This is a genomic window from Chryseobacterium phosphatilyticum, assembly GCF_002899825.2.
GTDB lineage: Bacteria > Bacteroidota > Bacteroidia > Flavobacteriales > Weeksellaceae > Chryseobacterium > Chryseobacterium phosphatilyticum.
Genome location: NZ_PPED02000005.1, coordinates 173,015 through 230,685, shown reverse-complemented (window position 1 = coordinate 230,685; position 57,671 = coordinate 173,015). Strand labels below are relative to the sequence as shown.

The following is a 57,671-nucleotide window of genomic DNA, read 5'->3' as shown; positions in this document are numbered from 1 at the left end:
AAGATCTAAAGGTAAAATCAATAAAAAATATGAAGACACTTTATTCTTAAACAGCCGTGGTACTTCCATGTCAAGAGTAATTGTATTTCTTATTATTAAAGAACTTACTGACAAAGCAGGGGTCAACAAGAAAATATCTCCACACACATTCAGACATTCCTTTGCGACGCATTTGTTGCAAAACGGTGCAGATCTTCGTTATATTCAGGAAATGCTGGGACACTCCAGTATTACCACTACGGAAATCTATACTCACCTGAAAACTGAAGAATTAAGAGATGTTATTTTGAGTTATCACCCGAGAAATATTAATGTTACTCAATAACAAATGAAATTATTGAAATATTGCCCAAGCTGTGGCAAAGAATCTCTGCATTGGGATGGGGAAAAGAAATGGAGCTGTCCCGAATGTGGTTTTACACTTTATAATAATGTAGCAGGAGCGGTGGCCGTAGTCATCAGGTGTGGTGAAGAAATCTATCTTACCCGAAGAAACAGGGATCCTAAAAAGGGAAAACTGGATCTGGCAGGAGGATTTGTAGACCCAAAAGAAAGTGCCGAAGAAACGTGTAAAAGAGAGCTTTTTGAAGAACTTCAGCTGGATATTGATATTTCAAACCTGACCTACCTTACAAGTCTTCCCAACATTTATCAATACAAAGAGATTGATTACAATACCATTGATCTTTTTTATGAATACAATGTTTCGGAAAAGTTTGAGGTAAACCTTGAACTTTCAGAGATCTCAGAAGCAGTATGGATTCCTTTACAGGAACTCAATCTTGAAGATATTGCTTTTGATTCTCAGAAAAAGTTTTTTGAAGGGTACCTAAAGAAATAATTTTTCTATATATTCTCTTGCAGATTTTGCAGATCCGGCAGAAGATTATGATTTTATAATCTGCTTAATGTGCAAAATCTGCAAGAGATTTTTTTTTGACTAAAAATAACTTTAGAAATTTCTGGAGTTAATAAGTTTTAGATTTCAGCATTTCATCAAAATACTGAATAAGTAACGTTCTTTCTGCCTGTGAAAGGTTAGCTTCCTGATGATAAACTATATAACCAGGCAGTGGCATTGTCTTATGTTTGAGTGCTTCAATAGATCTATCAAGCATATTCTCTTTTAATTCCTTATTGTATGTACCCCAAATAGAAAAATTAAGCCGTTGACGTCCATCATTCACATGACTTTTTACAGACCACGAAATAGGTGCGATATAAGCATATTTAGGATAAACTGTTTCATTCGAATGACAATCATAACATGCATTTTTAAGCAATGTTCTTACTTTTTCTGGAGCAGCCTTTGCTTCAACAAAATTTACTTTGGAGTCCACAGGTTGATTCACTCTGTCGATTGGAACAAACTGAATCAGAGCAAAAGTCACTAAAGTCCAGAAGAATATTTTTTTAGCCGTCTTCATATTTATTTTACAGGAGTTAAAATCGCATTACCGGATTTCAATTCTTTTTTTGCTTCTTGTTTCACTGTTTCTTTTTCTTCCGTGGCCGAAGTAGGAGGCGCAGGCGTCTCCGGTGCCGGAGGAGGAGCAGCTCCCTTAGGATTATCCAATGTTCTGGTATCTTTCAGATCCCAGTCTTCACGCGTTTCCCATAATCCTCTAACCACAGCCTTTTTGTAGAAAACATAAGCATCTTCAGCAAATGTTTCATTGGCAAAATCTGCTTCGTCCCAATATTTGTTTTCATTATTATCAACCAATATCCTTATAAAATATTCGCCAGGTTTCAGGATATCAAACTTCACTTTATCTCCTTTTGTATACTTTTGATAAGCAACTTTCTCCGAAGAATCCAATAACTGAATCCAATAGCTTGAAGCCGGCGCGTTAGTTAATGAAAATTCAAGACTTCCAAACTGGTCTATCTTTTCAACATCAAAGTCAAAACGTTTAGATTGCCCATTTCTGGCATAGAAGGATGATACCGTTTCTTTAGGAACAGTAAGCTGGTATTTTTTCCCATTGACAAAGTCTGACTGTACCACAATCAGATAAGGGTTTGTATCGGAAATTTTAGCCGTAAATTCCTGAGTGGTTAAACTATCACTTTTCAGTACCCATTTTGAAGGATCAATCTTATCAACAATGTAATTGGATAGAATTCTAAAGTCTGACTTGGGCGCCAAAGAACCACCGCCGTTGTCACTGTTGATATCCATTCCATTTTTCTTATTGTATTTATAAAATAATGAAACCGTGTATATGCTGTCTTTTTTGGGACCTAAATTATGGGTAAACATAAGCTTTTCAGCAGCCTCCTGCCCTATATTGTCTTTCACAGCGTCAAACCAAATTCTGACGGAATCTGACTTAGGACGATGAGTTACTTTTATATCTTTAAGCTTATCGGTCGCTGATTCTACTTTTACGTCATCCGGATGTCCTTCAAATGTCATCAGAACACCCCCTGAAATTTCTTTCATTTCCGAATATTTCACAGGCTTTTTGGATGGATAAACTTTTAAGTTAAGTCCGGAAATTGATTTTTCAATATCAATCGCCTCTTTTTGAAATCCGATCTTTTCTTTTCCCGGATCATAGATAGAATTACCGTTCTCATCATCAAAAGCAATGATCTTATATTTTCCCGGCGACAGATAATTCAGTTCATAATATCCGTCCTCGTCCACTTTGGTAATATAATAAGGCTTCTGCTTGTAGTTCATAGTATCTTTTACCTGATACAATCCTACAACCAGTTTATTTTCATTAGTTCCGGTTTTTTTCTTTATTTCCATTGCATCTTTGATCTCTCCGCTTACATAGAGGTCATCCAGTTTGTCCCCGGTAGAGAATGCAAAGTTGAAATAGCGTAAAATGTTAGATTCATTATTATCTACAATGGAATTTCCAAAATTGAAATTATAGGTGGTGTTCGCCTGAAGGGTATCTGCCCATTGAATAAGGACAAATTTATTAGCGATATTTGATGGAAGTATTCTTTTAATATTTTTAATGGGAGGAGAGATAATCAGGTTTTTATTGATATCTTTCAAAGTAACATATTCATCAAAATCCAGTCGAAGTTCGTGAATATCTCTTTTGACATTGATTCTTGTTGTATCAATATTTGAACTTAAAAATCTGGGAGCCAGAGTATCTTTAGGCCCTCCTACAGGAGACCCTACCCTTGCACACGAATGCACAAGAAAACAGATGACGAATAATAAAAGAAACCTTTTCATGAAAATGTTTGAGCAAAAGTAAACATTATTCTCCAAAAACCTCGTGTCCGGAATTCAAAGTATCTTTTCCGTCACTCATGACACTATGAAGTTTATCTTTCTGCACAGGGAAATCCTCAAATAATCCGGACAATGCCAATGCTGTATATACTTTATTTGAATATTTATTTCCAATGGCTACAATGGTAACTTTTGATTTCAGCAAGTGAGCAAATACAGAGTTTGTACCATGCCACCATCCGTTGTGGTAAGTAAGTTTTTCACCGTTATCAAATATTTTCATTCTGAAACCAAGCCCATAATTATTCATTCCTGCTTTTTCGTTGCTGTAAGGAGTGAATACCATTTGCATCAAATCAGGTTTCAGGAAATCTTTTGAAAACATTGCTTTTGAGAAGTTGTATAAATCTCTCGGCGTTGTATACACATTTTTATCACCATAAATCAAATCCAATCTATCCAGCGGATACAATTTGTTGCCACCGTAATAAAAAGATTGTGAAGCAGTAGGAATATCTTTTTCCTGGAAGATATAGGTATTATCCATTTTTAATGGTGTAAATACCATTTCTTTCATAGCTTGTGGAAAAGGGGTTTTTGTAACTTTTTCGATCAGCAATGCCAGCAAAGCAAAGTTGGTGTTACAGTACATAAATCCTGTGTCAGTATCTCTTGCCAGATCAGGTTTATATTTGATGATCATATTCAAAATATCCTGATTGGTAACAAATTGTTTTGACAGTTCTGCCGGGGCAGGTTGTATTTTAGTAATAAAGTACTCGTATTTCGGGAGGCCACTTCTTTGATCCAATAAGGTCTGAACAGTTACATTAGGATAAGGAAATCCGGGAAAGTATTGAGTAAGGGGATCTGAAAGCTTTATTTTTCCTGCTTCCACCAGTTTCATCATTGCCATTGCGGTCAATGTTTTAGATACGGAAGCAACATGTAACGGGGTATTTTTATCAATTGGCATTTGATTCCCCTCTCTTCCAAAGCCTCTGTAATTTTCGTATAAAATTTCATCACCTTTTGCAACCAGTATTCCACCGCTAAGATCACTTCCTTCCCATACTTTTTTATAATACTGATCAATATAGCTTACCAAAAACTGTTTGTTTGAAAGCAAACCATCACCTTTGGTGAAAACGTGGCCCAGGTCAACATTTCCGTAGTTAGGGAGGTTGGTTGCATTTTCAACTGCAGCTTCTTTAGCTTCAGATTTGTTTTTGCAGGAAAAAAAGGATAATAAAACTGTTACAAGGAATACTAAATTACGCGTCTTCATGAGATTCAAAAATGAGCGGCAATTTAATAAAACTCAAAAATAAATTGTAAATATGGAAGGGATATTATGAATTATTTAACATAGATGGTCGGAAAGGTTAAATTGCAAAGGAGAAATGGACAAGACAAAAAAATCAGAAATAGTAGATTTAAACTTTTCTGATTTTATTTTGTTTCAATTTTGAATTTTATCCGCTTATTATTCTAGCAAAATGACGTTACAATTTTATCAACAATGAATTGTGCCAGCTTCTCCTTACTCTGGTGAGTCCAACCGGCAATATGCGGGGTAACAATAGCTTTTTCTGAATTCAGGAGATAATGCAGATCTTCATTCTCTGTGTCAATATTCTCAAAGGATGATTTTTCATATTCCAAAACATCCAGACAAGCTCCTTTTACTTTTCCTGATTTCAAAGCTTCAACCAGACTTTTCGTTTTTACATTCTTTCCTCTTGCTGTATTGATAAAATAAAAGTTATTTTTCATTTCTGAAATAAATATCTCATCAATCATATAGTTGGTTTCCGGAGTAAGTGGAATATGCAAACTTAATACTTCTGCAGATCGCTTTAATTCATCCAAACTCACTTGAGTGGCATATTCATCGGCAAGCCCCGGAAGAATATCATGGAAGATAACCTTACATCCGAAACCTGAAAGTCTTTTCGCTGTAGCCTTCCCCATATTTCCGTATCCGATCAGCCCAACTGTTTTACCAAGCAATTCATCTCCTCTGTTCTCTTCACGCTTCCAGATCCCGTTTTTCACTTCCTGAGAAGCAATAAAAAGCCTGTTCATGATGACCAGCAACATTCCCACAACGTGTTCCGCTACAGAATCTCTGTTTCCTTCCGGAGAGTTGATAAGCTGGATTCCCAGTTTTTCTGCAACAGGAATATCAATATTCTCCATTCCGGCTCCTACTCTGGCAATAAACTTCAGATTTTTACCTTTCTCCAGAAATTTTTCATTTAAAGGAATCCGGCTTCTTATAATGATCCCGTCATAATTCCCGATTTTATCACAAACCTCATCATAGGATGAAGTAAAATCTTCTTCCAATATAAAGTTTTGTGCTAAAAGCTGTTCGGTAATAAGGGGATGGTTTTTATCTAAAAGAAGTATTTTCATAATTTTAAACACAAATGACACAAATTATTTCACAAATAACACGAATTATAATGTTCCGTTGATAACTCTTTTTACTCCGTTTTTGAATTGAATTGTATTAAAATTAACCAGCATTCCAAGTTTACAATTGCTCAAACGAAGATAGGTAAGTATTTGAGCCAAATGGATATCATTTAATGACTCAGTAGATTTTATTTCAAGTACAAATTTTTTCTCAATCAGAAAATCCAGTCTATAGCCTGCATTTAATTTTACTTCATTATAAATCAATGGCATAGGCTTTTGTTTTTCTATAAAAAGACCTTGTTTACTCAATTCGTAAAACATACATTCTTCATAGGCACTTTCCAAAAGTCCCGGACCTAAAGTTTTATGAACAAGATAACCTGCCTCGTAAACAATTTTTGATATGTCATTCTCTGAAATATCCATTTTGTCATTTTTCCCAGCACAAATCATTTGTGAAAATTTGTGCCGGACATTTGTGTAATTCGCGTTTTAAAAAAATTATTTTTTATCTTTCTTCGGTTCCTGTGGCTCCTGGAATAATTTTTTAAGCTCTACAGATTCCAATGGTTTCATTCTTCCGGAAAGGATCAATGACAGCTCTTTTCTGCGGAATGCTGCAGCATATCTTTCTTTTTCTTCTTCGGTTTCCGGAATCATATCAGGAATAGGAATAGGACGATTGAACTCATCTACAGCAACGAAGGTATAGATCCCAGAATTGGTATGAATCTTTTTCTGATTAATGGGATCGTCAGACCAAACATCTACATACACCTCCATAGAAGTAGAGAATGCTCTGGAAACTTTAGATTCTAAAACCACCACTCCTCCTTCAGGAATCGGATGATTAAAAGAAACATGATTCACAGAAGCCGTTACCACTCTTCTTTCACAGTGTCTTGCTGCCGAAATAGATGCACATCGATCCATTTTTGCTAAAAGCTCACCACCAAAAAGGTTTCGCAGAGAGTTGGTTTCGTTCGGAAGAACAATATTAGTCATAATGGTCAGAGATTCTGACGCTTTTTTTATTTTTGCCATTTATTCTTAGTGTTGTTTCGGGTAGCCGGAACAGTTTTTGTTCCTTGTACAGCAGGTTTTACCAATGAATCTTTTTTTAGTGAATCTGAAACAGGAGTTTTCGGTGTATGAACCATCACTTTGATGGTATCTTTTACAATTCTATGGGTAGAAGTCTGAACAGAAACCTTATTAAAGGATTTTTTTCCAAAAAGAAGCTCCTGTTGAGTAAAAGCAAAGTATATAATACCAAGAACCGGAATGATTAACAAGAAAATCCAAAGAATCGATTTATTGAATTTATAATCTTTCTCCCTTTTTTCTAAAGTCTTTACTTTTTCCCCATTATTGATATCCGAAAAGCGAATCTCCTCCAATCCATAAAAATCAGGATGACCTGCTTCAACTCTATTTCCTTTGAAATGAGTATGTCCTTCCTCTATAAAGATTGTGCCAAGGCTTTGAATTTCAAGAATCTGTTCCGCCTGAAGCTTTTTCTTCCAAAAATCAGTCTGGATTTTAAGATCACTTTTAGAAGCTTCCAAAGACATCTGTTTTTGCGTTGCAATAAAAGCAGCCAGTTCATCGGTCTGTACTTCATAATCAATTGCAAATTTGATCTCACTCGCCGGAGGGAGTATACTTCCGTTTTCAGAATTGATAATTGCCTTAGAATTCTTCAGAGAAAACACCCCAAAGCCTGGAACCGTGGCGATTCCATATTGTTTCAAATATTCTAAAATATATGCTGAAATATTCATTTGGCGACAAATTTATAACTTTTTCACGACTTTTGAAGACATTTAATCTGATATAAAAAAAGACCACCGAAGCAGTCTTTTGATTATTCTTTATTAAAATGGGCTTCTCATTCATTATACTCAATCTCTTTGAGGGCAAATTTGACAATTCCCTTATTTACTTTTTTAACCAACTACTGAATCTTCCAGCTGATCCCGAACATAAAGTTGGTTCCCGCCTGTGAAAAGTAGTACGGTTCACCGCTATATACGGCTCCGTTATTTACATATTTTTTATTAAAGAGATTATTCACCAATAACTTCAATGCCACTTCATTTTTTGCAATTTTAAATTGATATTGCGCATTAAAGTCTGTCAGGATATAATCTTTAAGTTGTACATTTTTATCTTCCGTATTATCCAGGTACTGCTTGCCGACATACTGATTCATTAAAGCAAACTGGAAATTATGAGAAGGTTTAAAGGTTATTCCTAAATTGGCAACAACATCCGGAGAAAATGAAATCTGTGTATTTCCCAGATTTTTAACCTCTTTCTTGTTCTTCATATTGAAGTCGATATTTCTGTTCTGGCTCAAACTCACATTTCCGGAAACCTCCCATTGTTTAGATAATTTTGCCAACAGACCAATCTCAATTCCTCGTCTATAACTTTTCCCTGAGTTTGTTCTGATAAAAGCCCCCACATTATTCAATTGTCCATTAAGTACCAGCTGATTCACATAGTACATGTAGTATAAGTTTGCCGTTACAGATAAGAATCCGAATTGTTTCTCCAATCCCGCCTCAAAATCATGAAGCTTTTCTGCTTTTACACTGTTATCTGCTGTTAAATCATCCCTGTTGGGTTCACGATGTGCATGGGCATAGGATAAAAATATCTTTCCGTTTCCTATTTTATAGTTCACTCCTGCTTTAGGATTAAAAAACAACCAGTCCTTCTTGATATTTCCTCCTTCACCATCACCATCCAACAGGATCTTCGTATCATAATTAATTGCTCTGAGCTGTAAATCTCCGAAAAATTCAAAATCACTCACTCTTACCAAAGCTTTTGCGAAACCTGCTGCTTCACTTTTTACAGAACGTCCTCTATAATATTCGTACTCATCAATTTGAGGAAAATATACACCGGTAACATTTCCAAAATGCTTACCATAGTATTGATTGGCCACTATCCCGAAATTAAGATCCATATTTTCAAACCTTCCATAAAGGGTAGAAACCAGTCCATAGAAATGATTATCCAGCCATTTTTTTCTGATGAAGTCTGTTTTCTCAACAGGAGTACCATTGACAATCGGTGCAGTCAGATTATAGTTAGAGTAATGGATGGCATCCACATCTGTTTCATCTACTCTGGTATAATTTTCATAATATCCTTTTCCCCTGGTATAATGTAAAGTGGTTTCTAAATTCCATGTATCATTGAATTTTTGTTCCCAAAGAAACTGATAGTGGTTCTGGCGATAATTGTCGGTTTCGCCATCATAATATTTCGTTTCCCCGGTAAAGAGATCTACATATTCTCCTGCAGAATTATATTTCGGATCAGTCTCCCAGGTTTTTCTGCTGATTCCGTTCCAGGCCTGGTACGTCCTTTCTTTTCCTCCAAATGCCATCAGACGTAATCTGGTTTTACCTTCTTCAAATAAAGCGGTAAAATTGTAGGAATGCAGATTGGTGGAGGCTCTGTCGATGTATCCGTCGGAGTGAATATGAGAATATCTACCCATCACAGAAAGTCTGTTTTTCCAGAATTTCCCGGTTCCTATTTCCGCAGAATATTTGTATGTATTGAATGATCCGTAACTATCATCTGTTTTAAAATAGAATTTATCCTCAGGATCTTTGGAAATAACATTAATACTGGCTCCAAAAGATGACGCACCATTATTAGAAGTCCCCACCCCTCTTTGTATCACGATCTGAGATGCAGAGCTTGTTAAATCAGGAACATTCACAAAAAAAGCACCCTGGCTTTCTGCATCATTAAACGGCACCCCGTTCATCATCACATTAATTCCTCTTCCGGCTACCCCACGAATCCTGATTCCTGTATAGCCAACCCCGTTTCCGGCGTCTGAGGTAGAAATAACTGACGTTTGATTTTTCAAAAGGATAGGAAGATCCTGTCCCATATTTTTACCATCTAAATCTTTCTGAACATTGATGATTTCCTTAGCAACAGGAAGTCTTTTGGTAAAGTTGACCGCTTCAATTTCCCTGATTTTCAGAGAATCCTTGTTTTGAGCCTGGATAAAGGCAACAGAGCCTACACTAAGCCCTAAAAAAAATAAACCTTTCATTCTATAAATCTTTGACATTTAATGAATAAAAGGGGATCGATAAGATATTATACAATTCGACTCATGACCGTCGATGTGTCCCTAAACAGCATTATCTGTTCCAGGTTCATTGGGTATAATCTCAGCCTGTTAAAGCACCCCTTTATTTCAGCTGCAAAATTACAAAAAATATATGAGATGAATGAGATGCGGAATTGAAAGGGACAGGATTCGGAAGACAGGAATACAGATTGATAATCAAAATGTTTTGAAAAAGAGGATTGTTACCTGAAAATCAAAATAATATGAAAGCCATTCACCATCATTATTCATTCATCATTTGTAATCTTAGTAGGTCTTGTTACGTGCATCGATATAATAATAATTTTTCCCGTCTTTGGTTACTTCAAACATTTTACCCAGCTTCCAGCTGAAATTTCTTTTAATGTTGGAATACTCAAAGGGAATAATGATTTTGTTATTCACATCAATCACTCCAAATTTATCATTATTGGAGGCAACAACCATCGGGTCTGCCACATCATCTCCTTCCATGATATACAGATACTGGTATTGAGGATAGATCTGATATTGTCTGTAATCTGCTTCATTAACAAACTTTGACTTTTCAATAATTCCATAAAAACCATTGAGAACGTAAGCCTGAAACAACTGCTGCTTATACTCTTCAAACTTACATTTTCCAAAATCCGAATCTTTAAATTGATATACTCTTTTGCCTGTCTGATCAATACGATAGGAAATCATATCTTTTTCTACTGTTGCATAATTACTTGTTCCAAATTTCCGAACCTTCTCATTAGGAGAATTTAAAAGATTGCAATCTTCATAAAAAAATACGGCAATATGATATTCAGGTTGAATAATGAATTTCCCGTTTTGATTGACATATCCAAACTTTCCATCTTTCTGCTTTGGAATCAAAACCGGAAGATCATTATGGATAACGACCAGATCACGATTCGGTTTCATTTGCGAATTCCCCTTTTTCACCGGGGTTTTGACAATATTTTTAACACTCATCTTCTTCACAGATTTGGCCTGTGAAAAAACGAAAACCGAAATAAAAACACACAAAACATTCAGGATATTTTTCATATTCATCATTTGCTTGCAAAATTACGGCCAAAAATAGAAATTATCAAATTCATATTTATAAAGAATCTAAATAATTTCATCTTTATAAAACAGTAAAAATTCGTATTTTTGGGAACATTTTGAATTGTTTAATAATTTTAAAACTTTTAGAAAAAAACGTAGATTATACTGAATTCACTCCGGATCAGTTTACGTATCAAAGTACAGGAACTCAAAATGTTATAAATTGTACTTTTATACAGACCCGTAAATCAGCAATGAAAGAGTGATACCTGTTTTATACATCTGCCTTAAAAGTGAAAGACTTCTATTATGAATTATAAGGATTACATCAAAGAGATTGAAGAAAGAAAAGACCTAGGGCTTCATCCAAAGCCAATTGATGGTGCTGAATTGCTAAGCGAAATTATCGCACAGATTAAAGATTCAGGTAATGCAGATCGATCGGACTCTCTTAAATTTTTCATCTACAACACCCTGCCGGGAACAACAAGCGCTGCAGGAGTTAAAGCTCAATTTTTAAAAGAAATCATTCTGGGTGAATCCGTAGTAGAAGAAATATCTCCGGCTTTTGCTTTTGAATTATTATCTCACATGAAAGGAGGTCCTTCTATTGAAGTATTGTTGGATCTTGCTTTAGGAAATGATCCGGCAATTGCCAAAGAAGCGGCGAAAGTCCTTAAAACACAGGTTTTCCTTTATGAAGCGGATACCAACCGTCTGAAGGAAGCATTCAACAGCGGGAATGAAATCGCTCAGGAAATTATCGAAAGCTACGCAAAAGCAGAATTCTTCACAAAACTTCCTGAAGTGGCTGAAGAAATCAAAGTAGTTACTTATATCGCCGGTGAGGGTGACATTTCAACAGATTTGCTTTCTCCCGGAAATCAGGCTCACTCAAGATCAGACCGTGAACTTCATGGTAAGTGTATGATCACGCCTCAGGCACAGGAAGAAATCAAAGCTTTACAGGCACAACATCCTGATGCAAGTGTGATGCTTATTGCAGAAAAAGGAACAATGGGAGTAGGTTCTTCAAGAATGTCGGGAGTGAATAACGTTGCTCTTTGGACAGGAAAACAAGCCAGCCCATATGTACCGTTCGTTAACTTTGCTCCAATTGTTGGAGGGACTAATGGCATTTCTCCAATTTTCCTTACAACAGTAGACGTTACCGGAGGTATTGGAATCGACCTTAAAAACTGGGTTAAAAAACTGGATGAAAACGGAAACGTAGTTCGCAATGAAAATGGTGAAGTCGTTCTTGAACAAGCCTATTCTGTAGCTACAGGAACTGTTCTTACGATCAATACAAAAACAAAAAAATTATACAATGGTGATCAGGAATTAATTGACATTTCCCGATCATTCACCCCACAAAAGATGGAGTTTATTAAAGCTGGGGGATCATATGCTATTGTATTTGGTAAAAAACTTCAAACATTTGCTGCTGAGCTTTTAGGAGTAGAAGCGCCTCAGGTTTTTGCTGCATCAAAAGAAATCTCCATTGATGGACAAGGACTCACAGCGGTAGAAAAAATATTTAACAGAAATGCTGTTGGTTCTACACCAGGCAAAGTATTACATGCAGGATCAGACGTTCGTGTAAAAGTGAACATTGTAGGTTCTCAGGATACAACCGGTCTTATGACTTCTCAGGAGCTTGAATCAATGGCTGCTACAGTAATTTCTCCAATCGTTGATGGTGCCTACCAGTCTGGCTGTCATACTGCTTCAGTATGGGATAAAAAGGCCCAGGCTAACATTCCTAAGTTGATGAAATTCATGAACGATTTCGGTTTGATCACGGCCCGTGACCCGAAAGGTGAATACCACGCCATGACTGACGTAATCCACAAAGTTCTTAACGATATTACTGTAGATGAGTGGGCTATCATTATTGGAGGTGACTCTCACACAAGAATGTCTAAAGGGGTAGCTTTCGGAGCAGACTCAGGAACCGTTGCTCTTGCATTGGCTACCGGGGAAGCATCCATGCCAATTCCTGAATCTGTAAAAGTAACGTTCAAAGGTGAAATGAAGCCTCACATGGATTTCCGTGATGTTGTTCATGCTACGCAAGCTCAGATGCTAAAACAATTCGGAGGAGAAAACGTATTCCAGGGAAGAATCATTGAGGTTCACATCGGGACACTTCCTGCTGATCAGGCATTTACATTTACAGACTGGACTGCTGAAATGAAAGCTAAAGCTTCTATCAATATTTCCGAAGATAATACATTGATCGAATCACTGGAAATCGCAAAAGGAAGAATTCAGATCATGATCGATAAAGGAATGGATAACCACAATAAGGTTCTCCAGGGATTAATCGATAAAGCAAACAAGAGAATTGAAGAAATCAGATCCGGCAAAAAGCCGGCTCTTACTCCTGATTCTAACGCTAAATATTATGCAGAAGTGGTTGTTGATCTTGATGTAATCGTTGAACCGATGATTGCTGACCCGGATGTAAACAATGATGATGTTTCTAAGAGATATACTCACGACACCATCAGAGATCTTTCTTATTATGGAGGCGAGAAAAAAGTAGATCTTGGTTTTGTAGGATCATGTATGGTTCACAAAGGAGACCTTAAGATTGTTTCTCAGATGTTGAGAAACCTTGAAAAGCAAAAAGGAAAAGTAGAATTCAATGCTCCTCTTGTAGTAGCAGCACCTACTTATAATATCATTGATGAATTAAAAGCTGAAGGTGACTGGGAATTACTAGAAAAATACTCAGGTTTTGAATTCAACGATAATGCTCCGAAAGGAGAAGCTCGTACAGAATACCAAAATGTAATGTACCTTGAGCGTCCTGGATGTAACCTTTGTATGGGTAATCAGGAAAAGGCTGCTAAAGGAGACACAGTATTGGCAACTTCTACCCGTTTATTCCAGGGAAGAGTAGTTGAAGATTCTGAACGTAAAAAAGGAGAGTCTTTACTGGCATCTACTCCGGTTGTTGTTTTATCTGCAATCATTGGTAGAATTCCAAGTATTGATGAGTACAAAGCAGCTGTAGAGGGGATCGACCTTACTACTTTTGTTCCTTCTATCAAAGAACTGACAAGTACACATGCCCACTAGCCACTAGCAGAATTGACACATAGGTCGCAAGACTTTTGAACATGATATAAATGAAAGATTTTAAATCCTAAAGGATTAAAATCTTTCATTTTTTTGTTTAGAATGTTTCTATTTTAAGGTCAATACTATTTTTTTTACGATAAATCAAGAAAATAAATTCTATTTTTTCTTAAATTGAAAGTGATAAAATCTCTTGGTTTTAAGATCAAAATTATCCCTGTTTAAGGATTATAGGAACGTTTTTTGATGTAAATAAAAAAGGTTTCTGCCTTCAGCAGGGAAAGAAACCTAGTGAAATAGAAATAAAAATTACAATTAGATATGACTTTTGATATTGATATGATCAAAAAAGTGTACGAGCGTTACCCTGAAAGAATTGCTGCGGCAAGACAAATTGTGGGTAAACCTCTTACCCTTTCAGAAAAAATCCTTTACACCCATCTTTGGGAAGGAAATGCTACACAAGCACATGAAAGAGGAAACTCTTATGTAGATTTTGCGCCAGATAGAGTAGCTATGCAGGATGCAACAGCACAGATGGCTCTTTTGCAGTTTATGCAGGCAGGAAAAGCTAAAGTAGCTGTTCCTTCTACAGCTCATGCTGACCACCTGATTCAGGCAAAAGTAGGTGCTGATAAAGATTTACAGGAAGGTATCAACAAAAACTCCGAGGTATTCAACTTCTTAAGTTCTGTATGTGATAAATACGGAATCGGATTCTGGAAGCCGGGAGCCGGTATCATTCACCAGGTGGTATTGGAAAACTATGCTTTTCCGGGAGGGATGATGATCGGTACTGACTCGCATACAGTAAACGCCGGAGGACTGGGAATGGTCGCCATCGGTGTAGGTGGTGCTGATGCAGTGGATGTAATGGCCGGAATGGCATGGGAACTTAAAATGCCTAAACTCATCGGGGTTAAATTAACCGGTAAAATGAGCGGATGGACTTCTGCGAAAGATGTGATCTTAAAGGTAGCAGGAATTCTTACCGTAAAAGGAGGTACAGGATGTATTGTGGAATACTTTGGTGAAGGTGCAGAATCTCTTTCTGCAACCGGTAAAGGTACCATCTGTAACATGGGTGCTGAAATCGGAGCTACGACTTCGACTTTCGGATACGATGATTCAATGAGAAGATATTTATCTGCAACGGGAAGACAAGACGTTGTAGATGCAGCTGATAAAATTGCGGAGCACTTAACAGGTGATGCAGAAGTATATGCAAACCCGGAACAATATTTTGACCAATTAATTGAAATCAACCTTTCTGAACTGGCTCCACATTTAAACGGACCTTTCACTCCGGATTTGGCAACTCCCGTTTCTGAATTCAGAGCTAAAGCTGAAGCCAACGGATGGCCGCTTGAAGTGGAATGGGCTCTAATCGGTTCTTGTACCAACTCTTCTTATGAAGATTTATCAAGAGCTGCTTCTATTGTAGAAGATGCAGTATCTAAAGGAGTAAAACCTAAAGCGATCTTAGGAATCAACCCTGGTTCCGAGCAGGTGAAATTTACTGCGGAAAGAGACGGTTTCCTGAATTCATTCAGAAAATTTGAAAATGCAAGAATCTTTACCAATGCCTGTGGGCCATGTATCGGACAATGGGACAGAGAAGGTGCTGAAAAAGGAGAGAAAAATTCTATTATCCACTCATTCAACAGAAACTTTGCAAAAAGAGCTGACGGTAACCCGAACACTCACGCTTTTGTAGCTTCTCCGGAAATGGTTGCTGCGGTGGCAATCTCCGGAAGATTAGACTTCAACCCGATTACGGATACTTTAACCAACGAAGCCGGTGAACAAATAAAGCTTGATGAGCCTAAAGGATTTGAACTTCCTGCAAAAGGATTTGCCGTAGATGACAACGGTTATCAGGCACCATCTGCAGATGGAGCAAGTGTTGTTGTTAATGTTAGCCCTACATCAGACAGACTTCAATTGTTAGAAGAATTTCCGGCTTGGGACGGTAAAAATATTACCGGAGCTAAGGTATTGATCAAAGCTTTCGGAAAATGTACTACTGACCACATTTCTATGGCGGGACCATGGTTGAAATACAGAGGTCACCTTGATAATATTTCAAACAACATGTTGATCGGAGCTGTCAATGCTTACAACATGGAAACGAATAAGGTTAAAAATGAATTAACCGGTGAATACGGTGAAGTTCCGGCTGTACAAAGAGCTTATAAAGCTGCAGGTATTCCAACTATCGTTGTTGGGGATCAAAACTACGGCGAGGGTTCTTCAAGAGAGCACGCTGCTATGGAACCTAGACACCTTGGCGTAAAAGCTGTATTGGTAAAATCATTCGCAAGAATTCACGAAACAAACCTTAAAAAACAAGGAATGTTGGGAATCACTTTCGCGAATGAAGCAGATTACGACAAAATTCAGGAAGATGATACCGTTAACTTCTTAGATCTTGATCAGTTTGCTCCAGGAAAACAACTGACTTTAGAATTCGTTCACAAAGACGGAACTAAAGACATTATTATGGCAAACCATACCTACAACGACCAGCAAATTGAATGGTTTAAGGCTGGTTCTGCACTGAACCTGATCAAACAACAGGAAAAATAAGATTAATTGTTAGATTAATTAATATAAAGGCGGCTTCAATTGAAGTCGTCTTTTTTATTTTAACCGTATTAAAATTTTCTTTGCTGAACTTTGGTAAATGTTCCAAACCTTACAGGTTTAACTCTCAAATTAATATCATGATATTCCATCACTTTAATCTATCAAGAAGACCTGCTCTATAACTTTCTCCTATAGGAATCTCATATTCAGGAAGAATCACTTTTTTAGCTCCAATACTTTTGACTTTATCCAGGTTGACAATAAAAGATTTATGAATCCGAACAAACCTTTCAGAAAGCTGACTTTCCATTGATTTAAGGGTATCCAGAACGATAAACTCTTCATTTATAGTTCGGATATTGACATAGTCTTTGATACTTTCTACATACAGGATCTCATGAAAGCCAATACGATGCCTTTGCCCGGAGGATTTCACAAAAAAATGGGTGTTTTCCTCCTGTGGAAAAGAAAACCGTTCCTGAACCTTTAATACACTTTTTTGAAATCTTTCAAAGGAAATAGGCTTCAATAGATAATCTATAACATTATGCTCATATCCTTCCAGAGCATATTCTGAATAAGCTGTTGTCAGAATATACTTTTGATCAGGGCCAACAATCTTCATAAAATTGATTCCCGTAAGCTCCGGCATCTGAATATCCAGAAAGATGAGGTCGGAATCGTTTTTCTGTAAATATTCTAAAGCAAGAATCGGGTTTTCTGTGGAAAAGACCAGTTCAAGAAAGGGTATTTTCTCCACATAATGCTCCAGAAGAGAGATTGCTAATGGCTCGTCATCAACAATAATGCATTTGATCTTATTCATCCCGTAATTCAATTTTTAAATCTACAATAAATTCTGTTTCTGAATTCCGGATCTCAAGCTGATGTTTGGGATATAATATTTCCAGCCTTTTTTTCACATTCTGAATTCCTATTCCGGAAACAGTATCTTTCATTTTCTGTGTTTTAAAATTCAAAAGATAAAAATGCAGAATCTTATTTTGATCCGAGATTTTCATTTCAAAGCCTTTATCACGAAAATCACCATGTTTGAAGGCATTCTCAACAAATGGAACCAACAGCATCGGTGAAATCTTCAGATGACGATACTGAATATTTTTTTCTATAGTCAATAACTCAGGATTCCTGATTCTAAGTTTCTCCAAAGCAATAAGACTGTCAATATATCCGAGCTCCTTATCCAGAGAAATAGTATCTTTTTCTAGGTCTTTTGTACTATACCTCAGCAATTGTCCAAGTTCTTCAATAGCAGGCAATGCTTTATCTGATTTTTGATATACGAGAGAGTAGATATTATTTAATGAGTTAAAAATAAAATGAGGATTTATCTGAGTTTTCAGTGCCTGAAGTTCTGCCTGTTTCTTTTCAATCAGAAGCTGTTTTTTATCATTTTCCGCGACTCCATATTTCTCCAGAATCCAAAGAATACCCGCTATAAAAGTAGTGAGAGAACTGTTGTATATATTATCAAAAAAATAGTAGAGAAGTCCGGTTCCTTCATCATAATTCCGGAAGCCGAGAGTAGAAGGCAGAATCATTTCTTCTAAAGTATATCTCATACCGGCAAAACATAAAAGTGTCAAAATAAAAACAAAGACCGCTGAATACAGTTTCTCAAGTTTAAAAACCTTTGGAAATATAAACAGATAGGAAATGTAAAAGGTGCTAATTTTTACAATAAAAAAGGTAATTCTCAGAATATGCAATTCAGGACGATTGGTCTCCGGAACAAAAAAATTAGGTGTAATGACGGTTCCAAAAAAATTGAACCCCCAGTAAATAATTTGAAGCCAGACAATTTGCTTTTTATTCATAATCAAATATAAATCTCTGCAGGGACAATTCATTAACCCTTTTCGACAAAAACCTGTTTTTTTCCGACGAAACTATTTTGACATCCAAAATCATCGCCCTCATCTAAATGCTATTTCCTTTCAAATGGCCTTCTTATACTTTTGTCAGAGAAATTTAAACTAAACATCATTTAACCTGTTATTTACATCTTATGAAAAAACAGTTTTTATTTATAACTACCCTTGTATGTTCTTTGGTAACCGCACAGGCAAAAGATACTGCTAACGTCAACAAAATTGAAGCAGTAACGGTAAATGGTAAAAAAGTTCTGGTAGAGCGAAAAGTGGATCGTCTTGTTTATAATGTTCAGAATTCTATGCTTTCACAGGGAAGCTCCGGAACTGAGGTTTTGGCAGGAACACCTTTATTACAGGTAGATGAAAACAAAGGCCTTCTTTCTATTGCAGGAAAAAATGGAGTTTCTGTGATGGTAAATGACCGCATGCTCAATCTTTCCGGATCTGAACTGATCAATTATCTGAGAAACCTTCGTTCTGAAAACATCCTTAAAATTGAAGTGATCACCACACCGCCTGCCAAATATGAAGCTCAGGGAAACAGCGGGATTATTAATATTGTTCTTAAAAAGAATCAGAATCTCGGATGGAACGGTTATCTGACTACGAATTATACTCAAAAAACATACGCTGCATTCAGCACGGTAGCAGGAATAAACTATCAGAATGAAAAGATGAAAGCCTCGATAAAAATCCAGGGATATGACGGAGCCAAAAGATCAGTAGAAAACTATAAAATAATAGGCGAAAAATCCTCTATCAGCAGAGATGAAAGGAGAGATATGAATGATGGATTTGGCCTGAATGCCAATTTTGATTATTCCCTCACTAAAAATTCCAATATCGGATGGGTATATGATATTTCGAAAGGACATTCTGATATGGATATTAATTCAAAACAGAACTACTTCACCGGAAGCAATTCCACATTGCAGACAAATACGGATTCAAAACATCGCTCTTCTTTTACTTCACAAATGCTGAATTTATATTTTGATCAGAAATTCGGGGAACATAAACTAAGTCTGGGAGCCAATTACTATGGGAATCTTCCCGATACTGAAGTTAACTTTACCACAAAAAACATTGCCAGCAATTCAACACAGGTTGTCAAGAATCTTTCGTCAGTAGATTATAAAATCTATTCCGGACAGGCAGATTTGACTTTAAACTTCAAAAAAATTCAGTTAGAAACGGGTGCGAAATTCAGCCAGTTTTCTAATAATTCAGAGATTGGATATTTTAATGTTACCAATGGAAATCATATCATTGATCCTGCAAAAAGCAATCTTTTTGATTATAATGAAAAGAATTACGCGACGTATATCAGCGCCAGTAAAGATCTGGGTGAAAAATGGTCTGTGAAAGCAGGTCTCCGTTATGAATATTCACAAACCAGCGGTTTCTCCCCCACTACACAGTCAAAATCTGAAAATAATTACGGAAAATTTTTCCCGACAGCTTATGTATCTTATAAAGCCAATCAGGATAATCAGTTCAGCATTAATTATTCCCGAAGAATTAACCGTCCCTATTTCCGGGCTTTAGACCCGTTCCGATGGTATTCTAATCCAAATACCTATTATTCAGGAAATCCCAGCCTGCTGCCCTCTTTCAATCACAATATTGAATTCAATTATATTTTTAAAAATAAATTTTCTGCCAATCTCTATTATCAGAGAACAACGAATAATTTTGATCAGATCTCCTTCCTGAACGGAATTGATCTTACCAGCACTTTTGAAAATTACTACAATCAGAATATTTACGGGATCAATTTGAATTATACCGATACATTCTTCAAAATCTGGGAAAGTAATATTTCCACTTCGTTCAGTTATAATGAGACTCAGATTACGAGGTTTAATCTGGTTCCTAAAAACGGACAGTCATTTTATTATTCTCTCAACAATACATTCCAGCTGAATAAGGCTAAAACATTTATGCTGTTTGTCAACTACTGGAATAATCTGCCTTCCCGTGACGGATATCTTTCTGTAAAGAACAGAGCAAGTCTGGATGCCGGAGTAAAGATGAGTTTTGCGGAAAAAGCGCTTCAGGTCAACCTTTCGGTGAGTGATATTTTCAAGCAGTCCGAATTTAAGGCCGATATGTATTTTACTGATAATACGCAGTCATTCAACAACTATTGGGATGCCAGAAGAATGACACTCAGCATCACATACAATTTTGGAAATCAGAAAGTAAAATCAAACAACAGAGCGGTGAATTTTGAAGAGAAAAACCGTGCTCAATAATTTAATACAAACAAAAAATAATAATCCTATGAAAACCATTATTTATATTATCCTATTATGTCTGTCTACATCTGCTTTTGCTCAGACAAAACCTTCAGATTATTTTAAAAATCCAAAGACTAAAGTGCTGGTGGTGGGTTCTTTTCATTTTGATTACCCTAATCTGGATGCCAATAAAACCAATAAAGAAGACCAGGTGGATGTACTGAATCCTAAAACTTCAAAAGAAGTCACGGAACTGGTGGATTATATCAAAAAATTTAAGCCCACAAAGATTGCTATTGAAGCCTGGCCAAACTGGAATGCTAATCAAAAGCTTAAAGAATACAGTGAGGGCAAGCACCGGGACAAAAGAGACGAGCGGTATCAGCTTGCTATGAGAATCGCCAATGAACTTAAAATCAATGAACTTTTCAGCATTGATGCGGAATCTGTTTGGGATGATCTTCAAAAGCATTTTGGAAAAACCGATTCTACATTTTTCAACAACCTCAGCAAAGATTATGATTTTAATAGTGATGATGCGATTTCCCAACAGTTTAACCGTTTCTTCAAGAGTTCTGAACCTAAGAATTTCAAATCACTCTTAGACACTTTTATTTATATGAATTCAAAAGAAAGTCATCAATACGGATATGGTGCTTATTTAAGCGGAGATTTTAAATTAAGAGAACATGATGGTGCCGATATGCTTGCCCTTTATTGGTACAGCAGAAATCTAAGAATGTTCCGCAATATTCAAAACATACCGCACAACAGTGAAGACAGAATTCTTGTGATTGCAGGAAATGGCCATGCGGCAGTATTAAGACAGCTTTTCACATCTTCAGCAGAATATGAATTTATCGAATTTTCTTCATTGAAATAAATAAAATTACAACAATAGTGATAACAAAAAATTCATTTTTTATTGAGTAACAGGATATAAAAAAACAGAGATGTATTCTCTGTTTTTTATTAAACTTCTAAGCTTTATTGATTAGAATCTGAATTCAATTCTTGCAAATAAGAATCTTCCTCCTATACCATATTGGGAAACCTGTCTGGAATAGACAAACTGATTATCAGCCGTTAAAGAGCTTATATTTGGACTTTTGGAAGGCAGTATATTTAAGATATTATTACTTCCGATGGTGGCAGAAATATTTTTATTAAAATCATATCCTACAGATAAATCTGTCACCAGACGGCTATTCAGAATGAAATGCTCTGTGCTTCCTGTTACCCCATCAAAATTAGCATCCACAACATCTGCATCTGTCACTTTACCAAAGAAAGAGTTACGGAGTACGAAAGTAAAGGCGGAAAATCTTAAAGTATTGGACAAGGTAGCTTTTACACGTGGAACAGCTTCTTCAAAATATACTCTGTTGGGCTCTGAGAAATAATTATCGATCTGGCTTACCAATTTAGGAGATGCATGGATATCCCCGATTCTTTTGGTTTGATTAAAATTGACTCCTAAATTATTCTCCAAAGAAACTCCCGATGAGATTTTTGAGTTCTGAGAAATGGTAATATCCAAACCTTTCGTCTGAGAATCTACAGCATTGGCAAAAAAGTTAGCGGCACTTGCTCTCGCCAGATCAAAAGCACTCTGCAGAACAGCCTGATCAGAACCTGGAGTAAAACTACCATCAGGACGATAGAAAAGATCTGTAAGCACTACTCTATCTTTAATCTTTATTAAATAAGCATCTGCTGTGAAGGTCAGGCTTAATGCCGGAACCTTCCAGGTAATTCCTGTGCTGTAAGATTGTGAAGTCTCCTGTTTTAATTTGGGAATGCCCAATGCCTGTGCAGCCTCAGAATTATTTCTGAAAGTACCTACCTGTGTTGTTTTCCCCTGCTGAATCAACGTGGAAGTGGAACTGTAATAGATCTGAGCCAATGAAGGCGCTCTGAATCCTGTAGAAACGGCTCCTCTCCAGTTCAGATTGGGAGTCAGTTTTACATTTGTTGCCACCTTATAATTAAATGTAGATCCGAAGTCTGAATAGTTCTCATATCGTAAGGCTCCTTCCAACAGCCATCCGTCAGTAACCTCCAGTTCTGCATCAGCATAAGCAGCAACACTGTTTCTGTTTCCTGAAACAGCATTTTCCGGACTGAAGCCTGGAAAAACCTGAGCTCCAGCTGGTCTTACTTTTTCAAAGAAATCGGTTACTTTTTCATTTTCAGGAGTGTTAGCGGTTACCACACGTCCATAAATGTCGTAAGAGGCATAAGAATTTTCCTTTCCTGCATTGACTTTATAATTTTCATGTCGGTATTCACCTCCGAATGCTATGTTCAAACCTTTCAGCACATCGTATTTTTTTGAGAAATCCAGATTGACGGTATTTTGTGAGAACTCAGATCCTCCGGCATCAAATGTTCTTGGTGAACCGTCTGTAAGCGAAGCATTAAAAGTATTGACAACGCCAAAACCAAAAACATTTTTCCCGAATGTATTACTGAAATCCACATTCCAGCCATTCCATTTTCCTTTAATTCCGGCAGCAAGAGAATAATCATTTACCGCTGCTTCAATCTGAGGAAGATATCCATTGGGAGTAACGGCATTGATGTTTCTTTCATTATTTGGAAGACGGTAAAAGCCTCCTGCATTTCCAAGACGATAGCTGTAACCTCCAAATGAATAAATCTTCCATTCATCATTAACAGGAATTTCAGAGTTGAAAAAGAGCTGTCCGGACTGTAGTTTAGATTGTCCGGCTCTCAGACTGAAATCTTTTCTCTCCAACCCTCTGTAAGTAAGCTCCTGGGAGGTAAAATCTCTACCCAATATTTTTTGAAGTTCAGAAATACTGTTTGCCCCTGAGATCTGAGACTGAAAATCATTCCCAAAATAATCTACTTGGGCTGCATACTGTTTAATCGTGTTGATAATCTGCTGAGTATTGGGAGTATTGGTAATATTTTTATATAATCCATCAATATTTACTCCATCCTGTAATGCTCTGTAATTAATTGCATTATAAGCATTAAAGATATCTCCTTCCCTCACTCCTGCTCTGGAATACGGATCACGATATTGGGCAGAACCAGTAACGTTAAAAAAACCAGACTTTCCTATTTTAGCTCCATAATTAAGATCCACAGAAATGGTTTGTCCATCCACTCCTCCGGAGAAATTATTGGCAACAGGTGAAGCATATCCACCTAAAAATATCTGTCCGGAAAGGCCCAGTCTTTTTTTCAATCCCAGGTTAACGACACCGGCAATAGCATCGGAACCATATTGGGCAGAAGCACCATCTCTTAAAACTTCGATTTTTTCTAAAGCAAAAGCTGGAATGGCGTTAAGATCAGTTCCCACAGAACCTCTTCCCGGTGTAAGTGTAACATTAATCAATGAAGACTGGTATCTTCTTTTTCCATTGAGTAAAACTAAAACCTGATCCGGACCCAGTCCTCTTAAAAGAGCAGGATCTACAAAGTCAGTTCCATCGTTTACCGTGTGTGAGGTAGATGAAAATGAAGGTACAATATAGTTTAAAGCCTGGCTGATATTGTTAGTCGGGCTTTGTTTTAAAATTTTTGATATGTTAATGATATCTACGGGAACGGGTGTCTCCGTCAATGATCTTCCGGAACCTCTTGATCCAAGGATGACCACATCTTCTATTTTCTTAGATTGTAAAGTGTCCGTCTGTGCGTAATAAAATGTAGAAATGAGCGCGATAGAAGGAACAAAGATTCTTTTTTTAAAATTGTGCATAGTATTGTTGTGTTCTTTTTGTTGTTAAAATTATTTTTGAGCAATACAAATCCTGTAACCTTAATTTTAAGGTTACCACCGGTCTTCGAAAATGTTTGTATTATTTTTTAGAAATAGAAATAGCTAGAAGCAACAACACATGCGCATGTAGAAATGGCATGAAAACATATTGGAATAATGAAGATTCACTTCATGATCCGAAGAATAAAAAATTACTGATGGAATGTGATTTCCCTTGTCTTTAAACATTTGGCTTTAACTTTAAAACAAAAACTCAAGATGGGGATAATGATAGAATGATAAACATTTTTTCCGGAAGATCCGGCTTATCGATTGTAGCACCTTGCTTGTTTTTGCAGGTTGCTATCCCATCTAGAGATTCTTGATAATTACCTGGCAAAGATATAATTATTTCGGAAATAAAAAAATATTTAGCCTTAATTTTCGATTTTCAACATGTTAGCGTAACAAATTATGTTTTTCAGCGTCTAACAGGATATCAGTAAAACATTATGAAAAAAACGATTTTCGCTTTATCCTTATTAAGCTCTGTTTTTATTTTTTCACAGGAAAAAACTAATAAACCTCAGGAAAAACAAATTGAAGGTGTAGTCATCACCAAAACTAAAAAAGCCGTTGAACAAAAAGCAGATCGTACTATTTTCGATTTTTCTGAACAACCTCAGCTTAATAACGGAAATGTTCTGGAAGGAATTAAAAAGCTCCCGGGTCTGGTAGCCACTGATATTGCAGGGATGATGTATCAGGGTAAAATGCTGGAAGTTTACCTCAACGGAAGACCTTTAAACATTACCTCCAATGAATTGAATTCATTTCTTGAAAGCATGCCTGCCAATTCTGTAGAGAGAATTGAGGTTGTAACACAACCGGGAGCAGAATTTCCGGCAACATCAGGAGGGGCCATTATGAATATTATTACCAATAAAAATGCTAATAAATATTTGAGTGCAACCTATTCCGGAAATTATACTTTCACAAATTACGATAAATACAGAAGCAGAACCACAAATTCCGTAAATTTAAATGCCAGAAATAAATATTTCGGATGGCAGCTTAATGTGGGGCAAAATTATCGTGAAAGTATGATGAACAGCCAACAGGATGTTTTATTAGGCAGTAATACAGACCGATATGCCCGAGGGTATTTTGCAAAGTCAGGATTAACGTTTGATCTGGGACAAGATAAATTATTACTGAACTACGATATTTATCACAATAATAATGATAATTATACTTTAAGTAACGGGCTTGCAGATATTTTTTATAAACCTACAGATGCATTCAGGGAAGCACAATTTGAATCTTCTGATGCCGCGCGTAGCAATACCCTGAGACAGGAGGCGGTAGTAACGTATCAAAAACGCTTTGCAGACAAATCTCAAAAACTGGACTTCCAATTTGGGTTTACCAAAGCAGACAGCAAGTTTTCTCAGGATAATTTCTACCGACAAGGGAATTTTACAGATGATGGTCAGGCATTTATAAATCCCGGTATGAATGATATCCTTAACAACAAATCCGATATGAGGGTGGCGAATTTTAAAGTAGACTATGCCCAACCTATCAAATTGCTGGACGGAGGAAAAGTAAGTGCCGGAGGTTTGTATGAAAGACAGGATTATGATACGGAAAGTAAAGGCCTTAAAAATTTGCAGTATCACAGACAAACGGCTTCTACCTATCTTGAGTTTCAGGCTAAATTGAAAAAGTTTGATTTCACTTTAGGAGCAAGGGCCGAAAATTATGACATTTACGGAATTACCCGAAAGGATAGTTTAGGAACAGTTGTTCAAAAGGATCTGACGCCATTTAAGAAATTCAAACTATTTCCCAATGCAAGTATTCAGTATAATCTGATGAATCAGGTGTATATTGCCGCTAATTATAACAGAAAAATCAATCTGCCAAGTATTTCTGCCCTTAACCCGAATAACACTACATTCTCCGGGCCAAATACTCAGATCAATGGTAATCCGAATCTTCAGCCAACTATTTTTGATAACTATGAATTGAAAATTTCAGCTTTTGATTATGCCTTCATCGGATATAGTGTAAGTTCAGCGAGCAATCAGGTGGCACAAATTATCAGAAAGGATGGTAAAAATCTCTACAATGAGCAGATTAATATCTCTAATATGAAAATTCATAATTTCAATATTGGACTTCCTGTTCCGTTCCAGATTTTCACGAAGTCCCTTGGTGAGATTATGAAGTCGAACTTCAATCCTGACAAAATGAATTTTATGTACATTTATGCAGGATATCAGAAGCATGACATTGAGAACCTCAACAATAAAGGATTCTGGATTCTTAACCTGATGACTCAACTGATTCTTCCGAAAGACATCAAGCTGACAGCGAATTACAGCTTCCTGACTCCAAAAGCAGGGTATTTTTACTTTACCGCAGAAAAACCATTTAACAATAACTTAGACATTACTCTGACAAAGAAGTTTATGAATAATCGTCTTACGGTCTCTGTTTTTGCAAATGATATCTTCAATGGCCAGGTAATGCAGGTACGTTCCAATCCACCTTCAGGAGAAAGTGTCATGCTGAGAACGAAATACGATTCTAGAAACTTCGGAATTTCCATCAACTATAAAATTCCTACTAAAAATAAGCTGGCAAAAGAGGATGCCAATATATTAAATCAAACCAAAAAAGAGGATAACGGAGGAGTAATGCAACAAGGGCAATAATCCAACCGATTGACCATTTTGAAAAGACCGTAATTATTTTTACGGTCTTTTTTATGTGGAATGTTTACCAGGTTTTGGCTAAAGCCGATGGAATTATCTATTTAATAATTAAACGGGTTTCAGCCCGTTTCTATTGATGTTTTACATTTTTCATTAAAAATCCAAGGTCTGAAACCTCCAGCTCATTGTATCCACCAGCGTTAGCTGATTGCTATTCAATGGTAGATCTGTAATAATTTTCAAAGCCTGGAGGGCCATCATACTCCCGATTATTCCTGGTAACGCTCCTAAAACTCCAAGGCTGTCACAATCAGGAATATTTTCATCAAAAGGCGGTTCAGGAAATATATCTCTCAGGTTTTTGCTTCCCTGATGATTAAAAACAGCAACCTGTCCGGTAAAACCTAAAATACTTCCATACACTAATGTTTTACCCAGTTGTACACAACTATCATTCACAAGATATCGTGTTGAAAAATTATCAGATCCATCCACAATCACATCGTATTGGGAAATTATTTCTTCAGCATTTTCTTCATTAATTTTCTGATTAATGGCAATGAATTTTATGTAATGATTAAAATTTGTAACAAAGGCTTCTGCACTTATTACTTTCGCCTCTCCAACCCTATTTTCATTGTGAATGATTTGCCTGTTGAGATTATGAAGTTCAACATGGTCAAAATCGGCCACAGCTAAAGTTCCTACTCCGGCTGCTGCCAGATATTGAATAACCGGACTCCCCAGGCCACCCGCTCCAATGACAAGCACTTTTGAGGCCATGATTTTCCTTTGCCCTTCCAGTCCTATTTCTTCAATAAAGATTTGCCGGCTGTATCTTTTAAAAATATCTTCACTTTTCATTCTGATTCATGTACTTCAGCTTAAACCCCACTATACACAGAGTCCCAGTCTTTCATGACGGGATCATACCCTGCTTTTTTAATCATCTTCCTGATCTCATCCATACCCCGTTCATCACTGGTTTCAAATTGTTCCAGAGATTCTTTGTCCACTGCATATCCGCCGGGATTGGTTTTCGATCCCGCACTCATTGCCGTAGCACCCAATGATACAATGTGATTTCTGAATGTTTCATTTTCTCTGGTAGATATTGATATTTCAAGATCTTCGTTCCAGATTCTGTAGGCACAGATCAATTGAAGGAGGTCTTTATCTTCCATGATAAAATTGGGTTCAATAATTCCTTCCGCCGGTCGCAATCTCGGAAATGAAACAGAAAACTTAGTCTTCCAATACTGCTTTTGAAGATAATCAATATGAAGGGCATTGAAGAAGCTGTCAATACGCCAATCTTCCAACCCAAGCAGAACGCCCAATCCTATTTTATGGATCCCTGCTCTCCCAATCCTATCCGGTGTATCCAGACGAAAATGAAAATTTGATTTCTTACCCTTAGGATGATATTCTTTATAAACCTCCTCGTGATATGTTTCCTGATATACCAATACCGAATGTACCCCTTCCTCCTGAAGAAGCTGGTATTCATCCTCCATCAAAGGCTGAACTTCAATGGAAATATTAGAAAAATGAGGCTTTAATAATTGGACAGCATTTTGAAAATAGGGAACTCCGACTATCTTATTGGCTTCACCGCTTACCAGCAGCACATGGTTTACTCCCATGGACTTGAGTACTGAAGCCTCTATCATCAACTCTGTATCAGACAAGGTTTTACGTTTTAAATGATTATCTAAGCTAAAACCACAGTAAGTACAGATATTCTGGCATTCATTGCTTAAATACAAGGGGGCATAGAGCTGAATGGTTTTTCCGAAACGCTTCTGGGTAAGGGAACGGGTCATTTTTGCCATCAGTTCGAGCTCCTGCGAAGCCACAGGGGAAAGCAGAATCAGAAAATCTTCAACGGTTTTATGTTTTTTCTGAAGACTGTTTCTAACATCAGACAGGTTTACCTTTTCGAGCTTAGCTTTTACCTCACCCCATTGATACTGTTCAAAAATATCTTTAAAGCTGTTCATGATTTTAATTTTTAATCAAATAAAAACGAGGTTAAAGGGCTCGAAGCTTCTGCGTGATTGGCAATAGCCCCCAATCCTGCTTCAAACGCTCTTCGTCCGGCAATAACACCTTCTTTAAAAGCAACTGCCATATTAACCGGATTTCCTGCCACAGCAATCGCGGTATTGACAAGAACTGCATCAGCACCCATTTCCATTGCTTTTGCCGCATCAGAAGGGGCCCCGATTCCGGCGTCTACCACAACGGGAACATTACTTTGGCTGATAATAATTTCCAGAAAATCTAATGTTCGTAATCCTTTATTAGTGCCAATCGGTGCTCCCAAAGGCATCACCACAGCCGTTCCTGCATCTTCAAGCCGTTTGCACAAAACAGGATCGGCATGAATATAAGGCATTACGATAAATCCTAATTTGGCGAGTTCTTCGGTTGCATATAATGTTTCAATCGGGTCCGGCAGCAAGTATTTCGGATCCGGGTGGATTTCAAGCTTTACCCAGTTCGTTTCCAACGCTTCTCTTGCTAATTGTGCTGCCAATACTGCTTCTTTTGCGGTTCTTGCTCCTGAAGTATTAGGAAGAAGATGTACGTTTGTTTCTCTTAATGAGTCTAATAAATCATCTTCAGCCGATTGTGCATCGATTCTCTTTAATGCCATCGTCACCATATTGGTTTCTGAAGCCGTTACAGAGGCTGCCATATCTTTGAGTCTTCCGAATTTTCCGGTTCCCAGAAACAACCTGGATTCAAAAGTTCTGTCTGCTATTATTAATTTTTGATTGTTCATATCATTACTTTTTTAAATTCATTGATAAGCCCCGGTTCTCTTGTAATCAGCCCTGAAACAGAAACTCCATAGATTCCGATCTCCTGCAGTGGTAAAAAATCTTCAAGGGTAACCCCACCAATAGCAAAGATCTTTGGAACCGCTACCGATCTTTGCTTCACGTTTTCAACAATTTGTCTGTAGCCTTCAAAACCAAGAATGGGGCTTAATTTTTCTTTGGTAGAAGTAAATCTCAATGGTCCTAGGCCGATGTAATCACAAGACTCATCCATCCTTTGAATAACATCTGAGATGGTATTGGCCGTACCTCCAATAATTTTATGTTTTCCCAGCAGCAATCTTGCTTCTTCAACAGATCCGTCCATAAGGCCTAAGTGGACCCCGTCAGCGTCAGTTTCTTTCGCCAAATGGATATTATCGTTGATAATCAGGACCGATTGATATTCAGAGCAAAGGTGTTTTGATGTTTCACAAAGTGATAGTAATTCTTTTTCATTGCCATTTTTCCAGCGAATCTGAATCCATTGTATCCCGTTATCCAGAGCCTTCCGAATGTTGAATTCCTGTTCCAGTGCAGTATTTCCTTGTGATATGTATTGTAATTTTTCCATAGGTAAAATTTGATATTATTGAGAGATGATCCTTCTGCACCTTTTAAATACTTCTATAGGTTGATCCGCCTCCCAAACAGAGCCTAATAAAGCAACTCCATCCACTCCCGTATCAAGAGCTTTTTGCATATTTTGCTGATGAATTCCACCTAAAGCAATAATTTTCACGTTGGGGTTATCTCTCCTCTTCATTTCTTCTATCACCGTTGAATCTTCTCCATATCCTTTTTTAGATATACTGGGAAAGAAGGGACTTATGAAAACATATTCCCATTCTTCTCCCAGATTATTAAAAGTGGTGATGTTATGTACTGAAGTTGAAATACGATTTTCATTTATAAAAGATCGGTGTATATTCTCCTGTCGGTCTGCTTCTCTGAAATGAAATCTGGAAATCCGGAAATCTTCTCCCAAATCATAATGTTGGTGTACAACCAGTTTCGGATAAAAAGATTCGTCGATTTCTTTAATATATTCAATCATTTCATTTCTCCTGATTCCAGGTTTTCTGATATGCAGAAGATCAAGGCCTTCTCTAAACAATTCGTTAATAATTCCGGTTTCGTTTACGACAGACAGTTCAGGAGTGATAACAAGGATCATATATAGATTTCTTTTCCTTTTTCTATAAATTCCTGAGATTTATCCAGCATTCCTTTTTCTGCAGATTCACGAATTTCCTGAGTAATCTTCATAGAGCAGAATTTGGGTCCGCACATCGAACAGAAATGAGCAATTTTAGCTCCATCAGCCGGAAGTGTTTCATCATGATATGCTCTGGCAGTTTCAGGATCCAACGAGAGGTTGAACTGGTCTTCCCATCTGAATTCAAATCTGGCTTTACTCAATGCATTATCTCTATACTGTGCTCCCGGATGTCCTTTCGCTAAATCTGCGGCATGTGCTGCCAGCTTGTAGGTAATAACTCCCACTTTTACGTCGTCTTTATTCGGAAGCCCTAAATGCTCCTTTGGGGTTACATAGCAAAGCATTGCACAGCCAAACCATCCGATCATGGCAGCTCCGATTCCGGAAGTAATATGATCATACCCCGGAGCAATATCTGTAGTCAAAGGCCCAAGCGTATAAAAAGGTGCTTCATGACATTCTTTAAGTTGCTTGTCCATATTTTCTTTGATCATGTGCATCGGAACGTGACCGGGGCCTTCAATCATTACCTGCACATTATGTTTCCAGGCAATTTTCGTCAGTTCCCCTAAAGTTTCCAGTTCTGCAAACTGCGCGGCATCATTGGCATCTGCAATAGACCCCGGACGAAGACCGTCTCCCAAAGAAAAAGCAACATCATATTTCTTCATAATCTCACAAATCTCTTCGAAATGTGTATATAGAAAGCTTTCTTTATGGTGAAACAGGCACCATTTTGCCATGATAGATCCACCTCTGGATACAATCCCGGTTACTCTGTTGGCTGTTAAGTGAATATATCTTAATAAAACTCCCGCATGAATCGTAAAATAAGAAACCCCTTGTTCGGCTTGCTCAATCAAAGTATCCCTGAAAATCTCCCATGTAAGGTCTTCCGGTACTCCTTTTACTTTTTCCAATGCCTGATAAATAGGAACTGTACCGATAGGAACCGGGCTGTTTCTGATGATCCATTCTCTTGTTTCATGAATATTTTTCCCCGTGGAAAGATCCATAATAGTGTCTGCACCCCATCTGCATGCCCATACCGCCTTTTCTACCTCCTCTTCGATACTCGACGATACAGCACTGTTTCCGATATTGGCATTGATTTTTACTAAAAAGTTTCTCCCGATAATCATCGGTTCACTTTCAGGATGGTTGATATTGTTAGGAATGATCGCTCTTCCAGCAGCAATTTCGTCTCTTACAAACTCTGGGGTAATCTTACTTTTAGGAGTATTGGCTCCGAAACTATGTCCGGCATGTTGAAAAGCCATTTCTTTTGAAACGGAATCAAGCTGTTCTATCCTTTGATTTTCCCTGATCGCGACATATTCCATTTCAGGAGTTATGATTCCTTGTTTTGCATAGTAAAGTTGAGTCAATTCTTTTCCTTCTTGCGCGACTTTGGGTTGATGATCATAGGCAAAACGCAATTCATCAAGGCGTGGATCCGCTAAACGGGCTTTCCCATATTCTGAAGTAATTCCTTCAAGAACCGTCACATCTTCTCTGTTCAGGATCCATTGTTCTCTGATTCTTGGAAGCCCTTTCTGAATATCAATGGTTGACTTTTCATCGGTGTAAGGACCTGAAGTATCATAAATGGTGACAGGAGCATTCTCTTCATAGCCTCCATTGGTAAGTTTGGTAGGACTAAGCTGAATTTCACGCATTGCAACATTGATAGGATGTATTTTTCCTTCAACATAAATCTTTTTTGAGTTCGGAAATGGTGAACATGTAATGGAGTGAGCCATAATTTTTTGGTATTAATATGAAAGTTAACCGCCCTGAGTGGCAGTAATGATTAAAACTGAATCCTGATCTTTAAGAAATGTTTCTGCCCAGGCGGACAGTGGAATAATTCGATTGTTTACCGCTACGGCGATTCCCTTTTTCTTTCCGGGTAATTCCATAGCTAAAAGTGCTTCCAGGTTCTCAGGAAGTACAGCAAATGTTTTTCGGGTGTGGTTGATTATAAGTTCCATTCCTAAATAATTTAAAATACGCTTTAGGAATGGCTATTATTGTACAATAGAATGTACAGCAAAAGTCATCTACTTTTCCCTACGCTGGTATGATCCAGATCAGGTTCAAAGGGTAAAATCTCAGTCTGTTGATAACAGACACCCCTAAAGTGTGGGACGAAGTTAGTTATTTTTTCAGAATGGGCAAAATCCTAAATATCTTTTAAAAAAAATCCATCTCAAAATTGAGATGGGTTTTATATTTTTCCTCTTATGGTTTTACTGTTCTTCACAAGCTCTCCAAACGGCATCATTTTGTGGAACCGGAGCAATAATTTCAATTTTTTCTTTAGTAACAGGATGAATGAACTCCAGTTTTCTGGCATGAAGGTTAATTCCTCCGTCCGGATTGGAACGTGGAGATCCATATTTTAAATCACCTTTAATTGGAACACCTGTTTTAGATAACTGAGCTCTGATCTGATGATGTCTCCCGGTTTCAAGATCAATCTCCAGAAGCAGGTAATTATCTAATGTTTTGATAACATGATAGGTCAGAATAGCTTCTTTAGCTCCTTCTGTAGCTTTAGGAAAAACAATAGCCTTATTGTTCTTTTCGTTTTTCTTTAAGTAATGAATGAGTCTCTGACTTTGGGGAATCATTTCTTTTCCCACTACTGCCCAATAGGTCTTTTTAACCTCACGATTCTTTACCATCTGGGTAAGGCGGGAAAGTGCTTTGGAAGTTTTAGCATAGATGACTAACCCTGAAGTAGGACGGTCTATACGATGAACCAAGCCGAGAAAAACATTTCCCGGCTTAGCATCTCTTATTTTTATAAAATTCTTGATAGATTCCAATAGTGACTCATCGCCGGTTTTATCACCTTGTACAAGCTGTCCGACTTTTTTATTCACCACCAGAAGATGGTTATCCTCATATATGATCTGCTCCTTCATGATAGATTCTATCTCCTTCTGTTTGATAATGAAAGAATAATTCCTCCCAACAGGCCAATAGTTTTAATGGCTGAAAGATTTGAACTTTCCGGAATAAAGGCCCCTAGCACACATACTCCGGCTGCTGCATACATGGCGTACATAAAGTTTCTATTGGTAAGCAGGGGTGCCTGAATAAAGAAGCTCGCTCCTATCAGAACATAAAAAACTTTTCTGGAAAGTAAGTGATTGATTTCCGGAGAAAATAAATTAAACCATCCTACAGCAAGACAAATCAATGCTGCAATAGATAATATTCCCTGGATAGATTGTTGTTGATTTTGCATGAATTAATAACTTTCGTTTTCGTTTGGAAACTCAACACTTTTTACATCTTTTACATATTGAGCTACTGCTCCTGTTATTTCTGTGTAAAGGTCAAGATATCTTCTTAAAAATTTGGGACTAAACCCTTTATTCATTCCCACCATGTCATGATACACCAAAACTTGTCCGTCACAATCAGCTCCTGCCCCAATTCCGATGGTAGGGATGGTAATACTTTCAGTAACTTTTTTAGCTAACTCAGCAGGTATTTTTTCTAAAACAACTGAGAAGCATCCCAGTTCTTCCAAAAGCTGGGCATCAGCAATTAATTTTTCAGCTTCAGCTTCATCTTTTGCTCTTACTTTATAGGTTCCGAACTTATAAATAGACTGTGGGGTCAATCCTAAATGTCCCATCACCGGAATTCCGGCATTGACAATTTTTTTGATTGATTTTGAAATCTCCTTTCCCCCTTCAATTTTTACAGCATGAGCTCCTCCCTCTTTCATCATTCTTACGGCAGACTCTAATGCTTTTTCAGGGTTACTCTGATAAGTCCCGAAAGGTAAATCTGCAATCACCAGTGCTCTGTCGGTTCCCCTTACCACACTTTGAGCATGATAAATCATTTGATCCAGCGTAATAGGCAGTGTAGTTTCAAAACCTGCCATTACATTTGCTGCAGAATCTCCAATCAAAATAGCATCTACTCCACCAGCATCCACCATCTTTGCTGTGGTAAAATCATAGGCAGTAAGCATTGTTATTTTTTCCTTGTCGAATTTCATTTTACGCAAGGTTTCAGTGGTAACTTTTTTAATTTCAGAGTGAACAGACATAATTTATCTATTTTAAAAGTTAAAAAGTCGGCTCTGGGCCGACTTAAGTTGTTATGTTTTTATAAAACTACGTGACCGAGTTTCATGAGTTTGTCGTGATTGAGAATTTTGATATTTCTTCCATCCACTTCAATCAGGCTATCCTGTTTGAATTCGGAAATCAGACGGATGGCACTTTCTGTAGCTGTACCAATAATATTGGCAATTTCCTCCCTTGTTAATGAGATCTTGATAAATCCTTCGGGATCTACTCCCAATTTCTGCTCCAACAGCAGCAAGATTTCAGCAAGTCTTTCCCTCACTGTCTTTTGTGCAAGGAATGTAATGGTATTGGAAGATTCTCCTAATTCGTAAGAAATTTTTTGAAGCATTACGAAGGACAATTGTGGATCCACCTCTAATAGATACATGAAAATATCTGCGGGTAAAAAAACACACTCGATATCCGTCATTGCTTCTGCTTTGGCCTGGAAATTTTCCCCGCAAAGCAAAGAACGATAGCCGATTATGTCCCCTTCTTTGATAAATCTTAAAATCTGATCTTTCCCGAATGCTCCTGATTTGGATAATTTAGCGGCTCCTTTTTCAAGAACGTACACTCCTTTTGGAGTTTCTCCATCCTCAAAAATAGTATCGTGTTTCTGAAAACTCAATCTTTTTTTACCGTTAATATATTTTTCAAAATCTGCGCTAGAAAGTCTTTCCTTAAATGACTTATCATTAAAAACTTTGGCGAACCTCTCTTCAATTGCTATCTGTTGTTCCTGCGGCATTTTATATGATATTTATCACAAAAATAGAACTTTTTAACTCGATAAACAAAAAAAATTGTTATAATTTTGTAGTTCAATATATTAGGGTGGTGAGCGAGAACTGTTTTCATTGTGGTCAAGGGATAGAAAAAGAGAGAATTTTGTTTGATGAAAAGACTTTCTGTTGTAACGGCTGTAAGTCTGTTTATGAAATTCTGAATACAAATAATTTAAGTAATTTCTATGAACTGAATAAAGGGGCAGGAATTCGTCCTAATGATGAAAATTCCACTCAGTTTGACTACCTGGATACTCCCGAAATTTTCGAAAAAATAACCGATTTTTCTGAAGGGAATACAAGTCTTGTCACATTCAAAATCCCTGTAATACATTGTTCTTCTTGCATCTGGCTATTGGAAAGCCTGCATACCTTAAATAAATATATAAAGTATTCTCAGGTTAACTTCACCAGAAAGACCTTACAGATCTCATTCAATCATAATGATTTAAAATTAAGTGAATTAGCTAATTTTTTAACAAATTTAGGATACAAGCCTGTGATCAGTCTTGAAACCGCTGAGAAAAATGTAGATCATCTGGATAAATCTCTTCTTGTAAAATTTGCCATCGCCGGCTTTGCATTTGGAAACGGAATGTTTCTGGCATTCCCGGAATATGTAGGAGGAGAAGATTACTGGATGGAGCACTATAAAGGCCTCTTCAGAGTACTGATGTTCCTGTTGGCCTGTCCTGTTGTTTTTTACTCCGCTTCAGATTATTACAAATCTGCATGGTATGGCCTGAAAAATAAAATCGTCAATATTGATGTTCCGATCGTACTGGGAATATTCGTTCTTTTTGGTAGAAGCATCTACGAAGTAGCGACAGGCTATGGCCCCGGCTATTTTGATACGCTTTGTGGTCTTTTATTCTTCATGCTGATGGGTAAGCTTTTCCAGAAAAGAACATACAGTGCACTCTCCTACGACAGAGATTATAAATCTTTCTATCCAATTGCGGTCACCAAAGTAGACTTTGAAGGGAAACAGGAAAACATCCTTCTTTCTGAAGTAAAAGTTGGCGACAGAATTTTAGTTAGAAACCAGGAAATCATACCGGTAGACGCCATATTGATTAACGGAGAAGGAAATATAGACAACAGTTTCATTACTGGGGAAAGCGAAAGCATCAGCAAGCAGCCCGGAGATAAAATTTTTGCTGGAGGAAAGCAAATCGGATCGTCTCTGGAACTGGAAGTTATAAAGAATGTTGACCAAAGTTATCTTACTCAACTTTGGAATAAAGAAGCCTTCAAGAAACATGAAACCGGACTGGACACCCTCACCAATAGTGTTAGTAAATATTTCACTTTCATTATTTTAGGCATCGCTCTGATTTCAGCAATCTATTGGTCATTTATCGATCTTGAGAAGATGTTCCAGGTTGTTTCAGCCATTCTGATCATCGCCTGTCCTTGCGCACTTGCTCTTTCTGCACCGTTCACCTTCGGGCACATCATGAGAATCTTGGGGAGAAACAAGTTCTATGTAAAAGATACTTTAACTATTGAAAAAATTGCAAAGCTTGACACTATTGTTTTTGATAAAACAGGAACGATTACGCACAGAAAGAAGTCAAATATCAAATATGAAGGTTCAGAAATCAATGAATTTGATCAATTGAACATCAAAACATTATTGAAGAACTCAAACCACCCTCTTTCAAAGTCATTATATGAATTTATCGAGGTGAATGACGATTATTTCCCGGTAGAGAATTTTGTAGAGATTTCCGGAAAAGGATACGAAGCAAACGTGAGAGGAAATATGTACAAGATAGGGTCTGCCCGCTATAATAACCAGGAACCTAAAAATCTGGAAACAGCAGTTTATATCAGTAAAAATGATCAGTTTGTTGGAAAATTCATCTTCAAGAATGAGTACCGCCCGCAATTGAAAAATTTATTCACAAAACTTACCCTTTACAAAATATTTATCCTGAGTGGTGATAATTCATCAGAAGAAAATCAGCTGAAAGAGCTTATACCGGGCTACGAAGGAATGGCTTTTAATCAAAGCCCCGAGGACAAACTGAATTACATCAAAAACCTTCAGGATCAGCACATGAAAGTAGCCATGTTAGGTGACGGATTGAATGATGCAGGAGCTTTAAAACAAAGTAACGTAGGGATTGCTATTGCTGATGATACAAACAGCTTCACACCATCCTCAGACGTCATCATGAACGGTGAAAAGGTAGTGACTTTAGACAACTATCTGAACGTTTGTAAAGGCTCAATAACGATTGTAAAAATGACATTTATAATCAGTTTTCTTTACAATATCGTTGGTTTAAGTTACGCAGTCACAGGACATATGCATCCGCTTTTCGCGGCAATCATCATGCCAATCAGTTCTATCACCGTGGTGACATTTACCACAGTTTCGACCTGGGTATTAGGCCGCAAATACTTCAAAAAACAGGCGTAAACGCCCTTATTTAGACTGATTTTAAATTAGCTGAAATCGGCATTTCGTGATGAATGTCATTATTTTTCACTAAATTTGAACCCCGAAAATAGGTTAATTTTGTTGTCCAATGGATATTCTATATTTAATGATCGTCTGCAGTGTTTCTTTAGCTGCGATCTTCCTGGTCGTATTTATAGTGTATGCCAGAAAAGGGCAGTTTGAAGATGATGAATCTCCGGCTGTCAGGATTCTTTTCGATGATGAAATCAAAGATCAAGATGAAACTGGCAACAAGGATAAAGACGAAAAAGAAATAGGAGAAAATAATAAAAATTGAGAAAAATAGTGAATAGTTGATATGGAAACACAAAAGTTTAGTTATGACAATAGTATTGTCCGTGCGTTCCTCTATGCGACCATTATCTTTGGTTTCATAGGATTTACGTTCGGGCTTACGGCGGCATTAATGCTTTTCTACCCTGAATTACCAGAGTTCTTTTTCGGGACAGATGATACAACCATCAAGAGTTTGGCATCCGGTAATATTCAAGGTTTAATAAACACTCATGGTGCATTTGGTTTTGGTAGAATCAGAATGTTGCACACCAATACCGTAATCTTCGCGTTCGTATGTAACATTGTTTACGTTGGGGTATATTACTCTACGCAGAGGTTATTAAAAACAAGAATGTATAGTGATACATTATCCTGGATTCATTTCTGGACTTGGCAGTTTATGATCGTTGCGACGTTCATTACTTTCTTTATGGGTATAAATACTTCGAAAGAATATGCTGAGCATGAATGGCCAATTGATATCTTAATTGCATTCTCGTGGATCATCTTTGGTGCCAATATGATTCTCACTATTTCGAAGAGAAGAGTAAGACACCTCTATGTAGCCATCTGGTTCTATTTAGGTACCTGGGTTGCAGTAGCAATGCTTCACATCTTCAACAACCTTGAGGTTCCATTATCATTCTCAGGCTGGAAATCTTATTCTGCATATGCAGGAGCAAAAGATGCTATCGTACAATGGTGGTATGGTCACAATGCAGTAGCATTCGTATTGACTACTCCGGTTTTAGGTTTAATGTATTATTTCTTGCCAAAAGCAGCAGACAGACCAGTTTTCTCATATAAACTGTCTATTATCCACTTTTGGTCACTGATCTTCGTATATATCTGGGCTGGTCCTCACCACCTACAGTATACAGCACTTCCGGCATGGGCACAGGCAGTAGGAACAGGTTTCTCTATCATGCTTATTGCACCATCTTGGGGAGGTATGTTAAATGGTCTTCTGACGTTAAGAGGAGCTTGGGATAAAGTAAGAGAAAATCCTATCCTTAAGTTCTTCGTAGTAGCCGTTACTTGTTATGGTATGGCAACGTTTGAAGGACCTTTATTGGCAACTAAAAATATCAACAAAATTGGTCACTTTACAGACTGGGTAATCGGTCACGTACACTTGGGAGCTCTTGGATGGAATGGTTTCATGGCATTCGGGGTTATCTATTATCTGGTACCAATTATGTGGCGAACTAAAATTTGGTCTGTAAAATTAGCTAACTGGCATTTCTGGTTAGGTACATTAGGAATTATTTTCTATGCAGTACCAATGTATATTTCAGGATTCACACAAGGATTAATGTGGAAGCAATTCAACCCGGACGGAACATTATTATGGAAAAACTGGTTGGATACTGTAACGGCTATTATTCCTTATTTCAAAATGAGATTCGTAGGAGGTTTATTCTACATTTCAGGAGCCATCTTAATGATTGTAAACGTAGTTGCTACAGTAAGAAAAGGATCATTCCAGAAGGAAGTTCCTGCTGAAGCTCCTGCATTAGCCAATATTGGTAACAAACGTAAAGAAGGAGAAGGGTTCCACCTTTGGTTGGAAAGAATGCCATTACTTTTAACAGTATTATCATTATTTACAATTTCAATAGGAAGTATGGTAGAGATTATCCCTACCCTTACTCTTAAGAAAAGTGTCCCTACTATTTCTGCAGTAAAACCTTATTCACCGCTTGAACTTGAAGGTAGAGATATCTATATCCGTGAAGGATGTAATGCTTGTCACTCTCAGATGATCCGACCATTCAGAGATGAAATTACAAGATTTAACGGTAAAAACGGGCAATACTCTAAAGCTGGAGAATTTGTCTATGACAGACCATTCTTATGGGGATCTAAGAGAACAGGACCGGATTTACATAGAGAAGGAGGTAAAAACCCAAGTTCTTGGCATTACAAGCACATGTATAACCCAAGATCTACCTCTGCAGGTTCTATCATGCCTCGTTACCCTTGGTTAATTGCTACAGATTTAGACAGATCTAAAATGGTAGATAAGATGAAGCTGATGAAGAATACATTCGATGTACCTTATACAAAAGCTGAAATCGATTCTGCAGACAAGTGGGCCAACAACCAATCAGCAAAAATTGTTAAAGATATCTTCTCTGAAGCTAATGACCTGAAAGAGGCTTATGCAAAGAGACCTCAGGGTGAATTAGAGAAAAAAGAAATTGTAGCTCTTATTTCTTACCTTCAAAGATTAGGAACAGATATCAAGACCACTGAAATTAAAACAGCAAGTAATAACTAAAACATTAAAAGGTTCATCATATGATTCCTCAGAACTTTAAAGATATACTATCCAATACAGAGAATGCTGGTTTTTACCAGACACTGGCTTTGATTTTCTTTATGCTGTTCTTCGTCGCTTTGATCATATATGTTTTTAGCAAGCCTAAGAAATATTATAAAGAAGAAGAAGAAGCACCACTTGGGGATGATGAGGATGATGATTTTAATTTAAAAAATTAAACTATTTTTTATGAAACAAAGAACACCTGTTGTTATAAACATCTTAATAATAATCGGACTTTTAATAGTTTTTTATTATCTGTTTGTGCAGAGCTACGCATTTTTGGGCTCGCCTTACTTCTGGGGAACTGTTGTAATTGCCGGAATCCTGGCTTACATTCACAGTTCAATTGGAGATTTGATTGAAAATAATAAGTTCAAAAAATTATCTCCGGAAGAAAAAGCTGCTTATTTAGCTGAAAAGAAAATTCCTTTCTATAAAAGAATGTATGCTGCTGCATTCAAAAAGCAATCTGAAACAGAGGAAAAAGATATCCTTATCGACCACGGTTTCGACGGAATCATGGAGTTGGATAACCAATTACCAAAATGGTGGGTAGGTTTATTCTATTTTGGGACTGCTTTTTGTATTGTATATATTGCTGCTTACTCTTTCACAGATTTCGCTCACCCGTTAAGCGAATATGAAAAAGAATATAAAGAGCAACTGGCAAGCATTGAAGAATATCAAAAAACTCAACCTCCTGTAACGATTGAAACAGCTAAGTATTCAGCTGATAATATCGCAGAGGGTAAAGAATTATTCAAAACAAACTGTGCATCTTGTCACAAGGAAGACGGTAGTGGAGGTATCGGACCAAACCTTACTGATAACTACTGGATCAACCAGCCTGAGAAAACGTTATTTAAAAACGTATTCCATATGGACTGGAATGGTTCTCCTACTAACCCTGCGATGAGAGCATTTGGTAAAAACGGAGAAGTTTCCGGTGCTGAAATTGAAAAGATTGCAGCGTATGTATATCACATCAACCAGGAACTTCCACCAGTAACTCAGGCTCAGGGAGGAGCTGCTCCTCAAGGAACTGAAGCGCATTGGGAAAAAGAATAATTTAGAAAATTAGAAACATATGAAAAAAACATAATTTGTTATTACCTTAAAAATAGTAACGAATTATGTTTTTTCTTTTTTAAACACATTACAATATGTCAGACATAGAAGAAATAGAAGTACGAGGCGGACAGGGACAGGTTCTGGACCCTGAGACTTACAGAGATTCTATAGGGACAATGGAGCAATCCGGTAAGAGAAGATGGGTATTTCCAAGAAAACCAAAAGGAAAATATACCAACTATAGAAACCTTGTAAGCTATGCATTATTAATTATCTATTTTTCATTACCGTTCATCAAGATCAATGGTAATCCTTTATTGCTATTCAATGTAATAGACAGAGAATTTTACATCTTTGGACAGCCTTTCTATCCACAAGACTTTTTTATCCTCACTTTAGGTGCGATCGCATCTTTAATCTTTATTATCGTTTTTACGATTGCATTCGGAAGAATTTTCTGCGGGTGGATATGTCCTCAGACAATTTTTATGGAATCTATTTTTCGTAAAATTGAATATCTGATTGAAGGTGACCGAAATAAGCAGATGAAACTGGACAGACAAGAGTGGAACAGTGAAAAAATCTGGAAAAGAACTCTAAAATGGTCTGTTTATGTTGTCATTTCACTGATTATCACTCACTTTATGTTTATGTATATTGTGGGATATGAGCAGGTATTTAAAATTGTATCAGCAGGGCCATTTGCCCACCCTACCAATTTTATTGTGATGATTCTTCTTACCGCTGCATTTTACTTTGTATTTGCATGGTTCAGAGAACAGGTTTGTACCTTGGTTTGTCCTTACGGCAGACTTCAGGGTGTACTGATTGACAAGGATACCATCAATGTTTTCTACGATTTTAAAAGAGGAGAAAACAGATCAAAATGGAGAAAAGGGGAAGACAGAAAAGCTGCAGGTAAAGGAGACTGTATCGATTGTCACCAGTGTGTGGTGGTATGTCCTACGGGAATTGATATCAGAGATGGACAACAGTTGGAATGTATCAACTGTACCGCTTGTATTGATGCCTGTGATGAAGTTATGGATAAAGTGGGTCTTCCAAAAGGATTGATCAGATATGCTTCTGAAAATGAAATTGAGAAACAAACCCAGTTTAAATTTACCGGAAGAATGAAAGGTTTCGCAGTATTCTTACTGTTTTTAGTAGGATTCCTGGGATATCTACTCTACAGCCGTGGAGAAATGGAGGCCAAATTTATTAAGCCAGCAGGAAGTACATTCTTTGTCAAAGAAGGAAAAATTATCAATACTTACAATTATACCTTCCTGAATAAGACCAATGAGAAAAAACTTGTGACGATAAAGATAATCGAGCCGGCACATGGAGAAATTACCTATAGTGCCTCAAGCAAAATCCAGGTAGATCGGGATAAAATTTCTAAAGGAACGATTAATATCAGCTTCCCGGAAGGTGAGATGAAGCTTTCTAAACAGAACATTACAATCGGGGTTTACGATATGAAAGGTAAACTTGTCGATTCTTATCAAACTTATTTTGAAGGACCATTCAAACTACAATTTTAATTAAAAAAGATGAAGAACTTTAGTTGGGGACACGGTGTTGTACTTGCATTATTTGCATTTATAGTTTTTATACTTTCAATGATGTTTCTTTTCCCAAACGGGCAAAAAAACTCCGAAATGGTAACAGACAATTATTATGAAGAAGAGCTGAAGTATCAGGATGTAATTGATGCCAAGAAAAGAGCTGACGAACTGCAAGAAAGACCTGTATACAGCCAGGATACGAATGGAATTAAAATCACTTTTCCAAAAGAATATAATAACTCTAATGCTACGGTAAAATTTGTTTTAAACAGAACCGACGACCAGAATTTAGATATCAAAAAATCTGTACAGCTTGATGCTACACAGTCTTTTGTAATCCCTTCACAGGTATTGAAAATGGGGAATTACACTTTAAGACTGAGCTGGACAAAAGATAAGACAGACTACAGAATGGATTATGACGTAATATGGAAATAGGACTTGTTATATCGGCTATTGCTTTAGGCTTTGCTTCCGGCTTTCACTGCATCGGAATGTGTGGTCCTATTGCTTTATCGATGGGATTAACAAAAAAACAGGCCGCCAATTTTTACCTTCAGAATCTTACGTATCAATTTGGAAGAATTTTCACCTATTCATTGCTAGGTGCACTTCTTGGTATTATAGGACAAGGTTTTGAAATGGCAGGTTTTCAAAAGTATCTGACCATTACCGCCGGAGTTCTGCTCATTATTATGGCTGTATTTTCATTCGGAGGAAAAGATTTTGCTTCAAAAATTCCTTTTCTCTCTAAATTCCTATATTCTGTAAAATCTAATTTAGGCAGACTGTTACAAAAAGCGGATTACCGATCAAGGTTTACGACGGGTATTCTGAATGGCTTTCTTCCATGCGGAATGGTTTACATGGCTCTTACGGCGAGTCTTGCAGGCGGAGGAATATGGCAGGGAGCTTTATATATGGCTTTATTTGGTTTGGGAACCCTTCCTTTCATGTTTGCGGTTGTTTTGGCCGGAAATCTCATGAATCAGGCTTTTAGAATTAAAGTTCTGAAAGCAGTCCCTGTAATCATGATCATCTTAGGTGGATTATTTATTCTCAGGGGAATGGAATTAGGTATTCCTTATGTATCTCCAAGAGCTGAAGCGATGACCATCTCCAAGGATCATAATGGAGCCAACTGCCACATTGAAGGCCACGATCATACCTCTACAAACTGCCACTAAACCATTGCCTTATTATTCTAATACCGCGGGATACACTTTAAATGATCATCGTTACGGAATACAATAAAACCTCCTATCAGAAGATAAGAGGTTTTTAATTATTTTAAATCATTGATTCTGTTTAGTTGATCACGTCAAATCTAGCATATTCTGCAATTTTCTTTGGAAGCTTAATTCCTTCCTCAGTCTGATTGTTTTCAAGCAATGCCGCCATAATTCTCGGTAATGCCATAGCAGAACCGTTTAATGTATGAACCAGCTGAGATTTCCCGTCAGCTTTGTAACGACACTTCAGCCTGTTGGCCTGGAAAGTTTCAAAATTGGAAACAGAACTTACTTCCAGCCACATTTCCTGAGCAGCGCTCCATACTTCAAAGTCGTAAGTCATTGCAGATGCAAAACCTGTATCTCCACCACAAAGTCTCAATACTCTGAAAGGAAGTTCAAGATCTGTAAGAATTTCTTTGATATGCTCTACCATTTCTTCCAAAACAGCATAAGAATTTTCAGGTTTTTCGATTCTTACAATTTCTACCTTTTCAAACTGATGAAGACGGTTTAATCCTCTTACATGAGCTCCGTAACTTCCCGCCTCTCTTCTGTAGCATTGAGAGAAGGCTGTATTTTTAATAGGAAGATCTTTTTCATCCAGCAAAACATCACGATAAAGATTCGTTACAGGAACTTCCGCCGTTGGGATTAGGTATAATTTATCTTCGTTGATATAATACATCTGACCTTCTTTATCCGGCAACTGACCTGTTCCAAAACCTGAAGCTTCATTCACAACGTGAGGCGGGTTTACTTCTGTATACCCTTTCTCTACATTTTTATCTAAGAAATACTGAACCAAAGCTCTTTGTAACCTTGCTCCTTTTCCTAAGTAAACAGGAAAACCAGCTCCGGCAATTTTTACTCCTAATTCAAAATCAATCAGATTATATTTTTTCGCAAGTTCCCAATGAGGAATTGCTCCTTCCCCCAGACCTTCTACTGTATGAGACTGGAAAATAGTTTCATTGTCATCTGCAGAAGCTCCGCTTTTTACCAATTCGTTAGGAATATTAGGAAGCTGATATAAAATATCAAGCAAAGCAGTTTCTTTTACTTCTAACTGAGATTTCAATTCTGAGCTCGACTCTTTGTATTGTGCTGTTTTAGATTTTGCTGATTCCGCTTCTTCTTTCTTTCCTTCTTTCATCAAAAGTCCGATTTCTTTGGAGATTTTGTTGATCTCGGCAAGCTGGGAATCTAATTCAAACTGGATTCTTTTTCTTTCGTCGTCAGCAGCGATAGCCTCGTCTACCAACTCAAGATTCTTGAATTGTCTTTTTTGAAGACCTTCTAAAACGCGCTCTTTATTGTCGCGCAAAAAATTGACTTGTAACATTTTATTGAGATGTTAAATATTAGATGTTGAGCTTAAAATAAGCCAACAGTTGTACAAATTTAAAATTATTTTGTGATAGTTACCACATTTATCGAATTTGGTTGATCAGCTTCTTTTGAAAATTGAAGTACATCATTATAATATACTTTCGAGACCTGAAATACGGTAGGTGTTTTACGGTATTCGATTCTTAATCTGTCGATAATCGTATCCGGCTTATCATTTACTCTTTTAATTAATCCCAAAGCCATCACAGAATAATAGGAATTTCCTGTACCAGGATTATCCGGGCCTGTAGAATCCCGTCTTTTCCTTTTTGCTCCTGCAATATATTCCATATAAAATGTTGAATCCGGTCTCATTCTTAAAGGAATAGTAACCGGAGAAACATTTCTGTCTCCTAAGCTGTCATTCGCAAAATAGCTGGTGAAAGAACCTGTCTTTTTACTGTTCAGCAAATCAGGATTCGTATTGCTTTTCATGTAAATATTCAATACCTGATCTATTCTCTGCAAAGACTCATCGTCACTTTTACAGCTTAAAAGTGCACCCAAAACAATCAGTATTCCAAAAACAATGTTTCTCATCAACAGCAAAGATAAAATATTAATCTTTAGGCTCCTTCTTTATTCCTTAAAATATTTCTGATACCAAAGTTCAAAAGTTACCAGTTGCCAGATTTTTACAAAATCATAGTCTTTCCCAAGCCCATTCCACCATTCATCAATAACTTCAGCCTTAAAAAAATTTCTCTTCTTAAGACTTTCGAGATTTTCAATGACAAAATCTCTCATCTTCTGCTCATTTTTAAGATAATAATTTAGTGGAAAGGAAAAACCTCTTTTGGGCATCTTTAATATTTCTTCCGGAAGGTATTTTTCTGCCGTCTTTCTTAATAAGGGTTTGTTCAGTTTCCCCGTAAATCTTATGTTTTCGGGCAATAAAGCAACATAATCGATCAAACTGTTGCTGAGATACGGATAGCGAAATTCTATTCCATACTTCATCGCACTCAGATCATCCCGGAAAACATGATGAGAGGATAAAGAATATTTCATATCATATTCAAAATACCCTGAATAGTCTTTTGATTCTGATAAATGATAACCAGAAAGATTCGTGGATATATTTTTATAAATTTCAGGCCGAATAATTTCCTGGGCTTCAACGGGCCTCATTCCCGTTTGACTTTGCCGGAAAAAATCAAACATAAAATTCTGGGAAAAATAATTTTTAACTTTATCTGAAAATGCCCCTTTTGTCACAATAAAAGGGGTAATAAAATTAAAATTTCTCATCAGAAGCCATTTGTTGAGTTTCAAAGTATGTGAATAACCTCCAAAAAGTTCATCTGCCCCATTTCCACTCAAAACCACTTTTAAACCTTTATCATGGGCATATTTCGCCGCGTTAATCAGTACTTCGAGACTACTGTAAGGTTCTTCAAAATGTTGAATATTCTCTTTAAGCTGTTCCAGAATTTCTTCATCGGTCACTTTTTTCACATCATGAGCAACCCCAAAATGCTTTGCCGCCACTAATGCATTCTTTACTTCTTCCTCAGAAAACTTATAAGAAACCGTGTATGTATAGATATCTTTATTGAAAGATTTTGATTTTGAAGCAATTAACGTAGAATCTATTCCTCCACTCATCATAACAGTTACCGGAACATCTGCATACAGCTGCTCCGAGATACTTTCAGATAATAAAGCATCCACTTTTTTTACCGCTTCCATCTCAGTTATATTTTCATCTGTATTCAGAGGCAAGGTCCAGAACTTTTCCTTCGTAATGCTATTATCTTTTAAGTCAACAGTCATCGAAGAGGCTGGTTCCAGGGAAAATATATTTTGAAAACAGGTTTCCGGGGCTAAAGTCGTTTGAAAAAGGAAATTCGTATATACTCCGTTCCAATTGATTGCAGGTTGCACAAATTCATGTTGTAAAACAGCCTTTATTTCTGAAGCCCAAACTAATCCTTGTTTATTCTGATGATAAAAAAGAGGTTTCATTCCCACCCTGTCTCTTGCCAGAATCAACTTTTGAAGATTGAGATCAATAATGCAAAGGGCAAACATTCCATCCAGTTTTACCAACATTGCACTTCCCCATTCCTGATAGGCTTTCATGATAACTTCAGTATCAGAGGAGCTTTTAAATGAATACCCCAGAATCTGGAGTTCCTCTCTAAGTTTTCTGAAATTATAAATCTCTCCGTTAAAAGTGATAAGGATCTGCTCATTTTCAGAAAGCATAGGTTGATGTCCTCTTTCTGAAAGATCAACAATGGATAATCTGCGAAATCCCAAAGCAATATCGGACATTTCCTCACCAAGAAGCGGAAATTGTTCTTTAATTTCAGGTGTTGAAGCTTTTCCGGAAAAAGATTTCCCTTTGCCATTTTCATACATCCAGAATCCTTCATCATCGGGTCCGCGGTGTTGAATCGCGTGATTCATCTCCAGAATATTTTTAGAGGAAATATGTTGATGAAATGAATAATAGCCGCAAATTCCACACATAGTAAAAAACTTTAAAAGGTCTGTAAAAATAGGAATTTGTCTTTATGTATAGGCCTTCAGAAGAATTATTTCTTTAAAAGTTTATATTTCAAAAGCCTTATCTCTTCTTTTGAAATCATATAATCACTCCATTGGAAGGGTGTAGAACTATAAAATTTTCTGAACAAAACAAATGATGAAACCAGATAAGAAGTTGTGGTCGCAAAACAGGCCCCCAAAATTCCCCATCTAGGAATGGCTATAAACGAAAGAACAACCGTCACCACCAAACCAACGATTGATTTTATATTCAGAATTTTCAACGCTCTGGTTCCAGAAAAGTAATGTCCGATCATATCACTTACAGCAATAGCACAAATTCCCGGAGATAAAAAGAAAATAATCTCTTTAGTATCCCTGAATTCCTTCCCAAAGATCATCTGATATACTTCTGAAGGAACCATAATAATACCTGCAACAAAAACAATCATCAAAGCAAATGTCAGCTTAAGAGAATCCTTGGTTTTTGCTACAGATTCTTCGCTGCTTTTACTGTTGACCACATCCGAATAGAGAACCACAGCAATACTTCTTGTAATGGTCCAGATCGCTTCCGAAAAGGTCACTCCTATAGAAAAAACACCTACACTGGCAATTCCCTCAAAATATTCCAGAAAATAAAATGATAGCCTGTAATTAAGAAACTGAACAAAAGCACTTAACTGGGTTTTCCAGCCGTATTCGAACATATTTTTGGCCACAATCCTTGAAAACGAGATTTCGGAGACTTTGCATCTTTTGATAATCTGAAAAAAGCTGGTTACCGACAATAGGACAAGACACCCTATTTGAGCCTGAAAATACACAGATACCTCTTTTTTTCCAAAACCATATACCATCAACATAATAAAAACAACATGTACTAACTGTTGTAAAATAGTATATATATTGAACCTCCTAATGTTCTGTGTTCCTATAAACAACCCTATATTTGTGGATAGCAAAGAAGAAAATACAGAAATACCAATAAGGTAAGGAAGATATTCATTCTGAATTGAGGTAAAGCTAAATAAAAAAGGGACAAAAAGACCAATAAAAAAAGACCAGAGATAGGCATACAGCAGAATCTGTTCAATTTTAAATCGGGATGCAAAGTAAGAAGTGCTGCTTCCTGAGAAAATGCTGCTGAAAAAACTTACCGCAGCTGCATTTGCTATTACAATAGAAATGGTACCTTTCCCTTCACTTCCCCACATATTCGTGGTAAAAATAACCAGTCCGAAACTTAAAAATAAGATCAGAAACCGTGAAATGAAGGTTTTAATGATGGTAAGCTGCATGATAATTATTTATCCGTGGCTCTTTTCACAAAATCAAGAAAAGAATCACTGATTATTCTCCAGTTATATTTTTCTCTAAAATCCTTTTTTGCATTCAATGCATGTGTTTGGTAAAGATCAGGATTTTTAACATAATTTAAGATAATATCTGCAATTATTTTTTCATTTTGCGGATCTACCAGATAGCCAAAGGAAAGTTTTCCCATGTGCTTACGGATTCCTTTAAGATTTGAATAAATAACCGGTTTTCCTGCTCCCATAAAATAGAATAACTTTATAGGCAGGGAATGGTGATTTTCAAAATTAAAATCCCGCAGATCAAAACAGATATCTGCATCGGAAAATGCTTCTGTAAAATGTTCAAAGGAAGTCATTTTTCTTATCTCCAGATCATCAAAAGCGTACTTCTTCAATAATGAGGAAAAATATATTTTATCAATTTCCAGCTTTGCTTCTCCAATAATTAAAATATGAATCTTCAGTGAAGGATTTCTGTACCGAACCTGATCAATTGCTTTAAAAAAATTTCCAATTCCTTTATCTTTTGAAATGGCTCCGGTATAGCAAAGAGTAATTACTTCCGGGTTTAGTTTTTTACTACTTTCTTTGATATAAACCGGATCAGGATAATAAGGAAGTACAATTTGTTTTTTAAACCAAAAAAGCCACGCCAAAGGAAATTTTTTAGTGTACTCTCCAAAAATAAAATGAGTACTTAAAAATCCGGCATAGAGATTAATAAGGAAATATTTTAAAGCATGAATGATGTGGGTTGGAAAACGATATATCCGCAGCATTGACATGGCAGGATACCATTCAGTCACATCATAGATACAGCTGATCTTATGCTCCTTTACAAACTTTTTAGCCGCGATGACAGCCAGAGGTTCGGAGCAGATAATAGCCTCTGGTTGAAAAGAAAAACAAACATTCTGAAAAACTTCTTTTTTTTTCTCAATACTTTCTCCCAAAACAGAATAAGCTTCTATCTCAACTCCATCAATAATACCCTGATAATCTGAACACAAACTACAAATCTTAACGTGATAACCTTTCTTTTCAAGTTCTCTCGCCTGATGATAAAAAATCCTATCATCATTATGGCTATGAGAAGTCGTCAAAAAAAGTACTTTAAGCATTAGTTTCACTGGAGTCTATGCAAATATACATTAAAACAAAAAAGTGGAAAACACGTTTCCACTTTATGATTTATAAGCAATATAAGCTTAATACTTTATTTTATAGAAGCTGCCCAGCTCTTTTCAAAAGGTAAAAGGAAGTGACTTAAAAAATCCAGATAAGTATTTTTAGAAAAATCAAAAACCTGAATATCATGTGACAACTCTCCGTTTCTCAGTTTACTTTTAAAATCCAGAAGTTTTAATGTTTTCACTTCTCCATTTTCAACAAAACTGGCTTTCATTCTGTCGAAAAGTCCAAGCTGATACTCTTCATCAATTTCTCTCATGATCTTTCCCAGAGCATCAATACTACAGCCCGAAGCCATTTCTTTTTCTTCGTCTACGCATACTATGATAAACTGATTCTTTTCAATTTTAAAAGAAGAAGAAAGTGGTTTCCCATGAGCAGCCCATGTAGCCAGGAAATCAAATAATTTTTCAGTAATGGCCTTTGCCTCTTTCGTTTCAAAAGGCCTTGAAGCCGGGTATATAATGACTCTGTAGTCGTTGGTTTCTACAATATTAGATTCTTCGATTTTCATATCAAAACATTTATTTATTATTACAAACCGCCATTCTCCTCTTTTATCGGTCAGAACATTCCGTTGATGGCGATTCTATATCCAGTTAAATTAAAGTATAAAATTAAGAAATATTCCTGAGTTTATAATACATAAAAACCCAGACCAAAGCCTGAGTTTTTGTTTATATTTTTACCTTGCTATTCTTTACAAGTCATCAGCTTCTGCAAGAAGCTCTACGATGTCTTTCACAGCAACTTCAGTATTCTTGTTAAAGTGTTTCACTCCGTCCGTCATCATGGTATTACAGAAAGGACATCCTGTTGCAATTACTTTGGGTTCAAAAGATAAAGCTTCTTCTGTTCTTTCGATATTGATATCTTTATTACCCTTCTCTGGTTCTTTAAACATCTGTGCTCCTCCTGCTCCGCAACAAAGACCATTTGTTTTGCAACGCTTCATTTCTACCAGTTCTGCATCCAGTTTTTCAAGCAATAATCTTGGTGCCTCATATTCATCATTGGCACGTCCCAGATAACAAGGATCGTGGAAAGTAATTTTCTTTCCTTTGAATGCACCACCTTCAATCTTTAATCTTCCTTCTTCCATCAATGTTTTAAGGAACTGAGTGTGGTGTACCACTTCAAAGTGACCTCCTAAACTAGGATATTCATTTTTAAGGGTATTGAAACAATGCGGACATGCGGTAACAATTTTCTTAACCTCATAAGCATTCAGAACTTCAATATTCGTCAGTGCCATCATCTGGAAAACAAATTCGTTACCGGCTCTTTTGGCAGGATCTCCAGTACAGCTTTCTTCCTGTCCAAGAACAGCAAATTCGACGCCTATTTTATTTAATATCTTGCAAAACGCTTTTGTAATTTTTTTGGCACGGTCATCAAAACTTCCGGCACAACCCACCCAAAATAAAACTTCCGGGGCTTTTCCTTCGGCAGCATATTCTGCCATTGTTTTTATATTGAAATCCATTCTAAATCAAATTTATCAATATATCAATGTAACAGCTTATCCATGATTGTTACATCGTTACATTATTTACTTTGTTACATTAATTTTCTGTTGCCCAATTCAAACGGTCAGCCTGATTATACTGCCAAGGCGCCGCGTTGTTTTCTACGTTTGTCATCATCAGATTTAGTTCCTGCGGGGCAGCAGACTGTTCCATTACAAGGAATCTTCTCATTTCAAAAATAATAGAAAGCGGATCCAGCAATACAGGACAAGCTTCTGTACATGCGTTGCAGGTAGTACAAGCCCAAAGCTCTTCTTTTGTAATATAATCGTTCAACAGTTTTTTACCGTCATCGACAAATTTTCCGTTTTTATCGATATTTCTTCCGACTTCTTCCAATCTGTCTCTTGTTTTCATCAGGATTAATCTTGGAGAAAGCTTTTTACCGGTAACATTAGCCGGACAAACGGAAGTACAACGTCCACATTCCGTACATGAATACGCATTTAGCAATTGCACCTGATTCAGGTCAAAAATATCTTCTGCCCCAAATTTGGAAGGAGCTGCCTCTGCTTCTCCTTCAGCCGGAGCTGCATAAGGATCAGCATTAGGATCCATCATCAACTTGATCTCTTTCGTAACAGAATCAAGATTGTTGAATTTTCCTTTTTTATCGAGGTTAGCATACCATGTACTTGGGAAAGCAAGGATAATATGTAAGTGCTTTGAATAATAAAGATAGTTCATAAAGAACAGAATTCCTACAAAGTGGAACCACCATGCTCCTTTTTCTGTGAAGAATAAAAATCCGTCACTAAAATTGCTGAAAATCGGACCTAAAATTGTAGAACTGATCGGAAAACTTCCCAACTCGTGAAGAAGACCTCTTTGTTGCAATACCCAATCTGCGGCATTCATTTTAAAGAAAGCCATCATTAGCGCAAACTCAATAACAAGAATCCAATTGGCATCATGTTTTGGCCATCCGAAAAGTTCTTTCATGGTTAATCTTTTAACCCCATAAAAGTTTCTTCTGATGAAAAATACAACGACTCCGATAACAACAAGAAGAGCCAGTATTTCTAATGTTGCCGTAAAGAAACTATAAAAACTTTCTCCGAAAACTGAAGCAAGAAAACGATGGGTTCCGAAAATTCCGTCCACAACGATTTCTACAAGCTCAATATTAATAATGATAAAACCTACGTACACGAAAACGTGTAAAATACCTGCTATAGGCCGTTTTACCATTTTGCTTTGTCCCATAGCAACTCTTGCCATGGTACTCCAGCGTTCAGATTTCCTGTCGCTTCTATTGATTTCGTGACCCAATCTGATATTTCTATAGATTTTCAAAAGGCTCTTGCCAAACAGCCCGAATCCGGCCACTAATAAAATCAGGAAAATAATGTTATCGATGTACTGCATAAGGCGTATTAGTCTTTATTGTTTTTACCGAAAACAGAGAAATTGATATATCTCTTAGGGTTGGCTTTCATATCTTCAATCAATGAATTCAGATTAGAAGATGCAGAATTCAGATTATTATACAGTTGTTCATCCTTCATCAGTTTACCTAAACTTCCCTCACCTTTATCTATTCCTCCAATTACCTGATTCAGTTTTCCCACTGTAGCATCTAAATTGGCGATAGTTGCATTCAATTGTTTGGTATCAATACTCTGTGCAAGATTTCCGTATTTATCCAGTGTTACCTTTCCGCTTTGCATCGTAAGGCTTGCATCATCCAATACTTTCTGAAGCTTAGGATCATTATGCCCCACCAGATTATTTACGTTTCCGGCAGTCGTTTGCAATGCACCAACTGTTTTATTAAGATTTGATAATAAAGCTTTAACTTCAGCTCTATTCTGTGCATCTACAAGCAGATTAGCATTTGCCATCAAAGAATCTACTCTATGCAGTACCACCTGTAGCTGATCTTTTACGGGTCCTACCTGAGAAGAAAGGCTTCCCAGTGTTCCCAGTTTGAAAGCTCCTTTCAAGGTATCACCATCTTTTGCAGTAACCCCGCCATAGGTAAGGTTTACTCTCATTTCTTTCCCGGACATTAATCCCGGTTCAAAAATTTCAAGGGTAGAGTTTTTTGAAAATTCAAATTTATTGTCTACTGTAATTTTTACAACAAAACTAATTTTACCATCCTTCGCAGTTTGAGGAATGATCTTATCGACCTGCCCGACCTTCAATCCGTTGATAGAAACGGCTGAGGACTGTGCCAGACCTTCCACATTGTCATATTTTGCGTAAAATATATTATCGGTAGTAAAAAGGCTTTTCCCTTTCATAAATTGAAACAACACGACAAAGCCTACAACAGCTAGAAGTGCGATCACACCAGCTTTTAATTCTTTACTGAACTTCACTTGCTAATTTTTTTCTAATAAGCAAATATAATACATTTTAAATAAATCTTTTCCCATATTGCTCTGCGTTAAATACAAAAAAAAGCGACAAAAAATTTTGTCGCTTTTATATCATTGAAATGAATTTCTTATTGTTGCTGATTTCCCAGCTTATTCCAGATCTCAATTCTGTAATCCTGGATATCTGCATTGTCCTGAAGACTCTTCATCCATGCCTGTCCGAACATCCCTGCGTTTCTCTGAGTAATTGATTCAGTAAACTGCTTAAGATCACCAGGTTGTTTGTTTACAGTTTCTGATTTCTTGATCAGAACATACACTCCTGTTCCGCCTTCAACCGGGTTGGAAAGCTTACCTTTTGCAACACCAAATGCTGCTCCTGCAACTTTAGGTTCCATAGCACCAGCTACTGAAGGGTTTAATAAATTAACCTGAGCTGTTTGTTTTGTAGTGGCAAATAATTTAGCAATCTGATCTAAGTTTGAAGCTTTAGCACCTGCAATTTTATCAGAAATTTGTTTAGCTGCCAATTTATTTTTAACAAGAACTTCAATCTGATCTCTTACAGATTCAGGGTCTGCAAGACCTGCTTCCTGTTTTCCGTTTAGGTAAACGATAATCTTATCTCCTGTACCATCTACTGTAAAGAATTCTGTATCTCCTTTTGATCTTTTCTTATCAAAAGCCCAAGCCAGGATTTCTCCATCTTTATCGGTACCTAACCCCTGAAGCTGCCCGTCAAATCGTTTCGCATTCTTTGGATTAGAGAACTGGTAATTATCTTTCTTAGCAATATTCACAAAATCGTTGAATGATTTTCCTTGAACCTGCTGAATGAATTTTCTTGCTTTTTTATCTGTATCAGCTTCTGTAGCATCAGACGGCTTGATTTCTTTGATAAGATTAGCCACCTTATACCCCATTGAACCCGATTTTTTATCTTCGATATTGATAATGTGGTAACCAAACTGAGTTTCTACTACTCCCGTAGCTCCTTTAGGGTTATTAGCAAGGTATGTTAAAAACTCAGGAACAAAAGGTGTTTCAGGAGTTGTCCAACCTAAGCTACCTCCCTGAGCTGCTGAGTTAGGATCATTAGAAAGCTTAAGAAACTCTGTAAATTTAGCCGGAGTTGCTTTTACGATAGCTCCGATAGAGTCTGCCAATTTCTTCGCCTGCTCTTTAGATCTTGAAACTCCTTCTCCGGCAGGACTTCCTTTGAAAGCAATAAGGATATGTCTTGACAATGTAGAATCTGAAGTTTTCTTACCTACAAGTTTAGAAACTACGTAGAAGTTTTGTTCTTTATAAGGACCAAAAGTTTGTCCGATCGCGGCTGTTGTGATTTGACCTTGTATTGTTGACGGCAATTGAGTAGGTTTTACATACTGAGGATTGAAAGGCATATCAGAATTTGCCATGACAAACATCGAATCATTTTTCGTGTTCTGGAAATTCTCAGCTCCTCCGCTCGCATCAGTCCCTCCTGAATATAGTTTTGTAATTTCTTTCATTGCCGCAGCATCATCCGTTGCGCTTGGCTTAGAAGGGAAATATACAATTCCGATATTTCTGCTTGGCTCAGCTTTGAACATTACAGGGTGTTGCTTGATATAATTTGCAAGATCTTCAGTACTAACGTTAATTTTAGTTTTTTGAAGGTATGCAGCATAGTCAACCTTTACAAAGTCGATGTCAGCAAGCTGATCTCTCTCCTTCATCATCTCTTCAGCTTCTTTTTTACCTGTGGTAATACCTGCTGAAATATTAGTAAATACCTGTCTGGCCATCAGTCTGTATTCAATAGTCTTTTTTGTTTTCAACCATTGAGTGTATCCTTGAGGATTGGTATTTTTTAATGTTTCAATTTCTTTTTTAAGCTCTTGAGTTTTAAAATTACCTTTCTCATCAAAGAACTGTTGATTCTGAGCAAACATTTGATCATACTGGATCTGACTCCAGAAATAATCATCCGTCATTTCGAAGCCCAGTTTCTCAAACTGTTGCTTGATAAGTTTAGATTGTACAAGTAACTGCCATGCCTGCTCTTCAAGACCGTTTTTTGGACGACCTTGTTGCTCAGCCTGTTGCTGCAGCACGAAAAGTTGATCATTAAACTCTTCGCGGGTAACTTTCTCACCATTTACTTTTCCTAAAACGTCAGGATTTTTTCCAAAAACCTTGTCGATACTATCCGGGTTCACCAAAAACGCTAAAAGCGCTAAGGCTATTACTCCCATTAAAAGCCAAGGCTTACTCCTAATCTGTCCTAAAATTGCCATTTTATAAATTATAGTTTTTTATCAGTTTGCGAAAATACACATTTTTAAGAAATTACAGAAGCAGAAGTTCTTTATTTTGTATTTTAATCTCAAAGATTATGAAAAAAAGGAAATTTTGACCATATTTTTCAGTA

Annotated in this window: 48 protein-coding genes and 2 riboswitches (1 of these 50 cut by a window edge); of the genes, 15 read left to right on the top strand and 33 right to left on the bottom strand. The window is 37.0% G+C overall.

Annotated elements, in window-relative coordinates; genetic code table 11:
• Positions 1 to 325 carry the 3' portion of a site-specific tyrosine recombinase XerD gene (gene xerD, locus C1631_RS19740; protein WP_103246595.1) on the top strand. 590 nt of this gene lie to the left of the window's left edge, so the window shows 325 of its 915 coding nt (coding positions 591-915); its start codon lies beyond the left edge, outside the window; it ends in the stop codon at positions 323 to 325.
• 3 nt (positions 326 to 328) lie between these two features.
• Entirely contained in the window at positions 329 to 841 is a 513-nt protein-coding gene (locus C1631_RS19735) for an NUDIX hydrolase (protein ID WP_103246596.1), read from the top strand.
• Positions 842 to 968: 127 nt separating this feature from the next.
• On the opposite strand, the gene C1631_RS19730 is transcribed toward C1631_RS19735, so the two are convergent.
• The 9 genes from C1631_RS19730 to C1631_RS19690 all read right to left on the bottom strand — a co-directional run bounded on the left by C1631_RS19730 (position 969) and on the right by C1631_RS19690 (position 10,829).
• Positions 969 to 1,427: a heme-binding domain-containing protein gene (locus tag C1631_RS19730; RefSeq protein ID WP_103246597.1), complete on the bottom strand. Its 459-nt coding sequence runs from the start codon at positions 1,425 to 1,427 to the stop codon at positions 969 to 971.
• 2 nt (positions 1,428 to 1,429) lie between these two features.
• Positions 1,430 to 3,211, bottom strand: coding sequence for an Ig-like domain-containing domain (locus C1631_RS19725; RefSeq protein ID WP_103246598.1), 1,782 nt, complete (start codon positions 3,209 to 3,211; stop codon positions 1,430 to 1,432).
• Positions 3,212 to 3,236: 25 nt separating this feature from the next.
• Entirely contained in the window at positions 3,237 to 4,499 is a 1,263-nt protein-coding gene (locus C1631_RS19720) for a serine hydrolase domain-containing protein (RefSeq protein ID WP_109713810.1), read from the bottom strand.
• Positions 4,500 to 4,702: 203 nt separating this feature from the next.
• Complete coding sequence (locus tag C1631_RS19715; protein WP_103246600.1) at positions 4,703 to 5,632, bottom strand: 2-hydroxyacid dehydrogenase; 930 nt, start codon at positions 5,630 to 5,632, stop codon at positions 4,703 to 4,705.
• A gap of 45 nt (positions 5,633 to 5,677) precedes the next feature.
• Positions 5,678 to 6,064 carry a GxxExxY protein gene (locus C1631_RS19710; protein WP_103246621.1) on the bottom strand — a complete coding sequence of 129 codons (387 nt, stop codon included), beginning with the start codon at positions 6,062 to 6,064 and terminating at the stop codon, positions 5,678 to 5,680.
• Positions 6,065 to 6,139: 75 nt separating this feature from the next.
• Entirely contained in the window at positions 6,140 to 6,682 is a 543-nt protein-coding gene (locus C1631_RS19705) for an acyl-CoA thioesterase (RefSeq protein WP_103246601.1), read from the bottom strand.
• Positions 6,670 to 7,422: an HU domain-containing protein gene (locus C1631_RS19700; RefSeq protein WP_103246602.1), complete on the bottom strand. Its 753-nt coding sequence runs from the start codon at positions 7,420 to 7,422 to the stop codon at positions 6,670 to 6,672. Before C1631_RS19700 ends, C1631_RS19705 begins: the two co-directional genes overlap by 13 nt.
• A gap of 173 nt (positions 7,423 to 7,595) precedes the next feature.
• Positions 7,596 to 9,731, bottom strand: coding sequence for a TonB-dependent receptor (locus C1631_RS19695; RefSeq protein ID WP_103246603.1), 2,136 nt, complete (start codon positions 9,729 to 9,731; stop codon positions 7,596 to 7,598).
• Between the two features lie 327 nt (positions 9,732 to 10,058).
• Complete coding sequence (locus tag C1631_RS19690; protein WP_228441381.1) at positions 10,059 to 10,829, bottom strand: WG repeat-containing protein; 771 nt, start codon at positions 10,827 to 10,829, stop codon at positions 10,059 to 10,061.
• Between the two features lie 312 nt (positions 10,830 to 11,141).
• On the opposite strand from C1631_RS19690, the gene C1631_RS19685 reads away from it, so the two are divergent.
• Together C1631_RS19685 and C1631_RS19680 are read left to right on the top strand one after the other, a co-directional pair.
• Complete coding sequence (locus C1631_RS19685; RefSeq protein WP_438502080.1) at positions 11,142 to 13,922, top strand: bifunctional aconitate hydratase 2/2-methylisocitrate dehydratase; 2,781 nt, start codon at positions 11,142 to 11,144, stop codon at positions 13,920 to 13,922.
• A gap of 321 nt (positions 13,923 to 14,243) precedes the next feature.
• Entirely contained in the window at positions 14,244 to 16,511 is a 2,268-nt protein-coding gene (locus tag C1631_RS19680; protein ID WP_103247486.1) for an aconitate hydratase, read from the top strand.
• A 148-nt stretch (positions 16,512 to 16,659) separates the two neighbouring features.
• On the opposite strand, the gene C1631_RS19675 is transcribed toward C1631_RS19680, so the two are convergent.
• Positions 16,660 to 17,337: a LytR/AlgR family response regulator transcription factor gene (locus tag C1631_RS19675; RefSeq protein ID WP_103247485.1), complete on the bottom strand. Its 678-nt coding sequence runs from the start codon at positions 17,335 to 17,337 to the stop codon at positions 16,660 to 16,662.
• On the bottom strand, positions 17,330 to 18,349 hold the full coding sequence (locus C1631_RS19670) for a sensor histidine kinase (RefSeq protein ID WP_109713853.1): 1,020 nt from the start codon (positions 18,347 to 18,349) through the stop codon (positions 17,330 to 17,332). The genes C1631_RS19675 and C1631_RS19670 overlap by 8 nt, the downstream gene beginning before the upstream one ends.
• Positions 18,350 to 18,540: 191 nt before the next feature.
• Here C1631_RS19670 and C1631_RS19665 point away from each other — a divergent pair, with 191 nt between their 5' ends.
• Both C1631_RS19665 and C1631_RS19660 read left to right on the top strand, forming a co-directional pair.
• The gene (locus C1631_RS19665) at positions 18,541 to 20,664 is read left to right on the top strand and encodes an outer membrane beta-barrel family protein (RefSeq protein WP_103247483.1); all 2,124 of its coding nucleotides are present in this window, start codon (positions 18,541 to 18,543) and stop codon (positions 20,662 to 20,664) included.
• 28 nt (positions 20,665 to 20,692) lie between these two features.
• The gene (locus tag C1631_RS19660; RefSeq protein ID WP_103247489.1) at positions 20,693 to 21,532 is read left to right on the top strand and encodes a DUF5694 domain-containing protein; all 840 of its coding nucleotides are present in this window, start codon (positions 20,693 to 20,695) and stop codon (positions 21,530 to 21,532) included.
• 111 nt (positions 21,533 to 21,643) lie between these two features.
• Here C1631_RS19660 and C1631_RS19655 read toward each other — a convergent pair whose 3' ends face one another.
• On the bottom strand, positions 21,644 to 24,388 hold the full coding sequence (locus C1631_RS19655; protein ID WP_103247482.1) for a TonB-dependent receptor plug domain-containing protein: 2,745 nt from the start codon (positions 24,386 to 24,388) through the stop codon (positions 21,644 to 21,646).
• A gap of 296 nt (positions 24,389 to 24,684) precedes the next feature.
• Positions 24,685 to 24,782, bottom strand: a riboswitch (SAM-I-IV-variant riboswitch).
• Positions 24,783 to 24,900: 118 nt separating this feature from the next.
• Between C1631_RS19655 and C1631_RS19650 the strand changes: the two genes are divergently transcribed.
• Complete coding sequence (locus C1631_RS19650; RefSeq protein ID WP_103247481.1) at positions 24,901 to 27,111, top strand: outer membrane beta-barrel protein; 2,211 nt, start codon at positions 24,901 to 24,903, stop codon at positions 27,109 to 27,111.
• A gap of 153 nt (positions 27,112 to 27,264) precedes the next feature.
• On the opposite strand, the gene C1631_RS19645 is transcribed toward C1631_RS19650, so the two are convergent.
• From C1631_RS19645 to C1631_RS19595, 11 genes are all read right to left on the bottom strand, one after another.
• Positions 27,265 to 27,975 (bottom strand): HesA/MoeB/ThiF family protein, encoded by a 711-nt coding sequence (locus tag C1631_RS19645; protein ID WP_103247480.1) that lies wholly within the window; start codon positions 27,973 to 27,975, stop codon positions 27,265 to 27,267.
• 20 nt (positions 27,976 to 27,995) lie between these two features.
• Positions 27,996 to 29,114, bottom strand: coding sequence for a 2-iminoacetate synthase ThiH (thiH, locus tag C1631_RS19640; RefSeq protein WP_109713806.1), 1,119 nt, complete (start codon positions 29,112 to 29,114; stop codon positions 27,996 to 27,998).
• Positions 29,115 to 29,125: 11 nt separating this feature from the next.
• Positions 29,126 to 29,902 (bottom strand): thiazole synthase, encoded by a 777-nt coding sequence (locus C1631_RS19635; RefSeq protein ID WP_103246505.1) that lies wholly within the window; start codon positions 29,900 to 29,902, stop codon positions 29,126 to 29,128.
• Positions 29,899 to 30,513 carry a thiamine phosphate synthase gene (locus tag C1631_RS19630; protein WP_103246506.1) on the bottom strand — a complete coding sequence of 205 codons (615 nt, stop codon included), beginning with the start codon at positions 30,511 to 30,513 and terminating at the stop codon, positions 29,899 to 29,901. Before C1631_RS19630 ends, C1631_RS19635 begins: the two co-directional genes overlap by 4 nt.
• Before the next feature lie 15 nt (positions 30,514 to 30,528).
• Complete coding sequence (locus C1631_RS19625; protein WP_103246507.1) at positions 30,529 to 31,116, bottom strand: thiamine phosphate synthase; 588 nt, start codon at positions 31,114 to 31,116, stop codon at positions 30,529 to 30,531.
• Complete coding sequence (gene thiC / locus C1631_RS19620) at positions 31,113 to 32,924, bottom strand: phosphomethylpyrimidine synthase ThiC (protein WP_109713804.1); 1,812 nt, start codon at positions 32,922 to 32,924, stop codon at positions 31,113 to 31,115. Before thiC ends, C1631_RS19625 begins: the two co-directional genes overlap by 4 nt.
• A 24-nt stretch (positions 32,925 to 32,948) precedes the next feature.
• A complete protein-coding gene (gene thiS / locus C1631_RS19615; protein WP_103246508.1) occupies positions 32,949 to 33,155 on the bottom strand; it encodes a sulfur carrier protein ThiS in 207 nt (68 codons plus the stop codon).
• A 59-nt stretch (positions 33,156 to 33,214) separates the two neighbouring features.
• A riboswitch (TPP riboswitch) is annotated at positions 33,215 to 33,311 on the bottom strand.
• A 102-nt stretch (positions 33,312 to 33,413) separates the two neighbouring features.
• Positions 33,414 to 34,094 carry an RluA family pseudouridine synthase gene (locus C1631_RS19610; protein ID WP_438502079.1) on the bottom strand — a complete coding sequence of 227 codons (681 nt, stop codon included), beginning with the start codon at positions 34,092 to 34,094 and terminating at the stop codon, positions 33,414 to 33,416.
• A gap of 8 nt (positions 34,095 to 34,102) precedes the next feature.
• Positions 34,103 to 34,420: a hypothetical protein gene (locus C1631_RS19605; protein WP_103246510.1), complete on the bottom strand. Its 318-nt coding sequence runs from the start codon at positions 34,418 to 34,420 to the stop codon at positions 34,103 to 34,105.
• Positions 34,421 to 34,423: 3 nt separating this feature from the next.
• On the bottom strand, positions 34,424 to 35,239 hold the full coding sequence (gene panB / locus C1631_RS19600; protein ID WP_103246511.1) for a 3-methyl-2-oxobutanoate hydroxymethyltransferase: 816 nt from the start codon (positions 35,237 to 35,239) through the stop codon (positions 34,424 to 34,426).
• 59 nt (positions 35,240 to 35,298) lie between these two features.
• Positions 35,299 to 36,012: a Crp/Fnr family transcriptional regulator gene (locus tag C1631_RS19595; protein WP_027373019.1), complete on the bottom strand. Its 714-nt coding sequence runs from the start codon at positions 36,010 to 36,012 to the stop codon at positions 35,299 to 35,301.
• Positions 36,013 to 36,101: 89 nt separating this feature from the next.
• Between C1631_RS19595 and C1631_RS19590 the strand changes: the two genes are divergently transcribed.
• From C1631_RS19590 to C1631_RS19555, 8 genes are all read left to right on the top strand, one after another.
• A complete protein-coding gene (locus C1631_RS19590; RefSeq protein ID WP_109713803.1) occupies positions 36,102 to 38,480 on the top strand; it encodes a heavy metal translocating P-type ATPase in 2,379 nt (792 codons plus the stop codon).
• Between the two features lie 109 nt (positions 38,481 to 38,589).
• Positions 38,590 to 38,799, top strand: coding sequence for a cbb3-type cytochrome oxidase assembly protein CcoS (gene ccoS / locus C1631_RS19585; RefSeq protein WP_103246512.1), 210 nt, complete (start codon positions 38,590 to 38,592; stop codon positions 38,797 to 38,799).
• Between the two features lie 21 nt (positions 38,800 to 38,820).
• Positions 38,821 to 41,082, top strand: a complete 2,262-nt coding sequence (gene ccoN / locus C1631_RS19580; RefSeq protein ID WP_103246513.1) for a cytochrome-c oxidase, cbb3-type subunit I — start codon at positions 38,821 to 38,823, stop codon at positions 41,080 to 41,082.
• A 20-nt stretch (positions 41,083 to 41,102) separates the two neighbouring features.
• Complete coding sequence (locus tag C1631_RS19575; protein ID WP_027373015.1) at positions 41,103 to 41,303, top strand: cbb3-type cytochrome oxidase subunit 3; 201 nt, start codon at positions 41,103 to 41,105, stop codon at positions 41,301 to 41,303.
• Between the two features lie 10 nt (positions 41,304 to 41,313).
• A complete protein-coding gene (locus C1631_RS19570) occupies positions 41,314 to 42,195 on the top strand; it encodes a cbb3-type cytochrome c oxidase N-terminal domain-containing protein (RefSeq protein ID WP_109713801.1) in 882 nt (293 codons plus the stop codon).
• A 95-nt stretch (positions 42,196 to 42,290) separates the two neighbouring features.
• The gene (ccoG, locus tag C1631_RS19565) at positions 42,291 to 43,745 is read left to right on the top strand and encodes a cytochrome c oxidase accessory protein CcoG (protein ID WP_103246515.1); all 1,455 of its coding nucleotides are present in this window, start codon (positions 42,291 to 42,293) and stop codon (positions 43,743 to 43,745) included.
• A gap of 9 nt (positions 43,746 to 43,754) precedes the next feature.
• On the top strand, positions 43,755 to 44,207 hold the full coding sequence (locus C1631_RS19560; protein WP_103246516.1) for a FixH family protein: 453 nt from the start codon (positions 43,755 to 43,757) through the stop codon (positions 44,205 to 44,207).
• Positions 44,198 to 44,956 (top strand): sulfite exporter TauE/SafE family protein, encoded by a 759-nt coding sequence (locus tag C1631_RS19555; protein WP_103246517.1) that lies wholly within the window; start codon positions 44,198 to 44,200, stop codon positions 44,954 to 44,956. Before C1631_RS19560 ends, C1631_RS19555 begins: the two co-directional genes overlap by 10 nt.
• A 121-nt stretch (positions 44,957 to 45,077) precedes the next feature.
• Here the strand turns inward: C1631_RS19555 and serS are convergent, their stop codons facing one another.
• From serS to C1631_RS19505, 10 genes are all read right to left on the bottom strand, one after another.
• On the bottom strand, positions 45,078 to 46,346 hold the full coding sequence (gene serS / locus C1631_RS19550) for a serine--tRNA ligase (protein ID WP_109713798.1): 1,269 nt from the start codon (positions 46,344 to 46,346) through the stop codon (positions 45,078 to 45,080).
• A gap of 65 nt (positions 46,347 to 46,411) precedes the next feature.
• Positions 46,412 to 46,933 (bottom strand): hypothetical protein, encoded by a 522-nt coding sequence (locus C1631_RS19545; protein WP_103246563.1) that lies wholly within the window; start codon positions 46,931 to 46,933, stop codon positions 46,412 to 46,414.
• Between the two features lie 39 nt (positions 46,934 to 46,972).
• Entirely contained in the window at positions 46,973 to 48,871 is a 1,899-nt protein-coding gene (asnB, locus tag C1631_RS19540) for an asparagine synthase (glutamine-hydrolyzing) (RefSeq protein ID WP_109713796.1), read from the bottom strand.
• 65 nt (positions 48,872 to 48,936) lie between these two features.
• Positions 48,937 to 50,190, bottom strand: coding sequence for a lipopolysaccharide biosynthesis protein (locus C1631_RS19535; protein WP_109713794.1), 1,254 nt, complete (start codon positions 50,188 to 50,190; stop codon positions 48,937 to 48,939).
• A gap of 5 nt (positions 50,191 to 50,195) precedes the next feature.
• Positions 50,196 to 51,329 carry a glycosyltransferase gene (locus tag C1631_RS19530; RefSeq protein ID WP_103246521.1) on the bottom strand — a complete coding sequence of 378 codons (1,134 nt, stop codon included), beginning with the start codon at positions 51,327 to 51,329 and terminating at the stop codon, positions 50,196 to 50,198.
• 95 nt (positions 51,330 to 51,424) lie between these two features.
• A complete protein-coding gene (locus tag C1631_RS19525) occupies positions 51,425 to 51,913 on the bottom strand; it encodes a hypothetical protein (RefSeq protein WP_103246522.1) in 489 nt (162 codons plus the stop codon).
• A 186-nt stretch (positions 51,914 to 52,099) separates the two neighbouring features.
• Positions 52,100 to 52,885: a (Fe-S)-binding protein gene (locus C1631_RS19520; RefSeq protein WP_027373004.1), complete on the bottom strand. Its 786-nt coding sequence runs from the start codon at positions 52,883 to 52,885 to the stop codon at positions 52,100 to 52,102.
• Between the two features lie 79 nt (positions 52,886 to 52,964).
• Entirely contained in the window at positions 52,965 to 54,296 is a 1,332-nt protein-coding gene (locus C1631_RS19515) for a 4Fe-4S dicluster domain-containing protein (protein WP_103246524.1), read from the bottom strand.
• Positions 54,297 to 54,304: 8 nt separating this feature from the next.
• Complete coding sequence (locus C1631_RS19510; RefSeq protein WP_103246525.1) at positions 54,305 to 55,255, bottom strand: MlaD family protein; 951 nt, start codon at positions 55,253 to 55,255, stop codon at positions 54,305 to 54,307.
• 128 nt (positions 55,256 to 55,383) lie between these two features.
• Entirely contained in the window at positions 55,384 to 57,537 is a 2,154-nt protein-coding gene (locus C1631_RS19505; RefSeq protein ID WP_103246526.1) for a peptidylprolyl isomerase, read from the bottom strand.
• Positions 57,538 to 57,671: the final 134 nt, after the last annotated feature.

Coding starts and splice junctions, on each gene's coding strand:
- C1631_RS19720 (WP_109713810.1), bottom strand. CDS start 4,499: ATGAAGACGCGTAATTTAGTATTCCTTGTAACAGTTTTATTATCCTTT.
- ccoN (WP_103246513.1), top strand. CDS start 38,821: ATGGAAACACAAAAGTTTAGTTATGACAATAGTATTGTCCGTGCGTTC.
- C1631_RS19670 (WP_109713853.1), bottom strand. CDS start 18,349: ATGAATAAAAAGCAAATTGTCTGGCTTCAAATTATTTACTGGGGGTTC.
- C1631_RS19530 (WP_103246521.1), bottom strand. CDS start 51,329: ATGCTTAAAGTACTTTTTTTGACGACTTCTCATAGCCATAATGATGAT.
- C1631_RS19630 (WP_103246506.1), bottom strand. CDS start 30,513: ATGGAAAAATTACAATACATATCACAAGGAAATACTGCACTGGAACAG.
- C1631_RS19570 (WP_109713801.1), top strand. CDS start 41,314: ATGAAACAAAGAACACCTGTTGTTATAAACATCTTAATAATAATCGGA.
- C1631_RS19535 (WP_109713794.1), bottom strand. CDS start 50,190: ATGCAGCTTACCATCATTAAAACCTTCATTTCACGGTTTCTGATCTTA.
- C1631_RS19645 (WP_103247480.1), bottom strand. CDS start 27,975: ATGAAAAGTGAAGATATTTTTAAAAGATACAGCCGGCAAATCTTTATT.
- C1631_RS19610 (WP_438502079.1), bottom strand. CDS start 34,094: ATGAAGGAGCAGATCATATATGAGGATAACCATCTTCTGGTGGTGAAT.
- C1631_RS19680 (WP_103247486.1), top strand. CDS start 14,244: ATGACTTTTGATATTGATATGATCAAAAAAGTGTACGAGCGTTACCCT.
- ccoS (WP_103246512.1), top strand. CDS start 38,590: ATGGATATTCTATATTTAATGATCGTCTGCAGTGTTTCTTTAGCTGCG.
- C1631_RS19705 (WP_103246601.1), bottom strand. CDS start 6,682: ATGGCAAAAATAAAAAAAGCGTCAGAATCTCTGACCATTATGACTAAT.
- C1631_RS19655 (WP_103247482.1), bottom strand. CDS start 24,388: ATGCACAATTTTAAAAAAAGAATCTTTGTTCCTTCTATCGCGCTCATT.
- C1631_RS19635 (WP_103246505.1), bottom strand. CDS start 29,902: ATGAACAATCAAAAATTAATAATAGCAGACAGAACTTTTGAATCCAGG.
- asnB (WP_109713796.1), bottom strand. CDS start 48,871: ATGTGTGGAATTTGCGGCTATTATTCATTTCATCAACATATTTCCTCT.
- C1631_RS19725 (WP_103246598.1), bottom strand. CDS start 3,211: ATGAAAAGGTTTCTTTTATTATTCGTCATCTGTTTTCTTGTGCATTCG.
- thiC (WP_109713804.1), bottom strand. CDS start 32,924: ATGGCTCACTCCATTACATGTTCACCATTTCCGAACTCAAAAAAGATT.
- thiH (WP_109713806.1), bottom strand. CDS start 29,114: ATGAACAGCTTTAAAGATATTTTTGAACAGTATCAATGGGGTGAGGTA.
- C1631_RS19675 (WP_103247485.1), bottom strand. CDS start 17,337: ATGAATAAGATCAAATGCATTATTGTTGATGACGAGCCATTAGCAATC.
- C1631_RS19700 (WP_103246602.1), bottom strand. CDS start 7,422: ATGAATATTTCAGCATATATTTTAGAATATTTGAAACAATATGGAATC.
- C1631_RS19730 (WP_103246597.1), bottom strand. CDS start 1,427: ATGAAGACGGCTAAAAAAATATTCTTCTGGACTTTAGTGACTTTTGCT.
- C1631_RS19710 (WP_103246621.1), bottom strand. CDS start 6,064: ATGGATATTTCAGAGAATGACATATCAAAAATTGTTTACGAGGCAGGT.
- C1631_RS19685 (WP_438502080.1), top strand. CDS start 11,142: ATGAATTATAAGGATTACATCAAAGAGATTGAAGAAAGAAAAGACCTA.
- C1631_RS19690 (WP_228441381.1), bottom strand. CDS start 10,829: ATGAAAAATATCCTGAATGTTTTGTGTGTTTTTATTTCGGTTTTCGTT.
- C1631_RS19575 (WP_027373015.1), top strand. CDS start 41,103: ATGATTCCTCAGAACTTTAAAGATATACTATCCAATACAGAGAATGCT.
- ccoG (WP_103246515.1), top strand. CDS start 42,291: ATGTCAGACATAGAAGAAATAGAAGTACGAGGCGGACAGGGACAGGTT.
- C1631_RS19555 (WP_103246517.1), top strand. CDS start 44,198: ATGGAAATAGGACTTGTTATATCGGCTATTGCTTTAGGCTTTGCTTCC.
- C1631_RS19660 (WP_103247489.1), top strand. CDS start 20,693: ATGAAAACCATTATTTATATTATCCTATTATGTCTGTCTACATCTGCT.
- C1631_RS19515 (WP_103246524.1), bottom strand. CDS start 54,296: ATGCAGTACATCGATAACATTATTTTCCTGATTTTATTAGTGGCCGGA.
- C1631_RS19595 (WP_027373019.1), bottom strand. CDS start 36,012: ATGCCGCAGGAACAACAGATAGCAATTGAAGAGAGGTTCGCCAAAGTT.
- C1631_RS19525 (WP_103246522.1), bottom strand. CDS start 51,913: ATGAAAATCGAAGAATCTAATATTGTAGAAACCAACGACTACAGAGTC.
- thiS (WP_103246508.1), bottom strand. CDS start 33,155: ATGGAACTTATAATCAACCACACCCGAAAAACATTTGCTGTACTTCCT.
- C1631_RS19650 (WP_103247481.1), top strand. CDS start 24,901: ATGAAAAAAACGATTTTCGCTTTATCCTTATTAAGCTCTGTTTTTATT.
- serS (WP_109713798.1), bottom strand. CDS start 46,346: ATGTTACAAGTCAATTTTTTGCGCGACAATAAAGAGCGCGTTTTAGAA.
- C1631_RS19625 (WP_103246507.1), bottom strand. CDS start 31,116: ATGATCCTTGTTATCACTCCTGAACTGTCTGTCGTAAACGAAACCGGA.
- C1631_RS19545 (WP_103246563.1), bottom strand. CDS start 46,933: ATGAGAAACATTGTTTTTGGAATACTGATTGTTTTGGGTGCACTTTTA.
- C1631_RS19560 (WP_103246516.1), top strand. CDS start 43,755: ATGAAGAACTTTAGTTGGGGACACGGTGTTGTACTTGCATTATTTGCA.
- C1631_RS19605 (WP_103246510.1), bottom strand. CDS start 34,420: ATGCAAAATCAACAACAATCTATCCAGGGAATATTATCTATTGCAGCA.
- C1631_RS19665 (WP_103247483.1), top strand. CDS start 18,541: ATGAAAAAACAGTTTTTATTTATAACTACCCTTGTATGTTCTTTGGTA.
- C1631_RS19695 (WP_103246603.1), bottom strand. CDS start 9,731: ATGAAAGGTTTATTTTTTTTAGGGCTTAGTGTAGGCTCTGTTGCCTTT.
- C1631_RS19715 (WP_103246600.1), bottom strand. CDS start 5,632: ATGAAAATACTTCTTTTAGATAAAAACCATCCCCTTATTACCGAACAG.
- C1631_RS19520 (WP_027373004.1), bottom strand. CDS start 52,885: ATGGATTTCAATATAAAAACAATGGCAGAATATGCTGCCGAAGGAAAA.
- panB (WP_103246511.1), bottom strand. CDS start 35,239: ATGTCTGTTCACTCTGAAATTAAAAAAGTTACCACTGAAACCTTGCGT.
- C1631_RS19735 (WP_103246596.1), top strand. CDS start 329: ATGAAATTATTGAAATATTGCCCAAGCTGTGGCAAAGAATCTCTGCAT.
- C1631_RS19505 (WP_103246526.1), bottom strand. CDS start 57,537: ATGGCAATTTTAGGACAGATTAGGAGTAAGCCTTGGCTTTTAATGGGA.